48 protein-coding genes and 4 pseudogenes (1 of these 52 running past the window's edge) are annotated in these 57,671 nt (G+C 40.5%); 21 read left to right on the top strand and 31 right to left on the bottom strand.

Going from position 1 to position 57,671, the window contains the following annotated elements; translation table 11 throughout:
- On the bottom strand, positions 1-2,622 hold the 5' portion of the coding sequence (gene ileS / locus RMY31_RS23460; RefSeq protein WP_322658584.1) for an isoleucine--tRNA ligase. Its footprint begins 255 nt before the window's first position; the window shows 2,622 of its 2,877 coding nt (coding positions 1-2,622); its start codon is at positions 2,620-2,622; its stop codon lies beyond the left edge, outside the window.
- 410 nt (positions 2,623-3,032) lie between these two features.
- On the opposite strand from ileS, the gene RMY31_RS23455 reads away from it, so the two are divergent.
- Positions 3,033-3,374 carry a hypothetical protein gene (locus RMY31_RS23455; protein WP_322658520.1) on the top strand — a complete coding sequence of 114 codons (342 nt, stop codon included), beginning with the start codon at positions 3,033-3,035 and terminating at the stop codon, positions 3,372-3,374.
- A 556-nt stretch (positions 3,375-3,930) separates the two neighbouring features.
- Here the strand turns inward: RMY31_RS23455 and RMY31_RS23450 are convergent.
- The 5 genes and pseudogenes from RMY31_RS23450 to RMY31_RS23430 all read right to left on the bottom strand — a co-directional run bounded on the left by RMY31_RS23450 (position 3,931) and on the right by RMY31_RS23430 (position 7,159).
- The gene (locus RMY31_RS23450; protein WP_322658522.1) at positions 3,931-4,155 is read right to left on the bottom strand and encodes a type II toxin-antitoxin system HicA family toxin; all 225 of its coding nucleotides are present in this window, start codon (positions 4,153-4,155) and stop codon (positions 3,931-3,933) included.
- Positions 4,156-4,158: 3 nt separating this feature from the next.
- Positions 4,159-4,368 (bottom strand): type II toxin-antitoxin system HicB family antitoxin, encoded by a 210-nt coding sequence (locus RMY31_RS23445; protein ID WP_322658523.1) that lies wholly within the window; start codon positions 4,366-4,368, stop codon positions 4,159-4,161.
- Positions 4,369-4,421: 53 nt separating this feature from the next.
- Positions 4,422-4,613, bottom strand: a pseudogene (locus tag RMY31_RS23440) (four helix bundle protein); the annotation flags it as partial.
- 99 nt (positions 4,614-4,712) lie between these two features.
- A complete protein-coding gene (locus tag RMY31_RS23435; protein ID WP_322658524.1) occupies positions 4,713-6,827 on the bottom strand; it encodes a caspase, EACC1-associated type in 2,115 nt (704 codons plus the stop codon).
- A 170-nt stretch (positions 6,828-6,997) separates the two neighbouring features.
- Positions 6,998-7,159, bottom strand: coding sequence for a hypothetical protein (locus tag RMY31_RS23430; protein WP_409878220.1), 162 nt, complete (start codon positions 7,157-7,159; stop codon positions 6,998-7,000).
- A 386-nt stretch (positions 7,160-7,545) separates the two neighbouring features.
- On the opposite strand from RMY31_RS23430, the gene RMY31_RS23425 reads away from it, so the two are divergent.
- Together RMY31_RS23425 and RMY31_RS23420 are read left to right on the top strand one after the other, a co-directional pair.
- Positions 7,546-7,845 (top strand): hypothetical protein, encoded by a 300-nt coding sequence (locus RMY31_RS23425; protein WP_322658526.1) that lies wholly within the window; start codon positions 7,546-7,548, stop codon positions 7,843-7,845.
- Between the two features lie 207 nt (positions 7,846-8,052).
- Entirely contained in the window at positions 8,053-8,187 is a 135-nt protein-coding gene (locus tag RMY31_RS23420; protein WP_409878219.1) for a hypothetical protein, read from the top strand.
- A gap of 165 nt (positions 8,188-8,352) precedes the next feature.
- On the opposite strand, the gene RMY31_RS23415 is transcribed toward RMY31_RS23420, so the two are convergent.
- Complete coding sequence (locus tag RMY31_RS23415; protein ID WP_322658527.1) at positions 8,353-9,066, bottom strand: Ycf66 family protein; 714 nt, start codon at positions 9,064-9,066, stop codon at positions 8,353-8,355.
- 321 nt (positions 9,067-9,387) lie between these two features.
- Here RMY31_RS23415 and gndA point away from each other — a divergent pair, with 321 nt between their 5' ends.
- Positions 9,388-10,821 (top strand): NADP-dependent phosphogluconate dehydrogenase, encoded by a 1,434-nt coding sequence (gene gndA, locus RMY31_RS23410; protein ID WP_322658528.1) that lies wholly within the window; start codon positions 9,388-9,390, stop codon positions 10,819-10,821.
- A gap of 327 nt (positions 10,822-11,148) precedes the next feature.
- On the opposite strand, the gene RMY31_RS23405 is transcribed toward gndA, so the two are convergent.
- The 5 genes from RMY31_RS23405 to RMY31_RS23385 all read right to left on the bottom strand — a co-directional run bounded on the left by RMY31_RS23405 (position 11,149) and on the right by RMY31_RS23385 (position 14,867).
- Positions 11,149-12,288, bottom strand: a complete 1,140-nt coding sequence (locus RMY31_RS23405) for a serine/threonine-protein kinase (protein ID WP_322658529.1) — start codon at positions 12,286-12,288, stop codon at positions 11,149-11,151.
- Positions 12,289-12,649: 361 nt separating this feature from the next.
- A complete protein-coding gene (locus tag RMY31_RS23400) occupies positions 12,650-13,204 on the bottom strand; it encodes a DUF6334 family protein (RefSeq protein WP_322658530.1) in 555 nt (184 codons plus the stop codon).
- A gap of 22 nt (positions 13,205-13,226) precedes the next feature.
- The gene (locus RMY31_RS23395; RefSeq protein ID WP_322658531.1) at positions 13,227-13,457 is read right to left on the bottom strand and encodes a hypothetical protein; all 231 of its coding nucleotides are present in this window, start codon (positions 13,455-13,457) and stop codon (positions 13,227-13,229) included.
- Positions 13,458-13,496: 39 nt separating this feature from the next.
- The gene (locus RMY31_RS23390; RefSeq protein WP_322658532.1) at positions 13,497-14,549 is read right to left on the bottom strand and encodes an aromatic ring-hydroxylating dioxygenase subunit alpha; all 1,053 of its coding nucleotides are present in this window, start codon (positions 14,547-14,549) and stop codon (positions 13,497-13,499) included.
- A 177-nt stretch (positions 14,550-14,726) separates the two neighbouring features.
- Positions 14,727-14,867, bottom strand: coding sequence for a hypothetical protein (locus RMY31_RS23385; RefSeq protein ID WP_409878218.1), 141 nt, complete (start codon positions 14,865-14,867; stop codon positions 14,727-14,729).
- A 232-nt stretch (positions 14,868-15,099) separates the two neighbouring features.
- On the opposite strand from RMY31_RS23385, the gene RMY31_RS23380 reads away from it, so the two are divergent.
- Positions 15,100-16,809, top strand: coding sequence for a bifunctional diguanylate cyclase/phosphodiesterase (locus tag RMY31_RS23380; protein WP_322658534.1), 1,710 nt, complete (start codon positions 15,100-15,102; stop codon positions 16,807-16,809).
- Positions 16,810-17,257: 448 nt separating this feature from the next.
- Here the strand turns inward: RMY31_RS23380 and RMY31_RS23375 are convergent, their stop codons facing one another.
- The 4 genes from RMY31_RS23375 to RMY31_RS23360 all read right to left on the bottom strand — a co-directional run bounded on the left by RMY31_RS23375 (position 17,258) and on the right by RMY31_RS23360 (position 21,982).
- Positions 17,258-17,482 (bottom strand): hypothetical protein, encoded by a 225-nt coding sequence (locus RMY31_RS23375; protein ID WP_322658535.1) that lies wholly within the window; start codon positions 17,480-17,482, stop codon positions 17,258-17,260.
- A 412-nt stretch (positions 17,483-17,894) separates the two neighbouring features.
- Positions 17,895-18,629 (bottom strand): toll/interleukin-1 receptor domain-containing protein, encoded by a 735-nt coding sequence (locus RMY31_RS23370; RefSeq protein ID WP_322658536.1) that lies wholly within the window; start codon positions 18,627-18,629, stop codon positions 17,895-17,897.
- A gap of 763 nt (positions 18,630-19,392) precedes the next feature.
- A complete protein-coding gene (locus tag RMY31_RS23365) occupies positions 19,393-19,500 on the bottom strand; it encodes a transposase (RefSeq protein WP_322667159.1) in 108 nt (35 codons plus the stop codon).
- 79 nt (positions 19,501-19,579) lie between these two features.
- Positions 19,580-21,982: a substrate-binding domain-containing protein gene (locus tag RMY31_RS23360; RefSeq protein ID WP_322667161.1), complete on the bottom strand. Its 2,403-nt coding sequence runs from the start codon at positions 21,980-21,982 to the stop codon at positions 19,580-19,582.
- 228 nt (positions 21,983-22,210) lie between these two features.
- On the opposite strand from RMY31_RS23360, the gene RMY31_RS23355 reads away from it, so the two are divergent.
- On the top strand, positions 22,211-22,600 hold the full coding sequence (locus RMY31_RS23355) for a DUF1499 domain-containing protein (protein ID WP_322667162.1): 390 nt from the start codon (positions 22,211-22,213) through the stop codon (positions 22,598-22,600).
- A 339-nt stretch (positions 22,601-22,939) separates the two neighbouring features.
- Here RMY31_RS23355 and RMY31_RS23350 read toward each other — a convergent pair whose 3' ends face one another.
- Positions 22,940-24,025, bottom strand: coding sequence for a glycosyltransferase family 4 protein (locus RMY31_RS23350; protein WP_322667164.1), 1,086 nt, complete (start codon positions 24,023-24,025; stop codon positions 22,940-22,942).
- Positions 24,026-24,730: 705 nt separating this feature from the next.
- Between RMY31_RS23350 and RMY31_RS23345 the strand changes: the two genes are divergently transcribed.
- Positions 24,731-25,531, top strand: coding sequence for an ABC transporter permease (locus RMY31_RS23345; RefSeq protein ID WP_322667166.1), 801 nt, complete (start codon positions 24,731-24,733; stop codon positions 25,529-25,531).
- Between the two features lie 124 nt (positions 25,532-25,655).
- Here the strand turns inward: RMY31_RS23345 and RMY31_RS23340 are convergent, their stop codons facing one another.
- The 3 genes from RMY31_RS23340 to RMY31_RS23330 form a co-directional block, all read right to left on the bottom strand.
- Positions 25,656-27,254 (bottom strand): NB-ARC domain-containing protein, encoded by a 1,599-nt coding sequence (locus RMY31_RS23340; protein ID WP_322667168.1) that lies wholly within the window; start codon positions 27,252-27,254, stop codon positions 25,656-25,658.
- An 85-nt stretch (positions 27,255-27,339) separates the two neighbouring features.
- Positions 27,340-29,940, bottom strand: a complete 2,601-nt coding sequence (locus RMY31_RS23335; RefSeq protein ID WP_322667170.1) for a bifunctional serine/threonine-protein kinase/ABC transporter substrate-binding protein — start codon at positions 29,938-29,940, stop codon at positions 27,340-27,342.
- A 487-nt stretch (positions 29,941-30,427) separates the two neighbouring features.
- Positions 30,428-32,050: an iron uptake porin gene (locus tag RMY31_RS23330; RefSeq protein WP_409878217.1), complete on the bottom strand. Its 1,623-nt coding sequence runs from the start codon at positions 32,048-32,050 to the stop codon at positions 30,428-30,430.
- A 1,371-nt stretch (positions 32,051-33,421) separates the two neighbouring features.
- Between RMY31_RS23330 and RMY31_RS23325 the strand changes: the two are divergent.
- The 5 genes and pseudogenes from RMY31_RS23325 to RMY31_RS23305 form a co-directional block, all read left to right on the top strand.
- A pseudogene (locus RMY31_RS23325) lies at positions 33,422-33,580 on the top strand (CHASE2 domain-containing protein); the annotation flags it as partial.
- Positions 33,581-33,598: 18 nt separating this feature from the next.
- A complete protein-coding gene (locus RMY31_RS23320; RefSeq protein ID WP_409878222.1) occupies positions 33,599-34,831 on the top strand; it encodes a sensor histidine kinase in 1,233 nt (410 codons plus the stop codon).
- Complete coding sequence (locus RMY31_RS23315) at positions 34,828-36,150, top strand: response regulator (RefSeq protein ID WP_409878216.1); 1,323 nt, start codon at positions 34,828-34,830, stop codon at positions 36,148-36,150. The genes RMY31_RS23320 and RMY31_RS23315 overlap by 4 nt, the downstream gene beginning before the upstream one ends.
- 630 nt (positions 36,151-36,780) lie before the next feature.
- Positions 36,781-38,637 (top strand): SUMF1/EgtB/PvdO family nonheme iron enzyme, encoded by a 1,857-nt coding sequence (locus RMY31_RS23310; protein WP_409878215.1) that lies wholly within the window; start codon positions 36,781-36,783, stop codon positions 38,635-38,637.
- A 625-nt stretch (positions 38,638-39,262) separates the two neighbouring features.
- A complete protein-coding gene (locus tag RMY31_RS23305) occupies positions 39,263-39,937 on the top strand; it encodes a hypothetical protein (RefSeq protein ID WP_409878214.1) in 675 nt (224 codons plus the stop codon).
- Between the two features lie 307 nt (positions 39,938-40,244).
- Here RMY31_RS23305 and RMY31_RS23300 read toward each other — a convergent pair whose 3' ends face one another.
- The 5 genes from RMY31_RS23300 to RMY31_RS23280 all read right to left on the bottom strand — a co-directional run bounded on the left by RMY31_RS23300 (position 40,245) and on the right by RMY31_RS23280 (position 42,997).
- On the bottom strand, positions 40,245-41,414 hold the full coding sequence (locus RMY31_RS23300; RefSeq protein ID WP_322666847.1) for a hypothetical protein: 1,170 nt from the start codon (positions 41,412-41,414) through the stop codon (positions 40,245-40,247).
- Between the two features lie 252 nt (positions 41,415-41,666).
- Complete coding sequence (locus RMY31_RS23295; protein ID WP_322666846.1) at positions 41,667-41,795, bottom strand: hypothetical protein; 129 nt, start codon at positions 41,793-41,795, stop codon at positions 41,667-41,669.
- 45 nt (positions 41,796-41,840) lie between these two features.
- Complete coding sequence (locus RMY31_RS23290) at positions 41,841-42,092, bottom strand: hypothetical protein (protein WP_322666844.1); 252 nt, start codon at positions 42,090-42,092, stop codon at positions 41,841-41,843.
- A 485-nt stretch (positions 42,093-42,577) separates the two neighbouring features.
- Positions 42,578-42,817 carry a toll/interleukin-1 receptor domain-containing protein gene (locus RMY31_RS23285; protein ID WP_322666842.1) on the bottom strand — a complete coding sequence of 80 codons (240 nt, stop codon included), beginning with the start codon at positions 42,815-42,817 and terminating at the stop codon, positions 42,578-42,580.
- 3 nt (positions 42,818-42,820) lie between these two features.
- Positions 42,821-42,997, bottom strand: a complete 177-nt coding sequence (locus RMY31_RS23280) for a hypothetical protein (protein ID WP_322666840.1) — start codon at positions 42,995-42,997, stop codon at positions 42,821-42,823.
- A 35-nt stretch (positions 42,998-43,032) separates the two neighbouring features.
- On the opposite strand from RMY31_RS23280, the gene fdhD reads away from it, so the two are divergent.
- On the top strand, positions 43,033-43,872 hold the full coding sequence (gene fdhD / locus RMY31_RS23275) for a formate dehydrogenase accessory sulfurtransferase FdhD (protein WP_322666838.1): 840 nt from the start codon (positions 43,033-43,035) through the stop codon (positions 43,870-43,872).
- Between the two features lie 289 nt (positions 43,873-44,161).
- On the opposite strand, the gene RMY31_RS23270 is transcribed toward fdhD, so the two are convergent.
- Positions 44,162-44,389, bottom strand: coding sequence for a hypothetical protein (locus tag RMY31_RS23270; RefSeq protein WP_322666853.1), 228 nt, complete (start codon positions 44,387-44,389; stop codon positions 44,162-44,164).
- On the opposite strand from RMY31_RS23270, the gene RMY31_RS23265 reads away from it, so the two are divergent.
- Entirely contained in the window at positions 44,379-44,537 is a 159-nt protein-coding gene (locus RMY31_RS23265) for a hypothetical protein (RefSeq protein WP_322666836.1), read from the top strand. The two genes, RMY31_RS23270 and RMY31_RS23265, sit on opposite strands and share 11 nt — an antisense overlap.
- A gap of 300 nt (positions 44,538-44,837) precedes the next feature.
- Here the strand turns inward: RMY31_RS23265 and hpsU are convergent, their stop codons facing one another.
- Together hpsU and RMY31_RS23255 are read right to left on the bottom strand one after the other, a co-directional pair.
- Positions 44,838-45,401 carry a hormogonium polysaccharide biosynthesis acetyltransferase HpsU gene (gene hpsU, locus RMY31_RS23260; protein ID WP_322666834.1) on the bottom strand — a complete coding sequence of 188 codons (564 nt, stop codon included), beginning with the start codon at positions 45,399-45,401 and terminating at the stop codon, positions 44,838-44,840.
- A gap of 226 nt (positions 45,402-45,627) precedes the next feature.
- A pseudogene (locus RMY31_RS23255) lies at positions 45,628-45,794 on the bottom strand (ATP-binding protein); the annotation flags it as partial.
- Positions 45,795-45,892: 98 nt separating this feature from the next.
- Here RMY31_RS23255 and RMY31_RS23250 point away from each other — a divergent pair.
- From RMY31_RS23250 to RMY31_RS23240, 3 genes are all read left to right on the top strand, one after another.
- Positions 45,893-46,084, top strand: coding sequence for a heavy-metal-associated domain-containing protein (locus RMY31_RS23250; RefSeq protein WP_322666849.1), 192 nt, complete (start codon positions 45,893-45,895; stop codon positions 46,082-46,084).
- A gap of 35 nt (positions 46,085-46,119) precedes the next feature.
- Positions 46,120-48,387 carry a heavy metal translocating P-type ATPase gene (locus RMY31_RS23245; RefSeq protein WP_322666832.1) on the top strand — a complete coding sequence of 756 codons (2,268 nt, stop codon included), beginning with the start codon at positions 46,120-46,122 and terminating at the stop codon, positions 48,385-48,387.
- Between the two features lie 142 nt (positions 48,388-48,529).
- Positions 48,530-49,474, top strand: a complete 945-nt coding sequence (locus RMY31_RS23240) for a cupredoxin domain-containing protein (RefSeq protein ID WP_322666830.1) — start codon at positions 48,530-48,532, stop codon at positions 49,472-49,474.
- A gap of 110 nt (positions 49,475-49,584) precedes the next feature.
- On the opposite strand, the gene RMY31_RS23235 is transcribed toward RMY31_RS23240, so the two are convergent.
- Complete coding sequence (locus RMY31_RS23235; protein ID WP_322666828.1) at positions 49,585-51,690, bottom strand: acylase; 2,106 nt, start codon at positions 51,688-51,690, stop codon at positions 49,585-49,587.
- A gap of 335 nt (positions 51,691-52,025) precedes the next feature.
- Here RMY31_RS23235 and RMY31_RS23230 point away from each other — a divergent pair, with 335 nt between their 5' ends.
- From RMY31_RS23230 to RMY31_RS23215, 4 genes are all read left to right on the top strand, one after another.
- Complete coding sequence (locus RMY31_RS23230; protein ID WP_322666826.1) at positions 52,026-53,057, top strand: iron ABC transporter permease; 1,032 nt, start codon at positions 52,026-52,028, stop codon at positions 53,055-53,057.
- Entirely contained in the window at positions 53,054-54,094 is a 1,041-nt protein-coding gene (locus RMY31_RS23225; protein ID WP_322666824.1) for an iron ABC transporter permease, read from the top strand. Before RMY31_RS23230 ends, RMY31_RS23225 begins: the two co-directional genes overlap by 4 nt.
- Positions 54,095-54,099: 5 nt before the next feature.
- Positions 54,100-54,903 (top strand): ABC transporter ATP-binding protein, encoded by an 804-nt coding sequence (locus tag RMY31_RS23220; RefSeq protein WP_322666822.1) that lies wholly within the window; start codon positions 54,100-54,102, stop codon positions 54,901-54,903.
- 64 nt (positions 54,904-54,967) lie between these two features.
- Complete coding sequence (locus RMY31_RS23215) at positions 54,968-55,681, top strand: hypothetical protein (protein ID WP_322666820.1); 714 nt, start codon at positions 54,968-54,970, stop codon at positions 55,679-55,681.
- 100 nt (positions 55,682-55,781) lie between these two features.
- On the opposite strand, the gene RMY31_RS23210 is transcribed toward RMY31_RS23215, so the two are convergent.
- On the bottom strand, positions 55,782-56,915 hold the full coding sequence (locus tag RMY31_RS23210; protein ID WP_409878213.1) for an iron-siderophore ABC transporter substrate-binding protein: 1,134 nt from the start codon (positions 56,913-56,915) through the stop codon (positions 55,782-55,784).
- 99 nt (positions 56,916-57,014) lie between these two features.
- A pseudogene (locus RMY31_RS23205) lies at positions 57,015-57,464 on the bottom strand (TonB-dependent siderophore receptor); the annotation flags it as partial.
- Positions 57,465-57,671 lie beyond the last annotated feature (207 nt).

Here is a 57,671-nt window from a genome sequence, read left to right as displayed (position 1 = left end):
CAGTGCTTTTATTGAGGAGCGTAACTGCTCGTCATTTATATAAAGCAGTGCTTTCGCTTCAAGTGAAGAACCAATCAGTTTTTCTATCCTGGCTTGTTCTAGCACCTTGTTAACCTCAGTGCGGATTTGCCGGACTTGTTGCCAGAATTCTGCTAGTTTCGGATTTTGCCATTTTTGGTCTACCTGCACCCAACCGGCTTCAAATACCGATTTGTATGGTGTTTTATAGGGGAGATATTGCCAGATATCTTCTGCCATGTGGCACAACACAGGAGCGATCGCTCGTGCTAAATTCTCTAAAGCTATCTTCAGCACTGTTTGACAACTGCGACGGCGGAAAGCATCGGGCGCGCTGATGTACAGTCTATCCTTAGCAACATCTAAATAGAAGTTGGATAAATCCACCACGCAGAAATTCTGCACAGTTTGGAAAAAGCGGAAGAATTGGAAGCTTTCAAAAGCTGCGGTTACTTCTTCAAATACCTCGGTGATGCGGTGCAGCATGTAACGATCGAGTTCTGGCAATTCCTCGAAAGGTACTGTATCTTTTTCGGGGTCGAAATCGTGCAAGCTACCCAACAGAAACCGCGCTGTATTGCGAATCTTGCCTCGAACATCGTTCAACTGCTTGATGATGTTTTTACCAATGCGGACATCGCCGGAGTAGTCTACCGATGATACCCACAATCTCAAGACATCTGCACCGTAAGGCGGTTCTGCTTTTTGATTTTTCCCGCCTTCAATGATTGTATTCGGGTCAACGACATTGCCTTCTGACTTGCTCATCTTCCGCCCTTGCTCATCCAAAGCAAAGCCGTGAGTCAAGACAGTTTTGTAAGGCGCAATGTCATTTACTGCTACGCTAGTGAGCAAACTTGACTGGAACCAGCCGCGATGTTGGTCGGAACCTTCCAAATACATATCGGCAGGGTAGCGTAACTCTGGACGCTGCTTCAATACAGCTGCCCAAGACGAACCAGAATCAAACCAGACATCCATCGTGTCTGTACCTCTGCGGTAAGACCGTCCATTATTACGGTAGGACTCTGGTAACAACTGGGCTACCGACAACTCCCACCAAGCATCGGAACCTTTTTCAGCAATAATTCCTTGAACGTGGGCAATAGTTTCAGCATTCAGCAATGGTTCCCCAGTTTCTTCATCGTAGAAAACCGGAATTGGCACACCCCAAGAACGCTGACGGGAAATACACCAATCAGAACGTTCCGCCACCATCGGCGTAATGCGATTTTCACCTTGGGCTGGAATCCATTTTACCGAAGCGATCGCCTTTAATGCTTCTTCCCGAAATCCCTCCACGGAAGCAAACCATTGTTCAGTCGCCCGGAAAATCGTCGGCTTTTTCGTCCGCCAGTCGTAGGGATATTTGTGTTGATAAGGTTCCTCTTTCAACAAAGAACCCGCCGCAGTCAGCGCATCAATTACCGCTTGATTGCCATCACCTAGCACATTCAACCCAGCGAACTGTCCCGCCTCTGGGGTAAAGTCGCCATTGTCATCAACTGGCGCGAGGATAGGCAAACCGTAGCGCTGACCAACAATGTAATCTTCTTGACCATGACCGGGGGCAGTATGTACCAACCCAGTACCCGACTCAGTTGTGATGTAATCGCCACCAACCACAATTGGGCTTTCTCGGTCAAACAGAGGATGCCGATAAGTTGTATGTTCTAAATCTTGCCCTTTGAATGTGGCTTTTACAGTTAACTCAACTCCCAAAGTAGCAGATAAACTCTCCACCAGATCAGCAGCAACAATCAGGTATTTAAAGTTACTCTGCACCTCTGGGCGTGAAACTTCTACCAGTGCATAGTTAAGGTCTGCATTCACTGCCACAGCCAAATTCCCCGGAATTGTCCAAGGCGTAGTTGTCCAAACAGCCACACCCAAATCTGACTGATATTCTGCCAGCTGCGGTTTCACAGCTTCCGCAACACCCGTAACTGGGAAAGCTGCATAGATACTGCGCGAAGTATGACCTTCTGGATATTCCAACTCCGCTTCAGCCAAAGCTGTTTTAGAACTGGGACTCCAGTGAACGGGCTTCAGTCCGCGATAGATGTATCCTTTTAATACCATCTCACCGAACACGCCAATTTGAGCCGCTTCATATTGCGGCTTCAGAGTTAAATAAGGATTATCCCAGTCACCCCAAACACCATAGCGTTTAAAATTTTTGCGCTGGTCATCTACAGTATTAAGGGCAAACTCTTTCGCTTTCTGCCGCAGTTGTAAAGATGTCAAGTTTTGCCGTTCTGCCGACTTCATGTTCTGCAAAACTTTCAGTTCAATTGGCAAGCCGTGACAGTCCCAACCAGGAACGTAGCGCACCTTACGCCCTTGCAGCAGTTGGTAGCGATTAATAATATCTTTGAGAATTTTATTTAAAGCATGACCAATATGAAGTGAGCCGTTAGCGTAGGGAGGCCCATCGTGCAGTATAAATAATTCGCCTGGATTGTTTTCGGAGAGGCGATCGTAAATTTGATTTTCTTCCCAAAACTTTTGGATTTCCGGCTCGCGCTTGATGGCGTTTGCCCGCATATCAAAGTTAGTCTTGGGTAGGTTTACAGTATCTTTGTAGCTTCCAGTTTCTGTCACGGTGCTGATGTTAAGGAATATAGAAGTCTGATTCTCACCATTATCCGTGAGAATTTCCAAAGTCTTCAAGTTGAATGCATTTCTAGCCACAGGAGTCTTACCCACTTGCTGAAATACCTGAGTCTTTTCAATGGTAATGCATCCCACTCATCCTAGTTGCTTAAGATGTAGTAGGATGCACCGCATGTAGTATATTGTAGCATAATTGTGAAATATGATGCTCAAGATTTGAGCGCCCAACGGGCACGATTAACGCTCCCGCAAAATATGAAACAAGCACATTTTGATGATATTTCTCAAAGCCTTACTGTATAACGGTTCTAAAATGTGCAAGTTAGGAGCTTGGTTAAAGCAATGCTTTTACTAAGCAGTTGGCATTATGTAAGTACATAACGTATATACCTCTGAATATGAGTCACTCCTACAGTATTCGTAGTACAAAAATTTGTAACAGCGCAGGGTTTAGGCTACCAGCTGAGTTTTATCAGGAGCATCCTCAGTTTGCTAATGCAGATGGATGGATAGAGGTATTATCGCCGGATACTGCAATTTTGCGAATTGTGCCTCAACTAGATGATGATGCAGAAGACTCGGTTTTAATGCGGTTATTTCTTGATTTTGCAATGACAGAAGCGCTGAAAAATAATACACTGCAACCTTATACAATTGAAATGTCTGAGGCTGCACGTAAACTGATTGCGGATGTAGAATTAGCCGATGAGTCATCAGAAGATGGCCATCGCTCGCCATGAAACTTGTCTAAACTCCTCTTCATTTAGAATAAGATTGAGTGATGTTTTTTGAGCGATCGCTATAAGTTTTGACTTGGAATGCAGAAGTTTTCTTTCAGAATGACTCTAACTTTGTAAGGAAAATTGAAGCTGTCGTTAAGACAGAAACTTCTGTAGTTACTACTGTTTTAGTTTTGTAAAGAAAATTGAAGCTGTCGTTAGGACAGAAACTTCTGTCGTTACTAACATTGAAACTGTCATTAAGAACAAAGCTGTGGCAAACTCCAAAAATAAAGCCAGTTGCTTTTGAGCATCGCGTGCTTTAAGGTGTTGAGAATTTCTTAACAGGTGCAGATAGGCGATCGCTATCTCTGAGTCTCATTTTAGTATGGCGCGATCGCCAAACCACGCTCTGTGCGAATGATCGCTACCTGTCCATTAGTTCCCAGAGTCATACTCAAAACCCAATAGATACTAGCTCTATAGTACTTTTAAATTAAAACGCACCATATTTCTCCGTGCGTTAAGTGTTGCTATGACGCGCCCTACAATTTAAGGTTTACTACGTTATTAAATCTCATTGAAACTCCAACATTTCTTCAACTGTTAAACCAACGTCGCTTGCAATTTGCCGTAATAATTTGGGTGAGATATCACGTCCTTTATGAAAAGGAACTGTTGTGCCTCGACCATCTTCATGACGAAATTGCTTGTGTGAACCTTTCTGACGCACCTCAACAAATCCAAGGCTCTCCAGTATTCGGACAACCTCTTGAGGTTTTAGCACAGGAATATTACTCATACCCTACGGAATCACAATTTGCTGCGTACCAATAAATTCCGTCTCAAACATTAAATCCTCATCTTCCAAAAGCATCTCAATCACTTCGCGCAGATTCTCTTGTAACTCATCCAAAGTTTCTCCCTGAGAATGTGCGCCAGGAAATCCAGGAACATAGCCTACATAAAACTTTGTATCAGGATCTCGCTCGATGATTGCAGTAAATGTTTTCATTAGATTTAACTTTTGTCTGTTGAAAAACATCAAGCAAATTATAACTTTGCCTGACTAAATGCTTCTAACTGGGCTAATTTCTGTTTGGCATACCTAGCTATAATTAGAGCATCTAATAAATCATAGAGTTCTGTAATGATGAGATTACCTAACTAAAATTTATGATCTCTAGGAAGGCGATTTAAAATTGGCACGTACCACTTGATTAAATCGTAAGTTTTTTGTATTGTAGGTAAATCGCTCATCCGAGAACTAAAAAAATATTTGATCGCGCAGAGCGCGAGATATAAGAAGGGAAAAGAGAAAAAGGGTAGAGTACTAAAGGGTAAAAGTGTAAAGGGCTACTAAGCCCTGCCCTGCAACACCACAACCCGAAAACCCACGCCGCTGTACCAAGTGACACGCGCGTCATAGAGGCGATACGCCGAACGGCAACCCTTGGGAAGGCTATTCCACGAACCACCACGCAGCAGCTTACGTTGATTATCATTATCACTCAGCCAAGCACTGCCGCCCGTCGGTGCGTTATCATAATTTTCGTGCCACTCATCCTGACACCATTCCCATACATTACCACACATATCAAATAAACCAAAGGGGTTAGCGGGAAATTTCCCCACTTCTGTTGTTTGCTGACGATATTCACCTTTAGGCCCCTGAGCATAATTACCTGGGTACACTGTTCCTTGATAATCCCAGTCAATACCTCGATAATTCGCCAAATCAGTTGTAATCGTTTCGCCAAAATAAAACGGGGTGGTTGTACCTGCACGACAAGCATATTCCCATTCTGCTTCACTGGGTAAGCAATAGGTTTTTCCAGTCTTATTAGATAGTCGAGCGCAAAATTCAACCGCCTCATTCCAATAAACACATTCAACAGGTAGATTAGCACCTTTAAAATTGGATGGGTCGGGATTTAAATCAATATTCACCTTATCAAGAGCGGCTACGGCTTTCCATTGAGCTTGCGTGACAGGAAATTTACCCATGAAAAAGGGTTGAACGGTGACAGTGTGTTGTGGACTTTCTCTATCAAGTCGTTCTGGCTCATTTTCTGGCGAACCCATGAGAAATTGACCACCAGGAATTGCAACCATTTCTAGAATCACGTCATTACCCAGGTCTTGTGTAAAAAACTCAGCACGTCCTCGACTGCGTTTATTTTCATAGATTTTTTTCCCCATACCCAAAAAACCTGAGCTTTTTACCGTTAGGCTGGCGGTATAGAACTCAAAAGTCTGAGTTTGAATACCTGGAGGAGAAACAGTTTTAGATGACTCTCTTGCTCGTTGTTTTTGTAATTCTGTTTGCTGTCTTTGATACTCTTGGCGTAATCTTTCAGCTTCCTGTTGCTGACGCTCATATTCAGCTTGTTTTGGGACAAGTACGCTTTGTTCTATTGAAGCTATATCTTCATCCCTAAGTCCTAAATGTTGTTGATAATCTTGTAAATCCTGTTGAACCGCCTGATTAAACGGATATTTTTCTTGATTAACAGCAAGAATCAACGCCTGTTCGTATCTATCTCGTTTACGCTGATATTCACGATAAGGTTGTAAAACTTCTTCTCGAATTGCTATAGCTTCATCCTCAGATAATCCCCACTCAATTCGCTTAAATTCCAATAGTTCAAAAGCAAATACAGAGAATCTACCCTGATTTAGCTTGGCGCGTTGTTCGGCTTCCTTACGATACTTCAGTTTGGGATCGTCCTTTGGCGACTTTGCCAGAAAAATCCGATAACCATCTCTAAAAGGATAAAACTCTGGTGTCATGGCGGGAGATGCTTCTTGCACTTTGCTTTTTGCATATCTATGCAACTCATCTACCGCAATCAAGCCATCCTCATCTAAATCTGCTGCACCTTTCTCAATTCCTTCTACTAAATAATGGGTGTAAATTGAAAGGTCTAAACCATCGGACTCAAAAGCATATTGCGTAGAAGTGGAAGCTGTGAGAATTGCCCTTCCCTCACCACCTAAATGCTGTTGCAGGTCAATAGTCCCACCATCTTTAGCTGTCAAACCCCTAGCAAAAGCACCACTAAAGCAGCAATCTAAAATTACCACCTGTCGCTTAGACCTGCTCTGGTTCATCCAACTATGTACACTTGTTGCGGCGACAGCTGAGGTGGGGATTAATTTTCCCTGATTCTTCCGGCTACGGCGAGTCGAGAAATAAAATTCACCGCTTTCTACTACTACACCATGACCAGAAAAGTAGCAAAGCACTAAGTCATCTTTTTGACAATTGGCATACAAAGTATAAATAGCATCTTCCATAGCCTGCCGTTCGGGATTTGTCAGCACCGTGACATCAGGCGCAGCAAAATCACCCATCTCTGGGTTTAGCAAAACTCGCTGCATCGCCTCAACATCATTTACAGCATTTGGTAACGGTGCTAATGTCGGCTCATCATATTCACTAATCCCGATCAGCAATGCCAGCTTCGCCATGTTAGTTTGAAAAGTCTAATTTATTACTTGCCTTGGCGACTGGAAGTCGCGCGCCAGTTGTTCATGGGGGAAACCACGCCACTTGCTTCAAGCCGGGAAACCCGTCCAACGCAGTGGCTTCCCAAGATCACACTGGCTTGGCTACACAGACAAAACCCACCTGCGTGCGTTCAAGACTCTCTCCACTGGACTAAATTGGCATCTTCTACCCCATCTACTTCTCTTAACTGGGGTAGCAAATTTTCTACTTGTTTTTGCAACTCCTCTTCGTCTAAACCTAGTTCAGCCAAAGAAATCGTCACCTGAACCTCAGATTCCGTTACCATGTGCATCGCTTCAGTATGATTAAGTCATTTTTAATGATTGTATCGGTTATTTTGGTTAATTTTTATTCAGAAAGCAGAAGGCACTCATGTTTAAAAGGGAGCATCTCACCACTTTGCGCTAATACAATTATTTTTAAACTGTTGCTTTCAACCCAGAACAAAAGTTTTTATTAATGCTTCTTTCTTCTGCCCTCTGCCTTTCTTTCGTGGAAATTAAATATTAATTGATTCTCCTTAAAACTTGAGAATTATTAATAAGAATTTTTGAATTACTAGTTAATAAGTATAAAATTATACATTAATATCAAGACATGATAAAGGCGATCGCCTAATCCCGCGAAGAAAGAGAGCGATCGCCTTTATGTAACATCCACAATCGGAGTACAACTACAATGATGGCACAATCACAAAAGTTCGTAGATAATCAACAATCCGCCGAATCCAAGTTAGAGCAATACTTACATGGCGAAGATGTAAATACACCCACACTCAATCAATCTCCTGAAAACACATTTCCCAAGAGAGAACCACTTAAGCACTTACTAATTGGTTCGCCGAAAGCCGTTACCAGTACAATTCACCGTTTGCAGGTAACTGGCTACGCCAGCGTTGGAGATTGGAGTCCACTGCTACCAACCGCTAACCCAGATGAAGTTATGAGTATTTTAATCCGTCAAATTCTCATGCAATAACCCAGATTTTAGCTAGATCCCCGACTCAAATAAGTCGGGGGTCTGGACATTTGCGAAACAGGAGAGTATTTAATTAATGCCTTGGATGAAGATAGATTATCTGAGCGTAAATTATTTCCTGCTGAGTTAAAGGGTGTAACTTGGTAAGTTGAGTTATTCTCTTGGATGCAGGGCCAATAGGTCTAGTCACAAATCCAAAGCTATCAAATGAAAGCTTGGCTTGTACCCAATGGCTTCTACCCATCACAACAACTGCAATGCGTCAAGCTGCGTTATTCTGGGCGCAAGCTCGTTAACAAGGACAACCAACAGCTGGTGATAGGACAATTGAAGGTGACATAATTTTGGTAGCGCAAGCTGTAACTCTTGCTGTTTCAGATGTAGTAATTGCAACAACTAATGTTGGTCACTTATCCAGGTTTGTTGCAGCTGATTTGTGGCAGAACATTCAAATAAGTTGAGTAAAACCCAACATCATCTGAGACTAACGTTGGGTTTCACTAAAATTCAACTACCCTGATTATTTGGCGGTATTTGTTCTGGTGGTGTTTCTGCTGGGGGAGCTAGTGATGCATCTGGAGCAATTTCCTCTACGGAAATCTGTTCTTTGTTCTCAGTATCTGCTTGAGCTGCTTCTACTAATTCCGCAGATGGAGGATGTGGAGGAATAGCCTCTGGTACACTCTCGGTTATTGCCTCTTCTGTAGGTGTTTCTGGTGTAACAATAGTGTTGTCGATAATCTCAACAGCAGGTGCTTCCGTCAGTACAGAGGTAATGTCTTCAGGCTTGGGGGTTGCGGGTGTTTTTTTACTCCCAGTTTGTTGCACTTTGTTTTTCACACCACTGAAGGTGCTACCAATACTCTGCTGCAATTGAGCAAGCCGTTCCTGAAGAGACAACTTATTCACCTGTTGCTGAATGCTAGTTTTCACTGTTTCAGCACTAGGTACTTGGGTTTGTTGTAGCAGTGGCGTTAGTTGTCGGCGTAATGAAAGAGTTTGCCAGCCGAACCAGACCAAAAGAGCCACACTAGCCACATGACCCAGCAACAAACCTCCAGAAATGTGTGGTGCAAACACCCATAATACTAAAGCGTAGAACAGCCCTACACCACTCCAAATAAAATCATTCTTGCGGTGGATTTCTGGAAAGAAGAAAGCTGATATGTAAAGGGCTAAACTACCAAGACCGACCACCAAAGCTAGGACATATGCCAGCATTTTTTGGTTACTCCTTTGACTAGGGATTGGTTACTGGGGATTGGGTATTGGGTATTAGGTAATGAGTATTAGGTATTGAGTATTGGGAAAATTCTTTCCCAGTCACCAGTCCCCAGTCCCTAATCCCCAGTCCTTCAACTAACAATTTTGCAAATTTTGCAAGTCAATTGTTGATTTAGATACAAATTAAAATTAATTATCTGTGTTAGTTGTGGATTTTTGTCGTTTACATTAACTCTTAAGGTCTTCTTTAGGAGAGAAGCGAAAATCTCGGTCTACCCTAAAGATAAAAGGATCTGCAAGAGTTAGCCAAACAAATTTATGACACTACAAAGCTTTGGTGTGATTGGATTAGCCGTTATGGGTGAGAATATCGCTCTAAACGTCGAGCGTAATGGCTTCCCAATTGCAGTTTACAACCGCTCCCGAGAAAAAACGGATGCGTTTATGGCGCAGCGTGCGCCAGGACGGAACGTCAAAGCCGCCTTTACACTAGAAGAATTTGTTGCCGCATTGGAACGTCCCCGTAGAATCCTGGTGATGGTACAAGCTGGTAAGCCAGTTGATGCGGTGATTGCTCAACTTAAACCCTTGCTAGATGAAGGCGATATCATTATCGACGGTGGCAACTCTTGGTTTGAAGATACAGACCGACGCACTCAGGAATTAGAACCCGCAGGACTCCGGTTTATCGGTATGGGAGTTAGCGGTGGTGAAGAAGGCGCATTGAATGGTCCATCACTGATGCCTGGTGGTACACAAAGTTCCTATGAGTATTTGTCGCCAATTTTCAACAAAATTGCTGCCCAAGTCGATGACGGCCCTTGTGTAACTTATATTGGCCCTGGTGGTTCTGGTCACTACGTCAAAATGGTACACAATGGCATTGAGTACGGTGACATGCAGCTGATTGCTGAAGCCTACGACTTGTTAAAAAGTGCTGCTGGACTAGACCACAATCAGCTACATGAAGTGTTCACTGAGTGGAACACCACCGACGAACTTAATTCATTTTTGATTGAGATTACATCCAATATTTTCCCTTACATTGACCCAGATACAAATCTACCCCTAGTCGATTTGATTGTTGACGCAGCAGGTCAAAAGGGAACCGGACGCTGGACTGTGCAGACTGCATTGGAGTTGGGAGTTTCTATTCCCACCATCACAGCAGCGGTGAATGCTCGGATTATATCTTCTATCAAAGACGAGCGGGTAGCAGCATCTAAGATTTTGACAGGTCCCAGTGGCAAGTATGATGGGCAGGTTAAAGATTTTGTCAATAAGGTGCGGGATGCCCTCTATTGCTCAAAAATCTGTTCTTATGCTCAAGGGATGGCGCTGTTATCTACAGCTTCAAAAACATATAACTGGAATTTGAATCTGGGCGAAATGGCGCGGATTTGGAAAGGTGGCTGTATTATTCGCGCTGGCTTCTTGAATAAGATTAAGAAGGCTTTTAGCGAAAATCCAGCATTACCTAACCTGTTATTAGCTCCCGAATTTAAGCAAACAATTCTTGACAGACAGACAGCTTGGCGAGAAGTGATAGCAACAGCAGCAAAACTGGGAATTCCAGTGCCTGCATTTAGCGCATCTTTGGATTATTTTGACAGCTATCGCCGCGATCGCTTGCCCCAAAACTTGACTCAAGCACAACGCGACTACTTCGGCGCACATACCTACTTGCGTCTTGATAAGCCCGGAAGCTTCCACACTGAATGGGTGCCCATTGCTGAAGCTGAGAAAAAATAAACTTTCACGCCTCTAAATGAGCATATTGTGAAAGTTTAAAACACTTTAAACTGGAAATTTGAAAGTGACTCTGAGTTTTCAGAGTCATTTTTTTATGAACCGCAGAAGATGCAGGGGAGAATGGGGGGACAAGGGAGATACAGCAAATTTCAAGTTAGTGAAGTACACAAGCTAAGTCTCAAAGCCAGGCATAAAGCCTGTTTTACTTCTGAATTCTGACTCCTGAATTCTGAATTCTGCTGTAATTCTTCACTCCTGACTTCTGAACGGCAGTTACTTTATGCTGGGGAACCCGCCCACCGTACTGCCTCCTACTAACAACTTATTTCATGAGTTGTTATTACCAAGATATTTAGTTTTTAATTCTTCTAATTCTGCATCTATTTGGCTTTTACTAGCAGGCTGGGGTTGGGGATTTTGCGGCTGCTTTTTATTAGATTGAGGTTTAGCACCACCAAGAAATTGAGTTTTCAATTCCTCTAGTTCTAAATCAATTTGGCTAGGAGATTTGGCGACAACTGTAGGTGGAGAAGTTGGTGATGATTGAGTAATAGGTTTTGCAGCTATTGCTGGTGTAGCAGCTACTTGTGAATGTTGATTTAAGTCTTTGAGAATTTCATCTACTGTTTGATAACGCCGCATTGGAATACTCTCTAGCATCTTGTTGAGAATGCGACTCAATTGATTGCTAATGGGAGTTTGTAAGTATTGCTGCCAAATCCAAGTATCGTTGTTAATATCGTATGAGTCAAAAGGCGATCGCTGGGTTAATAAATTAATACAAGTAACGCCTAAACTGTAGATATCGCTGGCAAAAATAGCCCTACCTCTAATTTGCTCGGGGGCAACATATTCGGGACTACCAATACTAGTACCAGTTCGATTTAAAGCTGTACTGGTGGCAGATTTAGAAGCACCGAAATCTACTAAAACTAGTTTGCGATCGCTTTCACGTAAAATAATATTTTCTGGCTTAATATCTCGGTGAATGATTTGTCTGGCATGACAAAATTGCAATACTGATAATAAATCATTTAGCAACTGCCATATTTGCGTTTCACTGAAAGCGCCATTGTGTGCCAATGCCTGAGCTAAGTTTTCCCCATCAATAAATTCTTGTACAAGATATTGCCGATCGTCTTGGGTAAAGTATGCCAGCAGTTCGGGAATTTGAGGATGTTTGCCCAATTCATCTAACTGCACTGCTTCTTGGTTAAATAACTCCACTGCCTTTTGCACAGTGTTAGTGCCTTGAGCTTGGGGATAAAATTGCTTAATCACACAGCGTGGCTTTGAGGGTTTATCCTCATCCACGGCTAAGAAGGTTCTGCCAAAACCACCTTGCCCTATTGGTTTGATGGCACGGTAACGTTCTTTGAGGAGTAACTTGGAACCACAACTTAGGCAAAACCTGACATCACCAGGATTTTCCGGTTTTGGACAACGGGGATTAAGGCAGTAGCTCATTGGCAGGGTGGCGCTTGCGATCGCTCTTACTTGTCTTTATTTTGCCCTGTTCTTGACAGAAGAGTGTTTTTGTTCGCAAATTATCTAGCTTTAGACTGTAACCCAGTGTTTGAATCTACTGATAATGGTATAATTTATCACGCACTAAAGTCAAGTCTTGTTGGATTGCGTAGACGCTTCGCGTTTTGTCGCCAGACATCGCAGTAGCTAACGAATGAATACTCTATTATTAACAATCTGCGCTATTATTTTTAGCTGCAAACCGTTCATAAAATTGAGAACGCTAGACAGACAATCGAGCCTCACCATTAGCTAAACGCTCCAGTATGGATGTAAAAACCTCTGTTACAAGCATTTTTAATTAACTTGGAGCAGCTTCACCAGCCTTACCTAAAACTTTATCTTCTAATTTTTCCAACAGATTAATTAATTCTTCGTCGAGTTCGGCACCGTGTATGTTGCGAACTCCATATATTAATCCTGCCACTGCTACTTCAAGTGATGATTTTGCCCGGTAATTTGTTTTTGCGAGTTCTTTTTCTTTACAGAGTTGATCGTAAACAAATACTTTGATAACTGAACCTTCCGCAACGAATGCAATACTAGGATGTAGAGAATCAAAAGCGAAAATTACCTGATCTAAATAACCTTGGTCGTTCTCATATACCCAGACATTCATTAGTTTTTCACCTATAAACAAATTACACCAAGATGGAGTATCTCTTGAAGAAATATCAGAGCTTTCTTTTATTATCTCTATCTCATCAGTATCAGTAAGAGGTAATAGTGTAACTGTTGTATCTTGAAAAAAAAATTTAACTTCATCAAGGCAGAGTTCATTACCAGCAAATTCTTCTTCTTCAACGATTGATACTGCGGTTAGAGTCTGTCCAATAGGAAATTCATTTTCTACCATATTTATCGCGTTTTTTCTTTGCTTATTTAAGAATTTTAATAGCAGTTTCTGCGTCTGTGTCTCCCTCGGCAGCTAAATTTGCTAATTCACCTACTTTGAAAGTTTGATAATCGCTGCGTAACTGGTTAACTTGTCCTTGTCCCCCACCACGTTCTCGAATAGCATCAGCAATAGTTTCATCTTTAATATTAACAAGATTGCCAAGTTTCTTCAGTCCGCCAGGCGTGAGTTTAAAACCCTCCTGTTCATCCATTACATTGACCTCTCTTTGCGCCTGAAGCAGTTCAAAACTTCACCCCAATCTTTCAACTTGGTTCTTCATCAACCTTTGCACGCTCACCAATGCTCGATTCAACTCATAATTCCGCCTTTGGTAATTCTGCAAATATGCCTGCTGTTCTTCCTCAATCATCTGCACATCTTGAACAACCAAACCATCGAGTAATTTTTGCGCTGCACCAAACAAACTATCTTTGACAAACCGCCGAAACCACACAGGCAATTTGTGCAACCGCCAAAAGGCATTCAATGAGGTGAAATGAATTAAATAAGCTTTTGTCTGTGTCTCATTTACCGGACACAATAAACAGTAAATCTTAAAATCTTTACCTAATGTAGAAACCCAATGCGGATAAATATAACTCACATCCAATGGTTCGGGATGTAACCGCCGTAAAGCTGGAAAAAATAACTGAGATATAGACCAAATTTTATCTATTTTGTAATAGCTCTGTGCTGTATAATGAGCATCTACACGGTTATCATCTTCGTCAATATCTTGCAGTGCTGCTTCTGCCCAAGCTTGTAAATCCTGATGCAAATGCCCGTGATACATATCCATCAGATTTTCAATTAAATAAGAATAATGAGCTTGAGAATTAATAACTGAAACTGTGGCAATATAATTCAAATGTTCCCATTCTGGTAAACCCAGAGGTTCTACAGATGGTTCTACATCTCCAGGAAATAACCAGATAAAACCGTTTTGTTCTTTGACTGGGTAACGGCGAATCTTACAATTTGGTAATTTCTGATTTGCTGTTAGGTAGGGAACTGCTGCACATTCACCCGCCGAATTGAAGCGCCAACCGTGATAAGCACATTCCAATTCATTGCCAACCACTTGTCCGTGACTGAGTTTAACTTGGCGGTGGGGACAGCGATCTTCTAGGGCGTGAATTTGTCCCTGGCTGTCGCGGTAAAGTGCGATCGCTTGTTTCCAAATTATCACATTTATAGGTTTATTTGTTACCTCAGTACTGCGTGCTACCACATACCAGTGATTTGGGTTAATATCCAACTGACGGACATCACGACTTTGCACAGTTTGAGAGAGAGAGGACATAGACTCGTGCATCCTTTTTAGCATTAGACTCTAAAATTACTGCTCGCTTTCTGTAGATTCAGGTGCAGTTAAGAATATCTTACAAGTGATATATTTTTCAAATTTTAGTAATATTTTATACTATTGTTTGTGCAAGTTTGGATTGGGAATCACCTTCTAAGTCTAGGTTCTGTGAATTTATCTGTCGCAATTATTTTTCAAATTGGTGTTGTATTGTGTCCGGTTAACCCTGACGATCGCAAACCCTGCTAGAAGCGATCGCTTGAATTCACTCCAGTTTCTTGGCGACAAAATTTTATTTACAAAAACTTTATACATAAATTACTAATTCTACGAAAAGCATTTTGATTGTGAAAACTGCGATTTTACTACCTTGACAAGAAACTATGTCCATAGAGATATTAAGTAAAAAGGAATATTGGGAAGCATAATATATAACCTATATTTAATTGTTTTCCATGAAAGTTGATTCCACTCGATTGTGAATCAAAGACACTGCTCTTTTGCCAAGTATCTTGGCAGGTAATTTGCTGACTCTACATCAGGATGTATGAAACACAATCACCAACTTTATCTCTACTCATTCCTAGATCATTTCCGATTGCTCAAGAAAAGTTACCCCGCCAAAATCATGTTTGTGGCGTTTGTGGGCACTCACGTACCACTTCTGACCTTACTCTTGAGTTTTCTGATTTCAAACTCCTATTCTTTGGAGATGGCGGTGCGAGTTTTGGTCATTGCTCTGTTGGCTACTTTAGCGGGTACAGCAGCTACCCTCTATGCAATACGCCACCTCCTCGCCCCAGTGATTTTGACATCTGCTACCTTGCAAGACTATCTCAACACCAAAACATTACCCGAACTGCCTACAGACTTTGCTGATGAAGCAGGTACCTTAATGGCGGATACCTCACAAACTCTTCACAAATTAGATGAGTTAATTCACCACATCAGCAATTACGATGACCTGACTGGCTTACCCAATCGCGATTTATTTCGCGATCGCTTGCAGCAAACTTTATCTCAGCCGCAGAACAAGCAACGGCTGATAGCCATCTTTTTGCTGAGTATTGATGATTTCACAGATCTGAGTCATGCATTAGAGCATAAGACATTAAATTTGTTGTTAAGAGCAGTTGCTCAGCGTTTAACAACTTGTGTGGGGCAAACAGATGTTCTTACCAGTTTGAGTAGAAATGAATTTGCGATCGCTCGGACGGAAATTCCTTCTTTTGAGAGCGTCATCAAGCTATCCCAGTTGCTACTGAATACGCTGGCAAAACCTTTTTCTATAGAAGGTAGCTCAATACGCATCACAGTCAGCATCGGTATCACTATTAATGAACTCAATCAGAGTAATGGTGTAGATCGACTCTTGCAACAGGCTAACATAGCACTGTACCAAACAAAGCAGCATCGTAGCCAATACCAATTCTATTCACCGGAAATGAATGCTCAGTTGCAGGAGCGATTGACTTTAGAAAATGAATTATATGGGGCGCTTGAGCGCAATGAGATAGTAGTTTATTACCAACCCTTAATTGATTTGCACACTAGACAAGTGACCGCAGTTGAAGCGCTGATTCGCTGGCAGCATCCTACTTGGGGTTTGGTTTCTCCAGCACAGTTTATTCCGATTGCAGAAGCTAATGGTTTGATCGTACCAATTGGTGAATGGGTCTTGCGAACTGCCTGTGCCCAAAACCGTGCTTGGCAGTTGGCTGGACTTTCCGCAATTCGGATATCGGTGAATCTGTCTGCGCGACAGTTTGAACAACCGAATCTATTGCAGGTCGTTAGCCAGATTCTTCAAGAAACTGGCCTCGAAGCATCTTACCTAGAACTGGAAGTGACTGAAAGCTTATTGATGGTTGATGTTGAGCGATCTGTTAAAACCTTAAAACAATTACGAGAATTGGGCATATGGCTGGCTCTGGATGACTTCGGCACTGGTTATTCTTCCCTAAACTACTTAAAGCGCTTTCCCTTTAACATGCTCAAAATCGATCGGTCATTTGTGCATGATGTCATGTCTAATCCTGATAGCGCAGCCGTGACTGATGCCATTATTGCCTTGGCCAAGAGCCTCCGATTAAACATCACAGCAGAAGGTGTGGAAACCCAAGAACAGCTTGAATACTTAGAAATGCGGGGATGCGATGAAGGTCAGGGATTTTACTTCAGTCCTGCTGTTCCTGCTGAGAAGATTATCCAAATATTGCAGCAAAGTTCTCAACAGAGAGAGACAATTGCAGCATAGTGAAAATCTGAAAATAATACTATTTTAAGAATTGAGGGAGGCTAATAACCTCCCTTTTGTGATAGGTATATCGGCGTAAATAAATATAATATCTTCTGTCATTGCGAGGAACGAAGCAATCGCAGTCATTGCGATTGCTACTCTGCGAGAAGGCTCTGCCTACATCGTTTCTCCTCTCTACGAGACGCTACGCGATCGCAATGACATCTTATACCAATTCGTAATTCGTAATTCGTAATTCGTAATTAAGAAAGTCCCATTTAGTCTAGGTTTCTGGGTTTGGATCTGTATCATTATTTTTGGGAAATGGTATTAGATTTAATTATGTCTACCTGACTTGAAAAAGGCAGAGGGCAGATGGCTGAAGGCAGAAGGAAAGAAAGTTTTTTCATCTGTCCTGGTGTATGTAGTTCATGACGGCTACTTATTTAAGTGTATTTAATTTTATTTAGGAATTAGATGATTTCTCCTGCTTGACTTTCTTGATTAATTCCATGTAGATATTAATCTCACTAACTTCTACATCATGTTCAACTCTAGTTACTTTCCATTTCTCTTTTTTGAGATAAACTTCCTCTCCTACTCTGGGAGTGAATTGGAGGTCGTAGAACTTTTTGAGAAAATCTTTTTGGTTCTCTTCCCATAAGATTACTTTGGCTACTTCTCTGCTCATTGTTGCTCTCTTTTTTGCTACTAAAGGAAAGTCAGTAAGAGGATGTTTGAAAAGTCCCTGGTGATGTATCAAATAGTTTTAGATACCCCTAAATCCTCCTTTTGAAGGGGGACTTTTAAGAAGCTTTCCCCCCTTTTTAAGGGGGGGCTAGGGGGGATCAACAAGTGCCTAAAATCACAGCTAACCACTTTTCAAACACCCTCTAATTAAATTACATGTATATGGCAAGTTTATCTTACTAATTAAACGGAATAGCGTAGTTAAAACCACATTCTTGATATTGATATTTTGATTCGTTACTCAAACAGCGATGAGTAGAACGACTGAAATAATTCACGCTATGTCATTGCGAATGGAACGAAGTGAAATGAAGCAATCGCAAAAGCTCAATGATGAAGCTTTTAAAAGAAAACTATAAAAGCTTTTGCTCGATTTCCTCAAGTTGCCGATCCAACCGATTCAATTCTGTTTCGGTTTCCTGAATTTGTTTCTCTAATTTAAACTTTGTAGCTGTATCTGTTTCAATGGAGTAAGCTTGGCGCAGCCGACCTAATTTTGTGCTAGCTAGGTCATATTGTGCTTGCAGTGAATCTCGTTCTTGCTCTAATCTGCGACGCTGCCTTTCAGTTAATCCACCACTTGTTGTAGAAGCAGAAGTAGCAGGTGTAGTAGTTCCAGAAGTAGGAGAGGTGTTTGATTTCGTTATTTCTTCAACTACTCTGCGAATTCCTCGAACAATATCTAAAAAAGCCTCATCTTTGTCTTGCCAAGTTGTGACAGGTTTGATATTTTTGGGGAGTCCTTGCAGTTTGCCAAAAGGTGCGCTACTCCAGTCTGCCGGCTTAAGAATAATGGGAATTACACGAGCTTCCCGCGTTTCATGTCGCTCCATAGCCCGTTTCATTTCCTTATCGTAGCAGTAATCTGAAGCCAAAAAGTTAGAACTCACTAGCAACAGAATGATATCTGCAAAGTTAAGATTGTCATCAATTTCATTTGCCCATTCACTCCCAGCGCTGATTTCACGGTCATGCCAAGTCTCGATAATTCCCTGACGTTTCATGATGCTGAGATGAGTCGCCAATTCGTCACGTAAGGCTTCGTCTTTTTGGGAGTAGGAAAAAAATATTTTAACTGCGTTAGACATAGTTCTTAGTTTAATTGTGTCAAATAGATGTAAGTAGATGAACAAAAATATTTACAGTCATTGCGAGCGAAGCGAAGCAATCCCAACCCCTGCGATTGCTTTATTCCGCTGCGCTACATTCGCAATGACTTTGTGTAATTAATTATCTTTACCTACTTATAGGAGTATATAAGTGAATTTTCCCAGAATAAAAGCCCAAACAGAGAATATTTATGAGGAAAGGCAGATGGCAGAGGGCAGAAGGCAGAAGGATTAATGGACTCTGCCTTTTTTAAAGCTGATGATTTGGCGATCGCTATTGACCTATTCTCAAAAAAGATAATGCGATACCTGCGACGGGCTGCGTCTACGCTCTTTTAACTCGACAATTTGAGTTTTAAGGTGCAAGTTTCAAGGTCAGAACTCGAATAATGAGGGTTAAAGCCGCAACTTCGAGGATTAAAGGTGCAACTTCGAGGATTAAAGGTGCAAGGTTGAGGGTTAAAGCCGCAATGTTGAAGATTAAAGCCGCAATTTCGAGGTTAAAAGGTGCAACTTCGAGGATTAAAGGTCAAACTCTCGCCCTTTGAACTCGACAATTTACCTTCCAATGTTCAATCTTCAAGTTCAGAACTTGAATGGTGAGGTTTAAGGGTAATAATAAGTAGCCGGACAAAAATATTTACTGTCATTGCGAACAAAGTGAAGCAATCCCAAACCCTTGCGATTGCTTCGTTTCACTTCGTTGCATTCGCAATGACATTGTGTAATTAATTCTGTCCGATTACTTACCAGGAACCAACCCAGCCCAAGCAGCCAAGTGAGCAGAACTTTTGAAACGGCTCATGTTAATACCGATTTCATCGATATAAATATCATGCCCAATGCTCATTTTTATCCGCTCCGGTGTACGCAGTTCATGACGGCTAATTCTTTAGTACTTTATAATTAGCAAACAGATTTACCTATTCTTAATTTTTAATTTTCTCTACTGGCACTAACCCAGCTTTCTCTAGCAATTTCTGTACTTCTTCTGTTCTCAGCATATCAGCGAATTTCTGTCCAATAGGGGGGCGACTATTGTCTCCTGAATAAACTACGACTATTGGATAACCTAGGGGATAGCTTCCTGATTTAAATACTTGAATGTTAGGCTTGTAGCTTCCTTTATCATCACATAAATCTGTATTTGGATCTATTGATTTGCCGTTATCTTGAACTAATGTTTGTACCGCAGATTTGTTACCATCTACTACAGCTAGGGGATAAGCAGAACACTGTCCAAAAACTTGACTGAGTGTGGCAAAACCAATGCTACCAATATTGTTTTCCTCGAAATCTTCTAGTACTCGCCGTAGCATTTCTAATGGTGAAAGTCGGGTAATATCTATCGAACTTGTACGAGATGTGCTTGATTTTTGATTTTGATTCTGCAAATTTGCAAAAGCAGCGATCGCACTTTCTTCTTTGAGTACTCGTTTTTCAAAAATTTGCAAGGCTTCTCGTTCAGGTGGCACGTAAAGTCTTACTGGCAAATCAGGTAAATTAGTACCTTTTAGTTGATTCCAATTGGTAATTTTTCCTGTGTACAAATCTCGCAACTGCTCAAAACTAATTTGTCCATTTAATGCTCTTGGCAAGCTTTTATCGCGTTTTGAGTAACTAAAAGCTACAAATACGACTAAACCATCATAGGCAACTTCTTTGTCTCTTAGCTCAGGCGTTAATTCATTAACTAAATTAGTAACAGCAAAGTCAGATTGTGCTGATTTAACTTTATCAATTGCTGTTGTTAGTAAATCTTCTGGCTGATAAGTTAGCTCTAATTTAGGATGACTAGCTTTAAGTTTTTGTTCCAGCGTTTGATTCTGTAATATCAAATTGGTTTGCCGCAGTATATAACTCCAAGTTCCGTTCTTTTCGCCGGTATAAGTATACGTTCCTGGAGGAACGGCAGGTACGTCTTTCAAACAGCAAACTGTTATATTTTCAGATAAAATTACCTGATTTTGAAACTTCTGGAGCAAAAACCATATCAACGACCCCAGCAATACAAAGCCAAGCATTCCTAAAAGTAGCAAAGGAGGACGACGCAGTTTAGTTTTATCGTCCTCGGGTTTACCTGTAATTACTAACACCTCGCTAGGCGGTGGCAGCGGTAGTTGCAACAGTGCTTGTCGCGCTTCTTCAGCGCTAGAAAAAGGTTTATCTAGCTCTAAAAGTCTCAAAATAAAGGCTTTGAATGCAAGTGTTACTGATGTCCAATGCTGTTCTTGTTTGGGGTCGAGAGGCTGATGACTAACTAGGTCTACAGTACTTCCTGTTAACAGATAAAAAGCGACGTATCCCAAACTTACCAAGTCTTGGGCAAATGTAGGAATTATTGTTTTAGCGGTTGGTAAATCAAACAAACGTTCCCAAAGTGCTAGATCGCTGACATGAATGAAAAATGCCTTAGCATCTGCCATAATCAGCAGACTATCCAGACTGATATTGCCATGTGCTATGCCTTGCTGTACTTGACCGGAAGGAAGGCTAAATTTTTGACTGTGGAGAAATTGTAAAGTTTGCAGAACTTGGCTAAGGACACGATAGACTTCGCCCTCTGTCATTGCGCCATTGGTGGCGAGGTAAGCGCTGAGGGTGGGATATGCATCTTGATTACCGTTAGTAATAAGATAGCAGCGTTCTGCAACTGGATCGGCAACTGCATCCCAAGGCGAATTCAAACGCATATCTTGAATTCTGCCATCTGCTAGACTCAATCCGGCAATACGTTCAAAGAGTTGTTTTCTGTCTCTAGTTTCCTCTGGATTGAAACAAACGTTGGGCAGCAGATATTCTTTAATTACTACCAACTGCCGATCTGCAATCTGAATTCCCAGGTACAAACGCCCCATTCCTCGGTGTCCCAGAAAGCTGTCTATGCGATATCGACCGCGATACCCGCGAAACTCTGTTTTTAGAGGCAAATTAGTTGGAAAACCACATTGCAGACATTTTTTAGCTGTTGGATCTTGTTCTAATGTTTTTTGCGTCCATTCACAGCCTAAAGTATTTCCATTCCAACAGCGATACTTTCTGTAAATTGAATCAACTCCCAGAGAAACTGGTGGTTGAAGAGTTATGGCAGTGGAAATGATTTCAGGTTCTGCAACCGTTGGATTTTGCGCTTTCCGGAAAAATCTCTTCGGTAGCTTGGCTTTGATGCTTTCAGCGATCGGGGCGGTTTTTTCTTGAACGATCGGGACAACCCAGCTAATTTTCTCCACCCAGCGAAATTTTCGCGAACTGGCTTGCTGCCCTGCCTGCTGAGTGATAGCTTCTCGTTGCCAAGCTTCTTGAACTATTTGTTTGCCAGTTTCCTTGACCACAACTGAAACCTTTAGCGATCGCCTTCATTGCCGCATCCTACACCGATTATTTTGCTAAAGGCATTAGACTTTCCGCTAGAAGGTGAGATGATATCAGGTTTGGTTGAAGAAGTGGGGACTGGGTACCGGGGAAGTATTCTAAAATTTGAGAGGAGTCAAAGCTTCTTCCATAATTTTTCCGCTCTTTACCCAATTTCTAATCCCTAATCCCTTTCACAAGAAAAAATCATGGTTTTTGCAGGTAAACGACCAAATAATTTAGGTGTTAGTAATGGCAAATTAGCATCTTGTCCCAACTCACCTAATTGTGTTTCCAGTCAGAGTTTAGATACAGTCCATCAAATCGCACCACTAAATTTTACATCTACTCCAGAACAAGCTATCACCAAGCTCAAAAATATTATTCAATCCTTACCAAAAACTAAAATTATTAGCGAAAATGGCGATTATATATATGCAGAATTTAAGAGTGCCTTGTTGGGATTTGTGGATGATGTAGAGTTTTATTTAGACCGTAATGCTAATGTTATTCAAGTTCGCTCAGCCTCACGCTTAGGTCAGAGTGATTTGGGAGTCAATCGTAAACGAATAGAGACAATCAGAGCCAAGTTAAAATAAATCGATATTGGGGCGAAAGTAGCTACTGCCTTGCTGTAGGGTAATAGCGATCGCTTTGATTTTTTGATGTTTTAAGGATAAAGTTTCAATAAAAAAGCTCAGTGTTTTGAGTTGTGATATTGAATAATTACCTTTAAAGACGTAATACCTAGAAAGTATGTATAACTTCTAAGTATTACTAGTGGGCTTTGCAACTTCCTATCCTATTCTGTAATCAGTTTTGCTAATTACCCATTATTAATTTCCCGAATCATTTTATTAGTCTGATGAAAAATCTATCCTTGAGTTGGGTGGATAGTTTAGCCATAACCATTACAAAAGTGAATCAAAACTTTTCACTTAAATGCGGCTACTACTTAAACCAAAAACACTGCGGGCACGCCCATTATTAGCAAATCGCTCTTGGATAATTTGCTGATAAACTGCCTCATAACCATCGGTCATTCGTTGTAAACTAAAACGGTTTTCAACATATTTTCGGCAGGTATGGCGGTCTAATTCTGCCACCTTGTCAATGGCCTTGACAAAATCTTCAATGCTGTTACAGAGAAAACCCGTTTTGCCATGTGCAATTACCTCGGTAGTAGACCCTAGTTTCATGGCAATAACTGGCGTACCCGATGCCATTGATTCCACCATTACCAACCCAAATGGCTCTCGCCAGGTGATGGGGAAAAGAGTTGCTACTGCACCTCCCATCAGGGCATTTTTTTGTTCGTGGTTAGCTTCACCAAGGTACTCAATTTGCTTACCGTCAATTAGTGGTTTGATTTCCTGCTCAAAGTATTCCACATCAACGGCATCTACCTTTCCAGCCATTTTTAAATGCCAACCAGCTTGTTTTGCAATAGCGATCGCTAGGTGTGTTCCTTTCTCTGGAGATATTCTACCCAAAAATGCTAGATATGGGGGATCGTTCGGTTGGGCATGAAATTTGTAACTACTAACATCAATTCCGTTGTAAACCGTTGCTACATAGTTTAGCCCTAATCTCAGTTCCCGCTGCGTATCTGAAATACTGACAAAAGGTTGATGTTTAGCATATTGAAACACTTTCTCATTATCAGGGGTAAAAACGCCGTGTAAGGTATGAACTGTGGGTGTTTTTACGAGATTCGCGTAAGGTAATGCTGCACAGCCTACATGGGAGTGAATAATATCAAAATTTTCTGCCTTTTGATATACCGAACCTAATTCCAGCATTTCATACATACTGTATTCCTTAACATTGGAATCCAGTCTCAGGGCACGGGGATGAACTGATACTAGCTCTGCCAAACTGATAGAATCACCCGATGCAAATAGCGTGACTTCGTGTCCGCGTCGGACTAATTCATCAGTTAATAACGCCACTATTAACTCTATACCTCCATAAGCTGGAGGGGGTACTCTCTCAAATAGAGGAGCCACTTGAGCAATTCGCATCACAAACCTCCTAACAAAATAAGATTTGAATTAGCGGTGTCTGTTATTTGTTTCAAAAGTACTGATAAATAATTTACTTGGTACCAGAAACTCGCATTGAACACCTACTCTATAAATAATTCCCTCAAAATTTTATGCTCTTACTTACAAGTTATTTGTCTACCTTAGTAAATAAATTTTTTTATTCCTCAGAGTAGAATTAACTCTCAAAATCAAATAGTTATAAATATATTTTTTGCGATTTTTACACCAAATATCTGCATAATTCATTAATTTTGCCACAGGAGATAATGCCTAGGTATAAGTCTTTTTATAGTGGCTTTTGCATTTTTAATGCCCATATCATGCAGACTATCCAAGGAGTTATGAGTGCTGAGTTAGGAATTATTGTTTTTGTCTTTGTGTCCCCGCGTCCTCCGTTTGCGTAGCGTCGACCATAGGAGAAGTTCGCTTGGAGGGAAACCCTCCGACGCTCAGAAAGCGTAGCGTCTCACGCCACTTACTCCACTTGGGGAAACCCCAAGACCGCAGTGGCTCCCCTTGGGAGAAGACTCGCGCTTCGCTACGCTATGGCGACTTCTCTTTGCACGCAACTTCTCTCCGTGTCTCCCTAATCCCACCTTGTCGCAATCAGTAGAGTTGTATATTGACTTTTGGCATTAAATAGGGTATAAATGCAGTCCATAGGAAGTAACCAATAGAAGTGTGAATATTTCTCCATCTCAAAAAAAACCGCGTGTCGCATGGCAGGCGGTTTTCTCCATACTCATATTTGTGTTCATGTACCTGCCTATACTGGTACTTGGCTTTTATAGCTTCAATAAGTCACCCTACAGTGCAACTTGGAAAGGATTCACGCTCGATTGGTATTACAGATTATTCAGTGACGATCGCATTTTATCAGCCTTAAAAAACAGTTTGATAGTTGCCTTTTGTGCAGTAGGCATTTCAGCTGTGCTAGGAACCTTAATGGCGGTGGGATTAGCACGTTATCAATTTCTAGGTAAGAAATTGTATCGCGGTATTTCTTACCTACCGTTAATTATTCCTGATATTGCGATCGCCGTAGCTACCCTAGTTTTTTTAGCAGCCTTTGCCATCCCCCTGAGTTTATGGACAATTGTTGCGGCTCATGTAGTATTTTGTCTGGCTTACGTAGGACTCGTAGTTTCCTCACGCCTGACTCGCTTAGATCCTCACCTAGAAGAAGCAGCACTAGATTTAGGAGCTACACCAGTGCAAGCCTTCACTAAAGTGTTGCTGCCACAGTTGATGCCTGGGATTATAGCTGGCTGTCTTTTGGCTTTTGTCCTCAGTTTAGACGACTTTCTCATCGCCAGTTTTACCGCAGGTAGCGGTTATAATACCCTGCCAATGGAAATTTTTAGTCGCATCAGAACAGGAGTCAAGCCTGATATTAATGCTCTCAGCGTATTGCTAATTTCAGTATCTGCGATCGTCGCTTTTGTTGCTGAATTAATTCGTGCTTTTGGAGAGAAAAGGTAAAAGCGGCATTTATAACAATATTCTATTGGGTGCTGTGAAATAGTATTTTTGTATTAATAAATATGCGATCGCTCCTAGAGATTGTTTTATCTGGACAGAGGCGATCGCATACATTTGGCCCTAACTAGATTTGTTCGCAAGCCGAAATCAGGTGCAAGATATTCTGGTTTGCGTACCCTTGGGACAATCCTCGATCTTGCAATAGAGACAGAATATTCCTCAGTTTATCTTCAAGTTGCTGCTGACTACGCAACTCAGCTAATAGCATTTTTTGAATAGGTTTAACAATCCGCCTCATTTGCTCCTGATTAAGTTCCTCATCTTTTGGGTGTTCTGTGATGAAACTATGACTAATGAAAAGTTCGGAACCGTTAATTTTTTCAGTTTTAAATGCTTGGTTAATTTCTTGGTAATTTTCCCTAATAAATCGCTCATTCGTATACTTCAAAATTACTGGATCTAGTATATAAATTAGTGGAAGCTCTTCTATTTGTTTATCAAGTAAAGAATGCTTTGCTATTAAATCCTCTAATGTTTGAAGTAACTGAGCATCAGTTAAAAAATCTTTTTTATCTTGTAATAATTGATTCCAAGAGGCTGTATTGCGTCTGAGAGCTACCCAATAAATCAGATTTGTTTCTGCTTTTGAAAGTGGTTGAAATTGCTTATCTAAAAATTCAGTTACTGCGTCACCAACAAAAATTGATACATCCATAAATGGTGATATATCACCATTAAAGACATTACGAATGTTCTGTGCAATTTTCTTGAGTATCCACGGGTTGCTATAACGCCTGCTAAATTCTTCTAGTTCGTTAGATGTTCCAGAAAGACCTTCTGCAATTAAAATTTCTTTTGCTTCTTCATAAGTTAGAACTCCCAATCTTTTTGAGCGAACTAATTGACCTTCTAATATTTCAATATTTTGAGGTTTTATTCTACTCAGCAATAATAAACAGCTTTTGTGGACTTCTTTAGCTACTCTCTCTACAAATACACTATAGTTGGTATAATCTTCTTTAGAATTACCGATTATTTCTTCCCAAGCATCCAGTATTATTAAACATCTTTGATGATGTAAATACTGCATTAATTGAGAAATATCACCTTCTTCTTTCTCACTTTTAGATAAAAATTGTACCAGTTTAATCAGAATTTGTTGAAATTGAGGTGCTGATTCTAGAGAAAGCCAAATTAAGCAATCATATTTATTAGCAATTTTGTCTACTAAATAGCGAGCTAAGGCTCTTTTACCAATTCCTCCCATTCCGTGAATAAGAACTAACCTACAGCGTTCTTGAATGAGCCATTGCTGAAGTTCGGTTAACTCTTGTGTGCGACCATAGAAATTAGAAAGAGGAGGTGCTTCGCTCAAATCCTTATTAGCATCTGCTTTATTTTCTGCTACATCTTCCCAGTTCAAAACCAACACTTGGCAAAAAGCCTGGAAATTAATAGCAGTAATGGGCTTCGCTTCTCGAAAGCGTCTCCAAGTCATTAGTGATACAGCATATGTTTCGACACAATCCCAGTTTTGATGTGGTTCTAAAATTTTACTTGCTTCCCTAAGAAACATTTCATCTATATCCCAAGCCTTTTCAATCTTTCCTTGTACCTTGATTCTCTCGTTTCTGGCTTGTTCAATTTTTTTAATCCTGGCTTCCTTTATGAGGTTTTTTCCACGTTCAGAAGCTTTAAGAGATAAGCGTTGTCTTTTATGCATAAATTACAAGTTTTTGATAAAATCACATTGTTGCACCACTAATTTATACACTTTTGTAAAGGAAAAGTATCTATATAACTTGATACTAGGGACTATTTTGCTCTTCTCGGTTTGGTATAGGTCGCAGAAGAGTAAAGTAATATTTATCAGATTGAGAATTATATGTAGCTTGTACTAAAACACCAACACCTGTTAATTGTTTGCGATCGTGTTCATTATTAAATTCTATGTTTGCCGTAGCACCAGCTACTAAAAAATTCGGTGCTTTTAATTTTTCGTATACCTGTTGACTGGTTGGATTATTATTTCTCTGACTTCTTAAATCAATCAAAGTTTTTACAAATGCTTTACCTGCGTCATATGAAGTAAGTGTTCTCCAACTCAAATCTTTTGTTAACCAAAGTTTTTTAGCTGTATCCATGAAATTACTATTAGCAAGGCTTGCATGGGAAGAAACAGCAACTACCATACCACCAGCCGCATCTCCAAGGTCTAAGGTCTGTAGGTCATACAGAACATCTCCTCCTAAGAGTTGAAGATTTTGCTTTTTTGATTTAGTTTCTTTAGCAATATTTAGTACTTTCTCAAGAGTATTAGGGCTGGGAGCTAACATCAGGATCTCTACTTTTTCCTGCTTTACTTTATCTATACAAAGTTGCGGATTATTTGTAGACTTTGTTAAATTACAACCTATTATATTTTGCTCTTTTGCTCCTAGTCTCTTCAGGTTGTCTACGAATTTATTTTTTAGCGATTCACTATAAATATCTTGAGAATCAAAAATAATTAGTACTTTCTTCCCTTGGTGGTTTTTCTGCATATAGTTAGCTAAATCTTCAGCTGCAATAGAATCATTAGAAGCTATGCGGAAAACGTATTTATTCAAAGGCTGTTGTTGACCAGAGTCAAGCAAAGATTGTCTAATAGCGGTACTTGTGGGTGAAATCAGAACAAGCTGATTTGCACCAAAAACATCTCCTGCTTGCCAAATATTGTTGCTGGTATAGCGACCAACAACCCCTAAAATTTTACTATTACTAAAATATTTGAGTTCTCCGGGAATATTCTGCTTAGAAATATACTCAACTTCTTTTTGTTTACTATCATATTTTGCTAGTAGTATTTGCAATATTGGCGCACTTTCTTGTTCACTTTGAAGTTGGGCAATACCACGCAATACTTGTAGAGCATTGCCCCGATCTTTTTCTAAATTTGGAATAACAACTGCAACAGTTGGAAGATTATGGGCAGATGGAATTTGAGCAGCTTTTGAGTTGTAATAATAAATCCAGGTCTCTGGATCGACTTCACACTGATTATTGGTAGAAGATGTTTTAAGAGCTGCTTTTTGAAATTCCTGTATGGCTTTAAAAAAAGCGTCTTCAGCTATTTTAAAATCTGCTGGAGAATTAGAATTTGCAAATGCTTCCATTGCTTGTTTCTTTAAGTCATAAGCTGTTCTACATTCTGGAATTGTAGAAACTGCTTGTGCCTCAGCAATTAAAGCTTCCTCTCCCCTGCTAAAGTATTTGGCTAGAGGTGGGTTAATTATAAAGTTTAGAATAACAGCGATCGCCAATACCAGCAAAACCAAGAAAGATAAAAATACCAGACGTACAGGATGCAAATTTCTGCTAATCTCTTTAAGCTTATTGAAAGATTTTTGATGCCTATTCGGTTTTGGTGATTTGACTGCCACTCCGGGATTAGTTACTAGTTGATTGTTATTCAGTGTTAATATCTGATTGTTATTAAGAGCGGCAAGAACCTGTTCAGCAGACTGATACCTGTCTACTGGCTCGACTAAAAGCATCCGGTTTAAAACAGATTCAAGATTAGGGCTGACATAACTGGTAGTGTATTTTTTCCATGCTCCATTAAGTAGTCTTGTACTAGAAGTTAGACGTATTTCTTCTGGATGCCTGTTTGTCAATAAATGAATACAAGTTGCAGCTAAAGCGTATAAATCTACCGATGTATCTATTTTTCTACCAGCTAACTGCTCTGATGGCGCATATCCAAGTGAGCCTATTGCAAGTGATTGATCTATAGGAATACCTGGTTCCAATTCCCTTCTGATTGATGTATCAAAATCTATTAAATAAAGTTTTCGATTTAACTTATGTCGAATTATATTTGAGGGTTTGATATCTCGGTGAAGAACTTTTTGATTATGAGTATAACGTATTACCTCTAGGAGTGATTTCATCGCATCTGTCACCGCAGATTCCGATAATTGTCTATTGTGAGCTAATTCCTGATCTAACGTTTCACCTGGAATAAACTCCTGTACTAAATAAAAAATTTGTTCTTGTCCGTTAGGTTCTGGCAAATTGAAGAAGTCATATAAACTGGGAATTTGTTCGTGTTTTAGTTCGCTTAAAGTTTTAGCTCCCCTTCTAAACGAAGTAACTATGCTTTGAAGTTGCGAAGAGTTCAGCTGTCTTTGAGGATGTAATATTTTAATAGCACAATCTCGCTCTAAGTGAAAATCTCTTGCACGAAACGTTATTCCAAAGCCGCCACAGCCTAGTATTTCCAAAGGCAGATAGTGCTTTTCAAGAATAAGACGCATCCCACAACTTTTACAAAACTGTTGTCTTTCACGATTGAAATTAGTTAGTAAATCATCGGAAGCATCATTTACACGATCTGGGCAGTTTGGATTAGTGCAGTAAACTTTCATTTATTAACCTTAAGCATTACTTTAGCTTCACAGTAGATGGCAAAAATTTGAAAGCTAGATTATACTTTTTCTATATATACTTTTCTTCATCACATACGAGCTTTAGAAATAGCTAAGTTTTTTCATCACCTGAATGTAAAACTTCTACACTTTTTAATCAAACATAAGCTTAAATAAAGATACATTAAAAAATGACTGTAAACTTATTCCGTTTCAGCCCTATGTGGTGTTGCATATCACAAATCAACCAGCTAACACTCAGGTTGCTAAGAAAGTTACGCTAACCTCTCAGAAGTTATACTTACGTATTTATTCTTAAGTATAGTCATGATTTTTGCAATATATTGGAAGTAACGTTTTTTTGCAATGGGCAATATTCTACGAAAAGGCTATTTAATTTGTGAAAATAGCGGATTTCAGAACCCCAACTTCTTCAATAAGTCAGGATTCTGACACAATAAATATTCTAAAAACTCAAACAAGTTGTTTATATCTGAAAGGTAGTTCTAACTACTCCTAAAAAAATGTCACCGTTTTGAGCGTCGTGATTTGGTGCTGTCAGCCAAATCAAACCAGGAGTAATGCTGATTTTGTCATTAATTTGAAATCGATAAAACCCTTCAATGTGAAATCCTGTATCTGGGTCACGACGAGGTAAGCCTGATAGAGGTGCTGAAGTACCAGTCAATTTAGGCTGCATTCCGATGATAATTCCTCCCAAGTTACCCTCTTTGCCCAAATCAGGGAAGGCTAGGGTGACAGCCCAACTCCAGATATCAGCTTTGCCTTTGACTTCTCCAGTCAGCGCCCGCGCATTGGTGTAGCTTATCCATCCACCAAGTTGAAAACCGTCACTAATATTCACATTCGTTTCAATACCAAAAGAATTAGAGGAGACTTCTCTGCCTCCCAAGTTGGATGGTAAACTGCCAGTATTATGTCCTAGACCATCGTTGTTGCGAGCTTTTACATAGGTAATTGCAAATTTTGTAACTATGTTTTCTTTGCTTGAATCTTTAGGTATACCACTGGGATAGTATATAATCTGCCCCAATGCACCATAGCTACCATTAAACAAGCCGCTAGCAGGGTTGTTGCTATTTTTTGCTAGATAAGCCATCTCTACTTTGATATTTTCATTCGGCTTATAAGTCATACCTACACCCGTATCTCCGCCCAAACGGAAGATGGGGCTGTATCGACCAAAACGAGAAATCGTACCATCTGCATCACTTTTTAAAGGGTTAACTACTTCCCAATCATCGAAGTAAGTATTAAAGCCTGTGGCAGCAAGAATTTTTACTTGCTCGTTGGGTTCATAAGTATATTGCAGCTTACTGACAAAAGCTTCATTAGTTGAATTACTACCAGATGCGAAACTTGAGCGAGTCTCATTTCCGGGTGCAGTCGGATTAATAACATTACTCGCCTGAATTCGTACAAGTAGCTCATCTTTGGGAAACTTATCTTTTGGTTTTTTCGGTTTCGTAAAGCTGGTTTTGAGGTTCAGGCGCAACCGGGTAGAAAATGTGAGGTTGCTTTCATCCCCATTTCCACTACGGCTAGCATCTCCAAAAGCATCTATGGCAGCAAATATTAATTGACCACTGAGTTTGATGTTTGTAGAAAATTGCTGTTTTTCTAGCTTGTCAGTACGTGCTTCTACAGCATCAACTCTACCCCGTAAGGTTGCGAGTTCTGTTGTAAATTCCTTTTGCAGTTTTTGCAAAGTTGCCAAATCTTCTTTAGCAACTATGTCTGTGATATCAGCAGTAATTCGTTGGTTGATTCTGTCTAAACAGGCGTTTAATGCAGCAGCAAACTCAAAACGAGTCATGGCGCGTAGACGCAAAGCGGCTTGTCGTGAGACATCGCCTTTGAAATTACCATTAGGGTATCCAGCTATACAGCCATAACGCTCAACTAGAGATTGCAACGCACCAAATGCCCAGTCAGTTGGTTGCACATCAGAAAGCTGAGAAACTGAAGTAATGGGTGTCGAAACTCCTAGTGCATCTTCAGCCTTGACGCTGGCGATCGCAGTTAGCACCCAAATCGAAATCAAGACAGCATGAACTAAGCCCAGAGAAACTCTGATAAAACTAAACATATTTTTATCCTGGCAATAATTATTGTTGCAGAAATCTCAAATTAATATTTTTTGCAAGAGGAAATATCCTTGACATCGCAAAAAATTTAATTTATATATTTTTACTTTTCTAAACGTTCAGCTTCTCCTCGAACTCTAAATTCTGGAATGTGTTTCAAACAAACACTAAAGAGGTTTTGGCAGTCTTTTTCAAACTGATGAATATCAGCTATATGTGCGTGTAATACTGTATCAATTTATTAATTAGTAACCATTCTCACGTATAGGTATTTTTGGATTAAATATAGGAACAACCCATACTGTCGAACTGCAAACAAGGCTTGGATTACACTCAATTTTTGATCGGCATGAGATTCGATCAGCCTCAGAAATATTACCTGCCAGTCAATAAATTTGAGTTTTTCACAGAAAGTGCGATCTACAATATACTGCCAAGATATTATGGGTAGCGTCTGAATTAAATTCAATTTGCAACTCCGGATATTTAGTAAAATATCTTCCTAACAAGAATTCAATTTCAGAATTTTCGTTAGGCTGTTCATTTTTGGTTCACGATTAAATCCTGATTTAGCAACAATTAATAAACTCCCAAACTTCCATCGGAGTGTTCCATCAGTAAAGAAGCGGCAGCAAAACTAATCAAATATTTAGGTAGCATGACTTTATCTCCTTCTGTGTGTTAACTTGATATCTTTATCCACAGCTAACTAAGGATTACCATTAGGGTAAATATTAAGCCAAGTCCCAGTTTTGGCTCAGAGAATAGTTCATTTAAGGCTCAGAAAAAAGTTCAGTTAAGCTACCACATTTTATATCTAACTGTTTCATCTCGATTTGCAGTACAAAGTGGGTTGTGAGTGCGATCGCTTGAGTCTCGTTTTATCAAAATCACACCCATGCCGCGCTATTGGGACTAAAAGTACCGTCACTGCAACGAGTTGGATAAAATCTTTAAAACCCTGACTATATAAAGGTCGTATTCAAATTTAGATTCTCTTTAAAAGCAGTTTTAGCTCTGCTGCCATTTTATTATTGAAAGTCTAGCCTCAGAAGGTTTTCAGGCGAAGAATCAAAACCGCAATGTCAATTGATTTTAATTGATAAAGACTACCGTGATAGCACTGATGTCACTTAATCAATAACACCATGTAAAATAATGGTGCTTTAGGGTTAAAAATAATACTAACAAATTTATATTTTCATCTTTGCAAGTAAGTTATTTAAAAAAATTGATTTTTATATAAAATACTTGCTATTCAAAATAGTGTTATTAATTAATTACTAGTAAAAGCTCTACGTGGTCTAGATTAACAGACCTGCTTTTTTAATTGGCACAATAGTTAAGTGTATCAATGACTTGACTTATTTCAGGTTGGTTATCATAACACTTTGCAGGATCGTGGCAAACAGATGGCTGGATTAGTAGTTCATGCGAATTTAATCAGCCAAATTTTAATGACGGTAATTGATGGACAACCTCTGACGAAAGGGTGGTTTTCGCAAGGAGAGTGGCTATGGTTTTTTTGTGGATCTTTGATTAGCAGTTGTATGACTTGGCAACTGCTACAAATTAACTCCAGCAACAAGCAGTCGCAACTAGAAAAAGCTAATCAGCAACTACAGGAGTATTCTCAAACTCTAGAGCAAAAAGCTAGCGATAACTACACTCAGTACTATGTCCTACATACCCAAGAACTGGAAGCTGTCAAAATAGCTGCTGATATTGCTAACCAAGCTAAACGAGCGTTTTTAGCAAACATGAGTCATGAACTGCGTACACCCTTGAATGGCATTTTGGGTTACGCACAAATCCTGCAACATTCCCAAACTTTAACTCAATTAGAACTTGAAGGTGTTAACATCATTCATCAATGTGGTTCCCACTTATTAACTTTAATCAACGATATTTTAGATTTCTCTACACTTGAAGCTCAGAAACTGGAACTGCACAAGAGCGATTTCCATTTCCCTTCCTTTTTAAGGAGCATAGTGGAAATGTGTCGTATTGGTACATCCCAAAAAAATATTTCGTTTATTTATCATGCAGATTCCCAGCTTCCTAATGGCATTCATGCAGATGAAAAACGTTTGCGACAAGTTTTAATTCATTTACTTGGAAATGCAATTAAATTTACCGATAGCGGCAAAGTAGCTTTTAAAGTAAAAATTTTGGAAACTCAAAATTCGGATGTAGAGAGCGAACAAAATATTATCCAAATTAGATTTCAAGTTGAAGATACCGGAGCAGGCATAACATCCGAACAATTAGAAAAGATTTTTTTGCCCTTTGAGCAGGTATGTGACAAACAAAAACAAGTAGAAGGAATTGGGCTAGGATTAGCCATTAGCTGCAAAATTGCTGAGTTAATGGGAAGTGAAATCAAAGTCGAAAGCAATTTGGGATTTGGCAGTAAATTTTGGCTAGACCTGGATTTAGAAATCGCTAGTAATTGGATACAAACTTCACCATATGAAAGCACAAAGATTGTTCCACTTAAAGACAAAGACCCAAAAATTCTGATTGTAGATGACCAATGGCATTGTTCGACATCTCATATTCCAAATTTTGATTTTGTTGTACCAGTAGAGACTGAACTGGAAAAGTTGTTAGATTTGGCGATGAGGGGGAATATTAAAGGTATAAAAATAGCATTAGATGAATTGGAACAACTAGATGAGAGATTTTTTGCATTTATCACAGAAGTTCGACAACTAGCTGATGAATTTGAAGCAAAAAAAATTCGTGAATTTATCAAATATTTTAAGGGGCGAACTCAATGAATGAAACATATTTTGAAAATGCCATCATCTTGATCGTAGATGATAATAAGACAAATTTACAATTAATCTCTACAGCGATCGCTAATTCCAGATGGGAAATTTTGGTAGCTACTGATGGCGAAAGTGCGCTGGAACAAGCAGCATATGCCCAACCTCATCTGATTTTATTAGATGTTATGATGCCGGGAATCGATGGGTTTGAAACTTGTCAAAGACTTAAGGCAAACGAACTGACCCAAGATATTCCTATTATTTTTATGACATCCTTATCTGACACAACTGATAAAGTCAAAGGTCTTTCTATCGGAGCCGTTGATTACATCACTAAACCTTTTCAGACAGAAGAATTTTTAGCGAGAATTAACGTGCATTTAAAGCTGCGTTTTTTGACCAAACAATTAGCACAGCAGAAGCTAGAACTAGAACAGCGAGTGCAGGAACGTACAGCAGAACTTTCTCAAGCACTACATGAATTAAAACAATCTCAACTCCAACTAGTACAAAGTGAAAAAATGTCTGCTCTCGGTCAGTTAGTTGCTGGTGTAGCTCATGAAATTAATAATCCTGTTGGTTTCATCAAGGGTAACTTAAACTACATATCTCAATATACATCTAACTTGATTCAGCATTTACAACTTTATCGCTACTACTATTCAAATCCGGTATCCGAGATTAAAATCCATGCTCAAACAATTGACTTAGATGAAATGATTCAAGATGTGCCAAGAGTGCTATCATCAATGGGTTTAGGTGTTGAGCGCATTTGTGAAATTAGTCATAGTTTGCGAACTTTTTCTCGTTCTGACAACTCTACTAAAGTAGCTATTGACATTCATCAAGGGATTGAAAGCACGTTGATGATTCTCAAGCATCGATTGAAAGTAAATAATCCACGTCAGCCTATTAAAATTATTAAAAACTATAATGATTTACCTGATGTAGAATGTTATCCTGGTCCAATTAATCAGGTATTTATGAATATTATTGCTAATGCTATTGATGCTTTAGATGAATCTCTGAATATTCCTGAAAATCTAGATACAGAGCAATATTTCAAAGAAATCATCATTTCTACACAGTTAAATTACACAAATCAAGGTGTGATTATTTCAATTAAAGATAATGGTAACGGCATGGAGCCAGAGGTACAAAAACATATATTTGAACAATTTTTTACTACTAAAGCTGTGGGTAAAGGAACGGGCTTGGGATTATCTATTAGTCGGCAAATTATAGAAGAAAAGCATTTAGGAAAACTTAACTGTATTTCTGCATTAGGAAAAGGCACAGAATTTATCATAGAACTTCCTATAAAGTAGTAGTAATATTAAGAACATCCAATTTGGAATTATGCATCTTAATACACACAAAATTTCCGATCGAGTAGAAGAAAACTTTTATACTTAACTAAAACTATAAATTTAATATTCAGCAATTACATAATTTATTTCTTGAGAGGGATGAATTTGAATACTATTTAGCTAGATTGGTGTTTGAAAATACCTAATAAATAGCAAAACGAGGTAATCAGGTTATTTTTGTATCAGCTAGTTTAGAGTCTTCACTTAATTCATGAAGACTAATACTATGGAGATACGCTTGACAAAGTCAATAGCTTAGTCTTATTATTTCTTGTTGTAATAGATATCTGTTTAATCGCATGTACTATTACTTAAAAAGTACCAGTAAGCTACAAATAAATAAAAGTTCTTCATCTGTAGTTTTTCATATTAGATATATACACAGATGAAAGATATAACGAATTTATTTATCTAGTGCAGCGTGGCAGCAATAAGTGAAATAACTATCAGTTGAAAAAGGATATTAAGTTGACTATACAAGCAATATTCCTTCTGTATTCAACAGAACTGCTTTCTTGCACTAGATATCTATTTTCAATTTGACAATATTAGGGCTAACTTGGGACAAGATGCTATTTTCTCTTCATTATGCAAATCTGCCAAAATCCCAATTGCTCAAATCCATTCAACCCCGACGGTAATAGATTTTGCATCAGTTGTGGACAAAGCAGCTTTGGCAAACTTCTGAGAAACCGTTACCGCGTATTGAGGCTATTAGGTGAAGGCGGATTTAGCAGAACCTATGCAGCCGAAGACGCAGATAGATTGGATGCTCCTTGTGTTATTAAGCAATTCTTCCCTCAAGTTCAAGGAACAGTACAACGCACCAAAGCAGCAGAATTCTTTAAAGAAGAGGCATTTCGGTTGTATGAATTGGGAGAAAATCATACCCAAATACCTAGATTACTAGCTTACTTTGAACAAGGTTTAAGTTTGTATCTTGTCCAAGAATTTATTCAAGGACTAACTCTCTTACAAGAAGTTCAACAACAACCTTTTAGCGAAGAACAAATCCGCCAGCTTTTAATTGATATATTGCCAGTTCTCGAATTCGTTCACTCTCGTAATGTTATCCATCGGGATATCAAACCAGAAAATATCATCCGCCGAGCAACTGACGGCAAACCAGTATTAATTGACTTTGGTGGTGCAAAACAGGTAACACAAACTAGTTTAGCCAGACAAGCTACGGTTATTTATACCATCGGTTATGCCCCAACCGAACAAATGGCTGGATTTGCTTGTCATGCCAGTGATTTATATGCCTTAGGTGTAACTTGCGTGCGTCTTTTGACTCAATGTTTGCCTTTACAAGATGCTTACGGGCAAATTAATGATGGTCTTTATGATGCCATGAATGGTAAATGGTTGTGGCAAGAGCATTTACAGAAAAAAACTATTACTATTAGTGATGAATTAGGCAAAATTTTGGATAAGTTACTAAAACATTTGCCTAGCGAAAGATATCAATCAGCAGCAGATGTTTTAAATGACTTGAAGTCAAAAAATTCTACTGTCGAACCACAAATTATAGAAACTACCCAACATACATTAATACAATTACCGCTACCACAAAAAGTCAATCTTCCATTACCTCCCTTACAAACCTTTGAATTTGAAGTAGTTACAGTAGATACAGCTGGTCGAGAGGTAAGCCGCGATCGCCCCAGTGCTAAATTTTTTATAGAAGAATTGAGTAAAGGTATCACGATAGAAATGGTCTCTATTCCTGGTGGTACATTTATGATGGGTTCACCAGAGTCTGAAGGAGATGCTGACGAACGTCCCCAACATCAAGTTACAATCAAACCTTTTTTTATGGGAAAATTTCCCGTAACTCAAGCACAGTGGAGAGCAGTAGCGGGTTTACCCAAAGTCAAACAAGCCTTAAATCCCAACCCCTCCAAATTTAAAGGTCAGAATCGACCAGTGGAAAATGTGTCTTGGCACGAAGCTGTAGAATTTTGCCTGAGACTTTCACAAAAAACCGGACGCGAATATCGTTTACCCAGTGAAGCGGAATGGGAATATGCTTGTCGCGCTGGAACAATTACATCTTTCCACTTTGGCGAAACAGTTACCCCTGATTTAGTAACTTGTAGCGACAGCGATACTTACTCTAGTGAAGCCAAAACTAGATATCGTAAAGAAACAACCGATGTCGGTAGTTTTCAGGTAGCGAATACCTTTGGATTGTATGACATGCACGGGTTAGTTTGGGAATGGTGTGCTGACCCTTGGCATAACAATTATTATGGCGCACCAACAGATGGAACAGTATGGGAAGTTGGCGGTGATATTTATCGTCGAGTACTACGCGGTGGTTCTTGGAGTTTTAGTGCAGAACTTTGTCGCAGCGCCAGTCGTAGCTGGAACGAGTCAGATGGTGGACTAAGAGTATGTGGCTTTCGGGTTGTTTTGTCTTCAGTATGGGATGCTGAGTAAACCGGAAAGTTCAGATTCTCGACTTGTTAAATTAAGTTGAATCTTGTTGTTGAGATGCCAATTTCCGATGGACTAGAGATTGAATAACATCTTTTAGAAAACTGATACTAAGGCAACAGAACAGAACCACCTTGTCATCGTAGCGATCGCAATAAATTGGCAGCAGTCATATCAGAGAAATTCATTAGATTTCTAGGCAGCGGTTGAACCTCCAGTTATAGACAGTGACTGTTATTGAGCAATTGTTACTGAATTTTGTATAGAGCAATACATGCCTATAATCCTTCTTCGGAAGGTAGGCATGTACTTAGCTATTTTTTAAGCTTGTACCCATAGCACATTATTGGGGGAACGACTAAGGCTCCTCAGTCGTTCCTATTCCTTAATAATTGGTTAGTCATTTTTAAATGATTCCTCACAGGCGATCGTGCAAACGGTAGCAGAAGCTATGCCCATCGAGCGACAATGAGCAGCGGATTGATAATTTACAATGCAAAATGATTTAACTAATTGATAGTTTTATCCTGGCTGCCTGATAAAAGTTCTAGCGTCAACTGGCAAACACCAGATACTCAATTAATTAATTCTGTCTTTGAAATAATTTTATGCACACCAGCTGAAGATTATGACTCTTAAACTTGCATTGTGGTTATTGTGGGCTGGATTTATCGCCTATATTTTGTTGTTAGCGCCGCCCCTGCACTTAGATGAAACGCTAACGCTGTTAAAAAATATATTTACTCTTGAGTGGGCTGCTATCAATCCAATTATCCTTTGTTTATTTTCTCTAGTGGATATTTGGCTATTAATTTATAGTGGTTTATTGTTCATTGATGGCAGAATGCAATGGATTCCTTTTTGGCCTTTTGCCATAGCATCAGTGGGTTCAGGTGTACTTGGTCTTTTGCCATATTTGGCTTTTCGCGAACCTAATCAACAATTTTCTGGACAAAAGGATGCTTTTTTGAATCTGCTGGATTCTCGCCTTTACGGCATCGTTTTGACTTTAAGCACAGTTATCTTGCTTGTCTATGGTTTTGCCTTTGGTGATTGGGGAGATTATGTGCAGCAGTTCCAAAGCGATCGCTTTATCAATGGCATGAGCTTGGCATTTTGCCTGTTCTATTTTTTATTTCCTACTGTTGTTGGTGATGATATGGCTCGTCGTCGTTTCCCTAATGCTCAGGTATTTTTAGCAGTGGTGTTTGTTCCCTTGCTCGGTTCTCTTGCTTATCTTTGCCTGCGCCCGCCATTAGTATTATCAACTATTCGCGAACAATCATTAATAGCTAATCGGTAAGCTCAATTGGGTTGAGTAGATGGTTTGATTTGTTGAAATTTGTATAAGTAGAAAGGCGCAAATAAACCGAACTATGTAACGATAAGTAAAGTTAACTCAAACCCTCTTCCCTTCTGCCTTGCTTTAACGATAAATCTTCACGCCGGCCTACTTAGGGTTGGCGAAGCTGTCATCAAGTGCAAACGCGCACAGTTTAGTTTAAAGAATCTGTAAAATTTTACTTTGATTCTTGAGATTAAAAGTAGTAATTGAAGAAGAATTCAGCTATTCTGAATTCTTCTTAGCAGGCAACATTGCTCACACTATTTCAGCTAGCGCTTGCTTTTGTTAGTAATTTAGAATCCCAAGTATAAAGTCCTTTTTCTTCAGGCACTCTTGAGAATCGCCCTGTGCGATGTCCCCGCGATAATTCATTCAGCACTTTGGGTTTAACTTCTCTAACATCTGATATATCAAGTTCTCCATATAATTCTTCGATAATTTCTGCCACATTGAAAACTTTTTTTGGGTTTTGTTGCAACAAAGAGGTGAGCGCATCAATCAAAAATTGCCCTTCAAATTCTCCAAGCATTGGAATAAGATTGGTTTTTGCAACTGGGTCAGGTTTCTTGTTTTGATTTTTGCTTTGCTTAGAAGAACTACTATTACGATTGGAGTTAAGTAATTTTAAGTCCAGCGTATAACATCCAGGTTTGCCAGGAATAGTAAACCACTTACCACTTTCTCTGCCACGAGTAAGTGTTGAATGAACTCTGCCTTTAACTACTTTAAAAACATCTGGTTTCAACTCCCCATAAAGCGATCGCACGATAAAATCAATGTGACACATAGTTCCAGCATGTTTTTGCAATACCTTTTGGATTGCTTCGGTGCGGTTTAGAGATTGATACTCGCTATTCATTGGAATCTCTGACCACTTAAGCAATTTATCTGGAGCTTGTTCGGGTGTGTCAGTGTCCGTAGATTCTGAAAATGATTCATTTATTTCTAAATCATTTGTTTGTCCAACTTCGGAACCGACAGGCTGTACCAAATCCACTTGGGGTTCAGTAATGCTATCGCTGTTTACGAACAACGAATTTTCTGATTCAGCAGCGGTAACTACTTCACCCGCCACTAACGGTATATCGATGTTTTGAGACGTTCTAGATGAATTATCTATCTCTAAATCATTTGTCTGTTCAATTTCAGAGTCAGTCGGCTCTCCCAATTTGACTTGAGTCTCAGTGATGCGTAAGTTTTCAAAGGCAGAAGCAGTCACTACCTCATTCATCATCTCATCTGTTGACAGGTTGCCGTTAAGCTGGGAGTTAGAAGACCAATTAGATAGCAATGCTTCTACATGATTGAGATTTGCTAAAGCTTGTGTGTATAATTTCTCGTAATTTTCTACTAGAGGAGCATAGTAATCTCGTAATTCTAACAGTGGAGCAAGAAAGGTTTCAGGAGGAGACTGTAATTGCGATTGACTATCCATAAACTTTTAAACCAAAACCGCTATCGCTTTTAGCAGCATTACATTTTTGTTATCGATTACTAGTAAAACTAACATATCACATCTGCTGCTAGCTCAAAATGTACAACATGAGACAATGAATACACCGATAATAGCTTTTAATCGTACCAACTGACTAGAGAAAACACTTATGATAAGTGCAAGTTTTCTCATTATTCAAAATCAACTCAAGATGCTTCTGAAATAACTATTCACAAGCACCTTGTTTGATGTTTATCTAACATTTGTGACGGACACAGAACCAATCGGTTCTTCAATCACATTCGTTGCTGGGGTGACTGGGTGCTGGCAATACTTTTCAAGCTTAATAGCTTTACTCGATGCCAAATTTTGGTGAGCCATTTGATGCCCATTTTTTGTTCATGTATTCTGACTTGTGGTTCTTCCTTATTGAGATAGGTCTACGTCACTCTTATAAGTCATGGGTCTGGGCAGTGCTTTTTTCTTGGGAGGTACTGAAGACTTCTTCGGTGGTTGTGGCGCACGGCATTGCTCACAGTACAGTGGTCTTGGGCCAAAAGTCTCGCGTTGTGTCGGTTGCTCGCACTGCTTACAGACAAAGTTAAAAATCCGAGTGTGAATCTCTCGCTTGTGCGCTCTAACAGTGTATTCTTTGACGTTGATTACCTTACTTGGCATTGTTTACATTAATAGGGGTGAATTGGTTGGACACTGTTGCCTACCAATTTGAATCTTAGCTTTTATCACGGCAGCTGCAAGTATCTATATAGAACTAATTACATCCTTTCTAGAACAACAAATTGTATAAGTGGCTACGCCAAAACAACAGTGAAGTATGTTCTGACTAAAATTTGTAGCCAAATGCTTTTTCTACATACTCTATAACAGCTTTAAGTTTCAAACAAATAATCAATAGGTAAAAGCACAATACTCGTTACACAATTGGGCTTTTTATCGCTTCGCGTCAAACGAGTGAAAACTAGAAAAATTCAGAAGCAATCAAATTGAATTAAAATCCACACTCACCTTGGTTATTGAAATCATCTTCTAGACAATTGTTACACTCATTATTTCTGACTTCATCAACGGATTTTTCATGTTATCAGATGATAGCGCTTAAATATGCACTATATGACTAAAATTTCGCATCTACACGTCAACATTTAGAATAGGGTAAGCTCATCTAAGTTGGTACAGTATGAACTTGACAAATCAAAAAAGATAAGGAGAAATGAACGTGTAAAAAACTCTAATGAAGCCTGCCAATAACGACCAGGGGGTGATTCCCAAATATCTAACCAGGGTTTTATTTCACATTGCTTGAGTTGTTCAGCAACTTCTATGACCGCAGGTTTATCCTTACTATTGTGGCAAAGGAAAACATTGAACTCAAACTGTTCCATTGTTTACTCCTCTAAGCCTGCAATGATTACCAACTTATGTGCGTACTGTTCTAAACAAGGCAACCAAGTAGTTTGAAATTCTGTTGGGTCAGCTTCCCAAGACATCAAACCAATGCCAAAAGTCAGGTTAACAGATACAGTTTTGAAGAAAGCGCGATCGCACAGAGGTATAGAGACCAATTGTGACTAATTGTTTGTGATTATTATAGTAATTAATGAAAATACCTATTAAAAGCAAAATTAAAGCGCAAGTTTGGGTAGTCGAAAATGGCAAAAAGCGTCTTCGACAAGACTATCTCACCACTGAAGAACCTTTAGAAATTCGCCTTGTCTCCCAAGCTCGCACAGTAGCCGTTACGATGCGAACACCAGGAGCAGATTTTGAATTAGCTGCTGGTTTTCTTTACAGCGAAGGAGTAATTAACTGTAGGGAAGATATCCAACACATCAGCTATTGTGTGGATGAATCAGTAGACGGTGAGCAGCGATACAACATTGTAAATGTAGAACTACGACAGGGTTTGATTCCAGATTTACAGCCTTTGGAACGCCACTTCTACACCAATAGCGCCTGCGGTGTTTGTGGTAAAGCTAGCCTTGAAGGTTTACGTTTGCGGGGATATCCCGAAATTCCCCCTAACTTAATGGTGACATCTGAAATCATTTACAGCCTACCCGATCTGCTGCGGGCGGCTCAAGGTATCTTCACTGCTACGGGAGGTTTGCACGCTGCGGCTGTCTTCGATACTCAAGGGCAATTGTTGAACTTGCAAGAGGATGTAGGACGGCATAATGCCCTGGATAAATTGATCGGTACAGCTTTGCTCAGTGAAGAATTGCCTTTAAATAATCATATTCTCATGGTAAGCGGACGCTCCAGTTTTGAAATTTTGCAAAAATCTACCGCTGCTGGGATTCCCATTGTCTGTTCTGTTTCTGCCCCTAGCAGTTTGGCAGTGTCTGTAGCTCAAGAATTTGGGATTACTTTAATTGGGTTCCTGCGTGGCGAACGGTTCAATATCTACAGTGGATTAGAAAGAATTGATACTAAGTAGAAAGACTTAATTAAATAAAAGCTTGTAGTAAAGGCTTTAGCCCTTGAAACCCTTGACCAGAGCGATAAATCGCTTACTACAAACAGAAGTTAGCTTAGACAGCAATGTTGCATCCGAAAGTCGCTACAACAGAATAAAGCTTGCGATCGCCTCTAGAATCTGTGCCATCTACGGATTTTTGCAGAATTTGGAATTTTGAACACTTCGGCAAAGGGTGATTGCTCCAAAATGGCAGGTGTTGTCTGCTAGTTCATCCTATGGGAAAATTGGCAGAGAACGTTGGATTTATTCAGCCGCGCCATTGTGATTTCGGAAATGGTAAATAATCTGAGGGATATCCACTAAAAGTAGAATTGTTATCGTCAATAATCAATTTGATGTTGAGATTTTTGGCTACAGCTAAACGTGCGGCTTCAGCATTATTTCCTTCTTGCTGTGAACCATCCGATCCCAGACAGAATACTACTTGTTGAGGATTGGCGATCGCTTTCAACGACAGTGCCTTAGTGACCTGCATTAGTAAGGACTTTGGCTATGAACAGGTTTTCAGCAAACCAATCTCTACATTTGCTCAGTCTGGAGATATTTTGTTTGCAATTAGCAGTTCTGGACAATCAGAAAACATCCTTGCTGGTGTTCGCCAAGCAATGAATTTGTTACGATAGGTAATTACATCACCAATCAATGAATTCAATTTGAAAGCGAAGTTTGTAGTAGTCAATTAATTGCTCGTAGGACAACTCCAAGTCACTAGAAAACAAAATCACATGAGAGTGAGCTTAGGTTTTGAGGTTGATTTTGAGCCTGGTAAGCCTGTACTGATAAAGGGGTTTTGCCATCCAACCCCAGAGCAATCAACTTCGCCTTTGCTTGGATTGGAGATAGAGTTGCGATCGCTTGACGATATTTGCTGACTTTGACCAGCGATGGCTCCTGATGACTTCAGTCATCAGTCAATCTTTTTTCTATTTTCCCAGCCTTGAATATTTGGGACGACAAGGGCTTCCCAAGCAAACCTGACCGGAAGGCATGTGAGTAAAAACACTACTGCGAGCGCCAATTACTGCATTAGCCCCAATTTCTACTCCTGGACCGACGAAACAGTCTGCTGCTACCCACACTCCATTACCTATAGTGATACTCGCTGTTTTCAACCCAAAAGCAGGGTCTTGGATATCATGGCTACCAGTACATAAATAACTTTTCTGAGAAATTATGCACTGTTCGCCGATGCGAATCTCATCTAGGCTGTATAAAACTACGTCATCGCCAATCCAACTGTAGTCGCCAATGGTGACTTTCCAAGGGTATGTGAAGCGGGCAGTGGGTCTAATCAATACGCCTTTGCCAATACGAGCGCCAAACAACCGCAGCAAAGCACAACGCAGAATATTTAGCGGTTGAGGAGTGAGGGGAAAGGCGATCGCTTGCATCAACCACCAAAGTAAAATATACCAACCAGGTCGTCCCCGATCAAACCAGGATTGGTCATACTTGCGTAAATCTACGAAAGGTTCGTCATTAATCATTAGTTATACCAATTTGAAAAAAGAATGCGACAGATGGTAAATATAACAGAGATAGCATTCACTTAAAGGAGTTAAGCCAATTGGTGAGTGGCTGAGAACCTGGAAAATTTGCCAATTAAGACTACTCAACTTCTTGCTCAATTGACTCCTGAAATTGCTGCTTTCCTAACTGGCTATGACTTTATCTTGAATGCTCTATCTGTCGCAAACATTTTTAGAAATGGGATCATTTTTCCTTAGGTAATTGAACTGTAAAAATACTACCTTTACCCAATTCACTTTGTACGTTTAATTTGCCTTGATGTGCATGAATAATAGCCTGAAAATGGCTAATCCCAAACCAGAACCACCGTTGCGACGAGAGCGATCGCTACTCACCCGATAAAAGCGATCGCGACTGTCCTTTCAAAAAATTTCTCTCCTCCCCTTGACTCTCCAGTTTACTGGAGAGTTCACAATGTAATTAGTTGAGCAAATCAAGGATTAAAACTATGATTCAGTTAACAGTTCCTAACATGGCTTGTTCTGCTTGCGGCGAGACTATCACAAAAGCCATCCAAGCAGTTGACACCACAGCTAAGGTTGAGGCCGATCCGAAAACGAAGCTAGTCAGCGTCGAAACCCAGGCATCTGAAACCGAAGTTAAGGAAGCGATTATAGCAGCGGGCTATTCAATTGCATAAAAACTAATACAAGTACTTACTAAGAAGTCAGAAGAATGGAAAAAGCCACACTGAAACTGCGCGGCATGAGTTGCGCCTCTTGTGCTAGAAGTATCGAAGAAGCAATTAGTTCTGTCCCAGGTGTGAATGAATGTAGTGTGAACTTTGGGACAGAACAGGCAACGGTTGAGTATGACCCCAGAGCAACTGATGTACTAGCCATCCAAGATGCAGTGGATACAGCAGGTTACTCTGCCTATCCACTCCAAGAACAAAACCTGATGGCAGGAGAAGATGATGCCGAGAAAACGGCTCGTTTGCGAGAATCTCGTTATCTACTGCGGAAAGTGATTGTGGCTGGGGTCATAGGTGCTGTATTGGTAATTGGGTCGTTACCCATGATGCTGGGATTGAATTTGCCTTTTATTCCGACATGGTTGCATAATTCTTGGGTACAGCTGGTGCTGACAACCCCAGTACTGTTTTGGTGCGGTGCCGATTTCTTCAAAAATGCCTGGAAAGCTGTGAAACGACACGCTGCCACAATGGATACTCTAGTTGCTTTAGGCACAGGAGCAGCATACGTATATTCTCTGTTCGCCACACTTTTCCCCAGTTTCTTTGTGGCTCAAGGATTAAAGCCAGATGTATATTATGAAGCAGCAGTTGTAATTATTGCTTTAATTCTTTTGGGACGGTGGCTAGAAAACCGCGCCAAGGGACAAACCTCAGAAGCAATTCGTAAACTGGTTGGTTTGCAAGCGAAAACAGCACGTTTAATTCGTAATGGACGAGAAATTGATGTGCTGATTGAACAGGTACAGATTGACGATGTGGTACTTGTTCGTCCTGGTGAGAAAATTCCTGTTGATGGAGAAGTAGTTGAGGGGACATCCACAGTTGATGAAGCGATGGTAACAGGTGAAAGTCTAGCAGTCAAAAAGCAACCTGGGGATGAAGTGATTGGAGCCACCATCAACAAAACTGGGAGCTTCAAGTTCCGGGCGACACGAGTAGGGAAGGATACAGTGCTGGCGCAGATTGTCCAACTAGTGCAGCAAGCCCAAGGTTCTAAAGCTCCGATTCAACGGTTGGCAGACCAAGTTACTGGCTGGTTTGTCCCGGCGGTGATTGCGATCGCTCTTCTCACCTTTATCATTTGGTACAACATCATGGGCAACGTGACCCTAGCGCTGATTACTACAGTTGGGGTATTAATTATTGCTTGTCCTTGTGCTTTGGGTTTAGCCACACCAACTTCTGTAATGGTAGGCACGGGTAAAGGTGCAGAAAATGGCATTCTCATTAAGGGAGCCGAAAGTTTAGAACTGGCACACAAGATTCAAACAATAGTACTAGACAAAACAGGCACAATTACCCAAGGTAAACCAACAGTTACAGATTTTGTCACAGTTAATGGCACTCGCAATAGTAACGAAATCAAGCTGATACAACTAGCTGCATCTGTGGAGCAAAATTCCGAACATCCACTTGCAGAAGCAGTTGTCAGATATGCTCAATCTCAAGTAGAGACGCGATTAATCGCGTCTGTCAAAGATTTTGAAGCCCTGGCTGGTAGTGGCGTTCAAGGTATCGTTGACAATCGCCTTGTACAAATTGGTACGCAACGCTGGATGGAAGAGTTGGGCATCGAGACTCAATCTCTACAAAACGACAAAGAACGCTTAGAATACTTAAGTAAAACCGCGGTTTGGCTGGCAGTAGACGGAGAAATTAAAGGATTGATGGGTATTTCTGATGCTATCAAACCTACTTCTACCCAAGCGGTAAGAGCGTTGCAAAAACTTGGTTTAGAAGTCGTGATGCTCACAGGCGACAACAGTCGTACCGCAGAAAGTATTGCTCGTGAGGTTGGTATCAAACGTGTCTTGGCAGAAGTCCGTCCCGACCAAAAAGCAGCCACAGTGCAAGCACTGCAAACAGAAGGCAAAATTGTCGCAATGGTCGGTGATGGGATTAATGATGCACCAGCTTTGGCTCAAGCTGATGTCGGTATAGCAATTGGCACAGGTACAGATGTGGCGATCGCCGCCAGTGATATCACGCTGATCTCTGGTGATTTGCAAGGCATCGTTACTGCCATTCAACTCAGCCGCGCTACGATTCACAACATTCGGCAAAACCTATTCTTTGCCTTCATATACAATGTTGCTGGCATTCCAATTGCTGCTGGTATTCTCTTCCCGATCTTCGGTTGGTTACTTAACCCCATTATCGCGGGTGCAGCAATGGCATTTAGCTCGGTTTCTGTAGTCAGCAATGCGTTACGGTTACGGAACTTTCAACCTAAAACACTTGGCTAGAGGAAATGATGATGCTCAATTAAAGTGATATTTTTCGGCAGTTTAGCAGAATTCAGATTTCTGCTGGGGGTGATTTCGGGGTCAATTCCAGAGGCTTTAGCGTAGCTTGTCGCACAGTTGCATTCCCATAAGAGGTTTTTCAATGAATAAAACAGCAATCATCGGTAGTATCGCAAGTCTAGGAATTGTGTTGGGACTTGCTTCTGGTAAAGCAGCCGCACAAATATCGCATGAAACCCACTCATCTCAAACAGAGCTAACAAGTCAATTTCAACGCATTGACCTGCCGTTAGGAAACAAAGTTGCAGTTACGCTTGGTGGATTAGGGCTAATTGGCTTAGAACTTTGGTGGTTCTTGCTCAGTAAGCCCAAGTCCCAGAAGGCAGTTGCAGCAGGCGAGGGTATCCAAGAAGTAACCGTGACCGTTGACGGTGGATATGAGCCAAGCCGTATCGTGGTGCAAGCGCTTAAGCCCGTGCGGCTTTTGTTTGACCGCAAAGATCCTAGTAGTTGCTTGGAGCAGGTGCTAATTCCAGACTTTCATATTGCCGTAGATTTACCACTCAATCAAGCGACCGCTGTGGAATTTACACCCAAACAAGTCGGAAATTATATTTTTACCTGTGGCATGAACATGTTTCGTGGTGAAATTCGAGCCGAAGCTTCAGTCACTCAATCTACAGCTTCAAAGAAGCAGGAAACGATGGCAGAACCTCAATCCAAATCCTCAACTTCGATTCATCAAAATAAAGCAACCGTAGAACTTCCATCTTTGCAATCGACAGTAGAGCAAGGAATTCAGAAAGTCACTATCAAAGTGGATAAGGGCTATACACCAAATCGTGTTGTTGTGAAAGCAGGGCAAAGAGTTCAACTCAACTTTCTGCGCCAGAATCCCAGTGATTGTCTTGCAGAAGTGTTAATCCCTGATTTTGGGATTGCTGCCGAGTTACCACTCAATAAATTGACATCTATTGAGTTTACACCTGAAAAAACAGGTGAATATGCTTTTAGCTGTGGTATGAATATGTTTCATGGTGCGATCGCAGTACAAGCAGCAGATACTAGTTATATCGTGTCTGATTAAAGACTTATCATTAAGTCCGCAGAGGTGCACAGAGGAGGGTTTTCTGGGCTTTCTGCATAGATTTGGGAATTATAACTAGTCGATCTTTCATTGCTGTCTCCTCATAATCTTCAGAATACTTTGCGTTCTTCTAGGTGGGCAAGAATATCTGAGCGCGATCGCCAACAAGGACGCAACTTTTTGTTGGCAAACATCTGTAACTGGTCGCTAATGTGGCGCGATTCCGGTTGAGTTGCATTACCGTAGCTAGTTAGTACCTGCGCTCGTACTGGATGAGAAAATTCAATCGCAGCAACATAGGAATCACCTGCAACCGCTTGGAACTGACCGTTTCCTTCAGGAGCAAAATCAAGTGCGCGAAAAATTCCTAGGTTACCGTCTCCACCATTGGCAGGCAAATCCACATTACCCAACTTTAACCGAAAAACTTTTCCCCACGAAACATCAAGTGCCCCATAAGTCTTTTGTACCTGTGCTGCTACCGCTTCGAGTGTTGCCACTGCAACTTTGGGATTAGCCAAGCCATCGGGTGTGGTGCGTGGAGATTTTTCACTCCAAGGTTTACTGAACATGCGATCCCAGTCCATCTGTTTTACCCAAGAGGCACATAGTACCGCCCCTCGACTATCTGCATTGGCTTGGCGATCCCAGGCTTCGAGAACGTCGGCTGCTTTTTGCCCTAATTCCTGGCCATACTTGCGTACAGCGGGGATTAAATCATCCAAAATTCGATCCGCTAGTTCCATGCGAGTAGAGTGCTTATCTGCAATCATTTCATCAAAAGAGATTTTGTCATCCTCAGCCAACATCCTCACAGAACGTTGCGATCGGAAATCCATGAAGCGAGGTGCTATGTAAGGCGGGTAGCGATCTGGATTAATGGCGGTCGGAAATGTAGTTGTCCAAGGCGGGTCATTTGTATTTTGCAACCAGCCACTCTTGGGGTCAACTACGCGCGGTAAATCCTGGTAAGGATGAATTTTTGTCCATAAGGTCTTGGATGTATTGCCTGGGATTATGCCTTGCCAGTATTTAAAATCGCCAAAAGAACGCACCGGAACTTGACCGTTGAATAGGTGCATAATATGCCCTTGTTTATCTGCATACATTACCGTAAACATCGATAGTTGTAGGCGCTTGAGTGCGGTTTCAAACTGATTGAGGTTTTGAGAACGTGCCATATCCCACCACTGCTGAAGTACACCTGGTCGGTCTAGGCCTGCAACTCTCAGTGCCAAGGCTTTACCATTTTTCTCAACTACCACAGGCCCGTGGACAGAATTTTTCACTACTAACGGTTGTTCTTGCAACGAGCCATCTTTGCGCTTCACCTTCAAAAACAAGGTTTTTGTCTCGAAGTTACGAACTTTGTCATCAAAGCGATAACCTTCATCTGCTAGTGTGAGTTCGTATAAGTCCCAACCATCATAGGTGTCAACGGTGTGAGTCCAACCTAAGTTGTTGTTAAAGGCGATCGCCAATACAGGAATACCTACAAGTGTGGCTCCGTAAGCGTCGATTCCCGGTGCAGTAATTTGAGCTTCGTACCACAGAAATAAATCTGACCACGGTAAGTGTGGATTTGCTAACAACATTGCCTTCCCACTAGCAGAATGACTTGGTGCGATCGCCCAACCATTAGATCCTGCTTGCAACTTTTGTTTGCTCAACTCTAATACTTGCTCTGGATTGACCACAAAGGTGAAATTGAGTACCCGATGTAGGTGAGCCATCACATCTTCCGGCTTGATTGGTAACACCATCTCCACTTCATCGTTTATCAACTTAGGATTTTGGGAAGCATAAGCATTGATCCCAGCTGCAAAAGCATCAAGATAACTGCGAAAATTTGAACTCTGTGCGTTGTACCAGGAATTGGCGCGTTCTGGAATTCCGGTCGTCAATACCCATCGGTCTGACTCTGTGTATTCCTCTCCCCAGTATTCGGCTGCGCGTCCTCGTGCTTGACCATAAAGACGCAAAAGCAAATCTCCGTGACTTTGCATTTGCGACCAACCGAAGGCATAAAATGCACTCTGGTTATCTTTTCCGTAGATGTGCGGTACACCATAGGTATCCCATAATATCTCTGTGGATTTTGTTGGTACGGCTATAGTGTGACTTCCTACAAACAAAACCATTATCAAACTAAGTATTAAGGGTAAAACCTGTATTGATTTTCTTTTGTAAACCCTGAGTAAAATATCAATCCTCATTCACACCACCATGTGCAGATGTAACGCCTGGTGACTGAAACTGCTATTAATGACAACGCATCCTAGCGATCGCAAGTGGCTCTGATAAAGCAGATTCAGGTCGATCTAAACAATACCACTTTATTGAGAATAAATATCAAAGCTCAAACTGTATCTTTTATTCCTTTTAAAAATCTGAGAATAGTTATAAAATCTGCATAATAATGTAATGTATATATAAATTTATCAAGAAAGATTATCAATTTAATGATTATAAAACTGTTAAATATTGAGAGTGCCAATTAAAATAAACAACTAACCAGTAGAGTGTAATATTTTCAAGTGACAGCAAGATAATGATAAAACCAAGCACGGTGTCACCTAAAGGATTCAAAAAGCCACAAGTATCAACTTTATTTGGTCTCGTTCTAGGACTGTGTATCTTGCTAATTTGTTTGGTGTACAGTGTCACTTTGGGTGCAACAGACATTCCTCTAGGTAAGATTTTGACATCTTTTATGGCTTTTGATGGTTCTTACGAACACTTAGTGATTCAAACAGTGAGATTGCCGCGATCGCTCATTGCGATCTTTGTAGGAGGAGCTTTAGCAGTATCCGGAGCCTTAATGCAAGGTTTGACACGCAACCCCTTAGCAGATCCAGGAATTTTGGGTATTGAGTCAGGAGCAGCACTGGCTGTAGTTGCAACAATTTTTGTTTTTGGCACTTCTGACTTGAGTGTTTTAACCATTGTGGCTTTTTTGGGTGCAGGAGCCACAGCAATGTTAGTCTACTTCCTTGGTTCTCTCGGACGAGGAGGCACTACCCCACTGAATCTAACAATAGCAGGCGCGGCACTCGCGGCTCTCATTTCTTCCCTCACCACTGCTATCCTTATCGTCAGTCAACGAACGTTAGAAGAAATTAGATTTTGGTTAGCTGGTTCATTGGCTGGACGCGATGTCAATATGTTCTTGCAAGCATTGCCTTTTATCGTCATTGGATTAGGCGTTGCCTTTGCTCTTGGTAGACAAATTACTACCATGAGTCTTGGTGAAGATGTAGCTAGAGGCTTGGGTCAACAGACAGCTTGGGTGAAAATCATCACAGCCATCAGCGTTGTTTTACTGGCGGGAAGTTCAGTATCGCTTGCAGGGCCAATCGGCTTTATTGGCTTAGTCGTTCCCCACGTGGTGAAATTTTTCATCAAAGCTGATTACCGTTGGATTTTGCCTTACTCCGCAGTTGTAGGCGCAACTTTACTCCTGGTTGCAGATATTGCCGCCCGTGTATTACTCAAACCGCAGGAATTACCTGTAGGTGTGATGACAGCGCTGGTTGGCGCTCCCTTTTTTGTGTACCTAGCTAAGTCAAAGGTGAAAAAATGAAGCTTGATTGGCTAGTCATTCGTTTCGAGGCAATATCTTTCCGGCTTGACCGACGCGTACCACTGATGCTGTTATGTTTGGCAGTAGTGATTGTGGTGGCAATGGTAATGAATCTGGGTAGAGGTGAATATCCCATCTCGCCCTTTGATATTGTCAAAACTGTATTGGGTATAGATACAGGCAACCCAGACCATGCCTTTGTGATTTCTAATCTGCGCCTACCCCGCACCCTTGTCGCTTTTATGGTAGGAGTGGCACTGGCAATTTCTGGTACTATCTTTCAAGGTCTAACACGCAATCCGCTAGCAGACCCTGGTATTATCGGCATCAATACTGGAGCAAGTTTAGCAGCAGTTTTAGTAATTATCCTATTTCCATCAGCACCGATTTACACCTTACCTGTTTCAGCTTTTGCTGGTGCTTTATTGATGGCTGTTTTAATTTACTCACTGGCTTGGAACAATGGAAGTTCGCCGATTCTATTTATCTTGATGGGTGTGGGCTTATCCGCGATCGCTAGTGCGCTCACCAGCTTGATGATTACCTTTGGGGAAATTAGTGATGTTAGTAATGCTTTAGTTTGGTTAGCTGGCAGTGTCTACGGACGTACCTGGGAACAAGTGTTTTCCTTTTTACCCTGGTTGCTCATTTTTGTCCCGATGGCGTTGATACAAGCAAGACATTTAAACGCTCTTAATTTAGGAGACGATGTTGCCAAAGGTCTAGGTACTCGTGTGGAATGGGAGCGTGGTTTACTCGTACTGGTGGGTGTAGCCTTAGCAGGTGCAGGAGTTGCTACTGCGGGAATGATTGGCTTTGTTGGATTAATTGCACCTCATCTAGGACGACAGTTGGTAGGTACAAATCATCAAGGGTTAATTCTTACCTCGGCACTATTGGGCGGAGTGATTGTTGTGAGTGCAGACTTGCTAGGAAGAACGCTGTTTGCACCTATCGAACTTCCTTGTGGGGTGGTAACTGCTACTATCGGCGCTCCTTATTTTCTTTTTTTACTAATTCGTAACCGTAAAAAATAAAGCTTATGAAAGGATTATTAACTCAAGATCTGTCTTTAGCTTACGATGGTACGCTGATTATTCGTGACTTGAATTTGGCAATTCCCACGGAACAGATTAGCGCTTTAGTTGGTGCTAATGGTTGCGGTAAGTCAACTTTGTTACGAGGTATGGCAAGACTGCTGAAACCACGTACTGGTACGGTATATCTTGATGGAGAGTCTATTTTGAGACTTTCCACTAAAGAAGTGGCTCAACAGTTGGGCATTTTGCCCCAAGGGCCAGTTGCACCGGAAGGGTTAACAGTCAGAGACTTGGTAGCACAAGGACGCTACCCCTATCAAAATTGGTTACAACAGTGGTCAGCCAAAGATGAAACAATCGTGCAACAAGCGCTGTTGATTACAAATTTACTGGAGTTGGCAGATAGAGCATTAGATACTTTGTCTGGTGGACAACGACAGCGAGCTTGGATTGCGATGGCACTAGCGCAGGATACGGATATTTTACTTTTGGATGAGCCAACTACTTTCTTGGATTTGGCACATCAAATAGAAGTTTTGGATTTGTTGTATGAATTGAACCAAAGTCAGGGAAGGACGATTGTAATGGTATTACATGACTTGAATCAGGCGTGCCGTTATGCTGATTATCTAGTTGCTGTCAAAGATGGTCGGATTTTTGCGGCTGGGGAACCAAAGCTATTAATGACCCAGGAGATGGTACAGGAGGTTTTTGAGTTGGAGTGTCGTATTATTCCTGACCCAATTTTGGGAACGCCAATGTGTGTGCCAATCGGACGTAAGGGAAAATTGCAAATTAAAATTTAATCAGGTTGCAGGTTGTTTGATTTTGAATTATGTAACTCAAAATTCAAGGATAGGAAAAAGCAGTATGAATATTGGTGTATTTGTTAGTGCTTTAAGCAGCGCCAGTGTAGAGTTTATCGAAACAGCAGCAATTGCTTATGCGATCGCTAGTTCTGGGTACCCACGAGAAGCGAGTTTAGGGGTAATTGCAGGTTTGTCTGCTGTTAGTGTAGCAGCGATACTATTAGGAACTCAATTACAAGCTATTCCCCTAGAATTACTGCAAATTGTTATTGGCTTGTTGCTACTATGGTTCGGTTTCGGGTGGGTAAAAAAGTCGGTTTGGCGACAAGTTGAAGGTAAACGCGCTGGATGGGTTAGCGATCCGCTCACCTCTGAAGGGATTGTTTTAAAAACAGAAAATACTGGCTTCAACTTCTTAAACTTTATTTTAATGACTAAAAGCGCTGCTCTTGAAGCGTTAGAAGTAGCCATTGTTATCATCACTCTTGGTTTAGCATCAGGTGCTTGGAATGAATCTTTATCAGGAGGTGTTTTAGCGTTTTTATTAACAACTGCTTTAGTAACTTTGCTACATGGACAATTGCTTCAAGTTCCAGAAATCTTAATTAAGCTAAGTGCAGGGATCATACTCATGGCATTTGGTACTTTTTGGATAGGTGAGGGATTAGATTTCAAATGGTTCTTTGGAGAACTAACGCTTTTGATATTTATAATTTTTTATGGAACGATTAGTTTTCTAGTGATTCGTTGGTTGCAAACCAAACAACCTACATAACCTGAGTTCGGGATAAACAGGAATTGAGTTATCATTTCTTTCATGAGCTTTTTTCCACGTAAAAGCTATACTAATTAAGTAGTATAGTCTTTTTTCTTCTTCAGTTTTGTTTAAGCCCCGCTAAGTATTTGAAGAGGTCATCAATTATTCTATTAGCTCCAATAGGGCCTCCGACAGTCCAATTTACCTTGTATACTTGTTTATTTTGAACAGCCTTAAGTGTTGACCAAATAGGCTTTTGCAAGAAAGATAAAGACTCAGGATTTGCTTGTTTAAAATCCTTATTCAAGAGTTCTGTCATAATAAATAAAATATCGGCATCGGATTCGGGTAAAACTTCAATGCTTAATGTTAACTGAGGTTCTTTTTGATTTTTTTGGATTAATCTTAAACCTACGTCGCTCATGATTTGACCAAAAGCGAGAAAGTCCGGTCTGTAGGTATAGAAAACATCTGCTGAACCTGCAAGGTAAATCACAGATATTGTTCTTGTTTTTAGTTGTTGTCCTAATTGTTGCTGCAATTTTTGGATTCGATCTTGGTACTGAGTTAGAAGTTTCTCTGCGCGATCGCTTTTTCCCAACACCTGGGCTACATATCGTAGTCTTTCTTTAAAGTCATACATACTGGGAAAATCGATCAGTACTGTAGGGGCAATTTTGGAAAGGAGTCCATAAGAATTCTTGACCCATGTTAACCCCAAAATTAAATCTGGTTTTAAACTAAGGATTTTTTCGAGGGAAGGTTGACTGCCAATACTGCCCACAACTGGAATGTCAGCAACTAACTGACTGGGTATACCCCGAAAATTTTCCTCACAGTCAAGACAAGACACGACACCAACTGGCTTTACACGCAGTGCCATTACAGAATCGAGAATCAGATTTTCTTCTAATACAACAACTCGCTGCGGTTTAAGTGGAATTTCAACTTGACCTAAAGCATGGTTAATAACTCTTGTTTCGATTGGTGTTCGCACAGCAGTTGAACTTGTTTGCTTTTTCTCTAGCTGCAATCTATCGTTTTGGCAAGCTGCGATCGCTAAAATAGCAACTATTGTCAGCAAGAATGGTAACAATTTGTATTTGCTAGAAATTCGTCGAGGTTTCCATAAGACACGCAAGCTGGAAAAAATAGTATGGACAACCCAAACAAATTTAGCAAAAGTCAAAAGGCAAACAGCTTTAACGATAACTAACAATGCTGTAATTATACTAATGGCTTTCTTTGTCATTGCGAAGAATGTTTTTTTAACTAACATTTGGTAGGTTGTCCAGAAGACTTATGTTGCGTTCAAGCAAATTCCTCAGCCGATTGCCCACACAAGAGTGAGTTAAAATTCCCAACCTATGGAACCGATGATTGTAAAGGGCGCACCCGCTCTCACAAACGTTCTTAATCCCTGGCTGGAACTGTAATATTCCGTATCAAATAGGTTGCGGATATTGATAGCAGCCTTCAAACCATCTCTACGGTAGAAAATTGCCGCATCGGTACGGAAGTAATCGGGTAATTCAAACGAGTTCTCTAAATCTCCCGTCCGCGCACATACATAAAATAGCCCCAAACCAAATCCCAAACCCTTCAAATCGCCATTTTGGATTTCATAGGTTGTCCAGAGGCTAGCTTGATTCTCTGGTACATTCGTTAATCTATTGCCAACAGGAATGGAGTTATCCTCGGTGACTTCTGCATCGGTATAAGCATAAGAAGCGCTCACCTTCCACCCTGGCAAAATCTCGCCTATAATATCCAACTCAATGCCCCGACTCCTTTGTTCCCCCAGGGCGAACGCATCTAAATATAGTACAAGAATACTAAATGCAGAAAAAAAGTAGTGATAGTGGGTGACATATAAGTAAGCATTCAAACTTTGATGGTAGAGTCATTGTAAAAGTAGTACTATTGCCCTACTTCGTGTGAAACTCAAGCCCAAAATTACTATTGCTGACCACTTCGCACAAATGTCAGACCCACGAATAGATCGTAC

Origin of the sequence: Dendronalium sp. ChiSLP03b (assembly GCF_034531165.2) — a bacterium.
Lineage (GTDB): Bacteria > Cyanobacteriota > Cyanobacteriia > Cyanobacteriales > Nostocaceae > Dendronalium > Dendronalium minutum.
The sequence above is the reverse complement of the archived record's forward strand: the minus strand, read 5'-3'. Positions and strand labels throughout refer to the sequence as shown.

Excerpts from the sequence above, each read along its gene's own strand:
- RMY31_RS23245 (WP_322666832.1), top strand. The coding sequence starts at position 46,120 with ATGGAAAAAGCCACACTGAAACTGCGCGGCATGAGTTGCGCCTCTTGT.
- RMY31_RS23350 (WP_322667164.1), bottom strand. The coding sequence starts at position 24,025 with ATGCGAATTGCTCAAGTGGCTCCTCTATTTGAGAGAGTACCCCCTCCA.
- RMY31_RS23405 (WP_322658529.1), bottom strand. The coding sequence starts at position 12,288 with ATGAGCTACTGCCTTAATCCCCGTTGTCCAAAACCGGAAAATCCTGGT.
- RMY31_RS23455 (WP_322658520.1), top strand. The coding sequence starts at position 3,033 with ATGAGTCACTCCTACAGTATTCGTAGTACAAAAATTTGTAACAGCGCA.
- RMY31_RS23210 (WP_409878213.1), bottom strand. The coding sequence starts at position 56,915 with ATGACAAAGAAAGCCATTAGTATAATTACAGCATTGTTAGTTATCGTT.
- RMY31_RS23220 (WP_322666822.1), top strand. The coding sequence starts at position 54,100 with ATGAAAGGATTATTAACTCAAGATCTGTCTTTAGCTTACGATGGTACG.
- RMY31_RS23425 (WP_322658526.1), top strand. The coding sequence starts at position 7,546 with ATGATGGCACAATCACAAAAGTTCGTAGATAATCAACAATCCGCCGAA.
- RMY31_RS23250 (WP_322666849.1), top strand. The coding sequence starts at position 45,893 with ATGATTCAGTTAACAGTTCCTAACATGGCTTGTTCTGCTTGCGGCGAG.
- RMY31_RS23445 (WP_322658523.1), bottom strand. The coding sequence starts at position 4,368 with ATGAAAACATTTACTGCAATCATCGAGCGAGATCCTGATACAAAGTTT.
- RMY31_RS23305 (WP_409878214.1), top strand. The coding sequence starts at position 39,263 with ATGACTCTTAAACTTGCATTGTGGTTATTGTGGGCTGGATTTATCGCC.
- RMY31_RS23420 (WP_409878219.1), top strand. The coding sequence starts at position 8,053 with ATGAAAGCTTGGCTTGTACCCAATGGCTTCTACCCATCACAACAACTG.
- RMY31_RS23235 (WP_322666828.1), bottom strand. The coding sequence starts at position 51,690 with ATGAGGATTGATATTTTACTCAGGGTTTACAAAAGAAAATCAATACAG.
- RMY31_RS23365 (WP_322667159.1), bottom strand. The coding sequence starts at position 19,500 with ATGAGCATTGGGCATGATATTTATATCGATGAAATCGGTATTAACATG.
- RMY31_RS23310 (WP_409878215.1), top strand. The coding sequence starts at position 36,781 with ATGCAAATCTGCCAAAATCCCAATTGCTCAAATCCATTCAACCCCGAC.
- RMY31_RS23370 (WP_322658536.1), bottom strand. The coding sequence starts at position 18,629 with ATGTCTAACGCAGTTAAAATATTTTTTTCCTACTCCCAAAAAGACGAA.
- gndA (WP_322658528.1), top strand. The coding sequence starts at position 9,388 with ATGACACTACAAAGCTTTGGTGTGATTGGATTAGCCGTTATGGGTGAG.
- fdhD (WP_322666838.1), top strand. The coding sequence starts at position 43,033 with ATGAAAATACCTATTAAAAGCAAAATTAAAGCGCAAGTTTGGGTAGTC.
- RMY31_RS23380 (WP_322658534.1), top strand. The coding sequence starts at position 15,100 with ATGAAACACAATCACCAACTTTATCTCTACTCATTCCTAGATCATTTC.
- RMY31_RS23385 (WP_409878218.1), bottom strand. The coding sequence starts at position 14,867 with ATGTATAAAGTTTTTGTAAATAAAATTTTGTCGCCAAGAAACTGGAGT.
- RMY31_RS23295 (WP_322666846.1), bottom strand. The coding sequence starts at position 41,795 with ATGGCTCACCAAAATTTGGCATCGAGTAAAGCTATTAAGCTTGAAAAG.
- RMY31_RS23415 (WP_322658527.1), bottom strand. The coding sequence starts at position 9,066 with ATGCTGGCATATGTCCTAGCTTTGGTGGTCGGTCTTGGTAGTTTAGCC.
- RMY31_RS23270 (WP_322666853.1), bottom strand. The coding sequence starts at position 44,389 with ATGCAGGTCACTAAGGCACTGTCGTTGAAAGCGATCGCCAATCCTCAA.
- RMY31_RS23330 (WP_409878217.1), bottom strand. The coding sequence starts at position 32,050 with ATGTTTAGTTTTATCAGAGTTTCTCTGGGCTTAGTTCATGCTGTCTTG.
- RMY31_RS23285 (WP_322666842.1), bottom strand. The coding sequence starts at position 42,817 with ATGGAACAGTTTGAGTTCAATGTTTTCCTTTGCCACAATAGTAAGGAT.
- RMY31_RS23215 (WP_322666820.1), top strand. The coding sequence starts at position 54,968 with ATGAATATTGGTGTATTTGTTAGTGCTTTAAGCAGCGCCAGTGTAGAG.
- RMY31_RS23355 (WP_322667162.1), top strand. The coding sequence starts at position 22,211 with ATGGTTTTTGCAGGTAAACGACCAAATAATTTAGGTGTTAGTAATGGC.
- RMY31_RS23300 (WP_322666847.1), bottom strand. The coding sequence starts at position 41,414 with ATGGATAGTCAATCGCAATTACAGTCTCCTCCTGAAACCTTTCTTGCT.
- RMY31_RS23290 (WP_322666844.1), bottom strand. The coding sequence starts at position 42,092 with ATGCCAAGTAAGGTAATCAACGTCAAAGAATACACTGTTAGAGCGCAC.
- RMY31_RS23240 (WP_322666830.1), top strand. The coding sequence starts at position 48,530 with ATGAATAAAACAGCAATCATCGGTAGTATCGCAAGTCTAGGAATTGTG.
- RMY31_RS23375 (WP_322658535.1), bottom strand. The coding sequence starts at position 17,482 with ATGAGCAGAGAAGTAGCCAAAGTAATCTTATGGGAAGAGAACCAAAAA.
- RMY31_RS23340 (WP_322667168.1), bottom strand. The coding sequence starts at position 27,254 with ATGCATAAAAGACAACGCTTATCTCTTAAAGCTTCTGAACGTGGAAAA.
- RMY31_RS23315 (WP_409878216.1), top strand. The coding sequence starts at position 34,828 with ATGAATGAAACATATTTTGAAAATGCCATCATCTTGATCGTAGATGAT.
- RMY31_RS23450 (WP_322658522.1), bottom strand. The coding sequence starts at position 4,155 with ATGAGTAATATTCCTGTGCTAAAACCTCAAGAGGTTGTCCGAATACTG.
- RMY31_RS23395 (WP_322658531.1), bottom strand. The coding sequence starts at position 13,457 with ATGGATGAACAGGAGGGTTTTAAACTCACGCCTGGCGGACTGAAGAAA.
- RMY31_RS23430 (WP_409878220.1), bottom strand. The coding sequence starts at position 7,159 with ATGCACATGGTAACGGAATCTGAGGTTCAGGTGACGATTTCTTTGGCT.
- RMY31_RS23390 (WP_322658532.1), bottom strand. The coding sequence starts at position 14,549 with ATGTCCTCTCTCTCTCAAACTGTGCAAAGTCGTGATGTCCGTCAGTTG.
- RMY31_RS23320 (WP_409878222.1), top strand. The coding sequence starts at position 33,599 with ATGACTTGGCAACTGCTACAAATTAACTCCAGCAACAAGCAGTCGCAA.
- RMY31_RS23400 (WP_322658530.1), bottom strand. The coding sequence starts at position 13,204 with ATGGTAGAAAATGAATTTCCTATTGGACAGACTCTAACCGCAGTATCA.
- RMY31_RS23230 (WP_322666826.1), top strand. The coding sequence starts at position 52,026 with ATGATAAAACCAAGCACGGTGTCACCTAAAGGATTCAAAAAGCCACAA.
- RMY31_RS23335 (WP_322667170.1), bottom strand. The coding sequence starts at position 29,940 with ATGAAAGTTTACTGCACTAATCCAAACTGCCCAGATCGTGTAAATGAT.
- hpsU (WP_322666834.1), bottom strand. The coding sequence starts at position 45,401 with ATGATTAATGACGAACCTTTCGTAGATTTACGCAAGTATGACCAATCC.
- RMY31_RS23225 (WP_322666824.1), top strand. The coding sequence starts at position 53,054 with ATGAAGCTTGATTGGCTAGTCATTCGTTTCGAGGCAATATCTTTCCGG.
- RMY31_RS23435 (WP_322658524.1), bottom strand. The coding sequence starts at position 6,827 with ATGGCGAAGCTGGCATTGCTGATCGGGATTAGTGAATATGATGAGCCG.